46 protein-coding genes and 2 tRNA genes (1 of these 48 only partly in view) are annotated in these 49,411 nt (G+C 58.1%); 30 read left to right on the forward strand and 18 right to left on the reverse strand.

Translation table 11 applies throughout. The features are described 5' to 3' along the window. Together nqrM and sthA are read left to right on the forward strand one after the other, a co-directional pair. Positions 1-101, forward strand: partial view of a (Na+)-NQR maturation NqrM gene (gene nqrM, locus ACJO3M_RS09220; protein WP_407001101.1) — the 3' end only. Its footprint begins 148 nt before the window's first position; 101 of the gene's 249 nt are visible here — the last part of the coding sequence; its start codon lies off the left edge, out of view; it ends in the stop codon at positions 99-101. A 58-nt stretch (positions 102-159) separates the two neighbouring features. Beyond that, the gene (gene sthA / locus ACJO3M_RS09225) at positions 160-1,551 is read left to right on the forward strand and encodes a Si-specific NAD(P)(+) transhydrogenase (RefSeq protein ID WP_407001102.1); all 1,392 of its coding nucleotides are present in this window, start codon (positions 160-162) and stop codon (positions 1,549-1,551) included. Positions 1,552-1,615: 64 nt separating this feature from the next. Here the strand turns inward: sthA and ACJO3M_RS09230 are convergent, their stop codons facing one another. The 6 genes from ACJO3M_RS09230 to ACJO3M_RS09255 all read right to left on the reverse strand — a co-directional run bounded on the left by ACJO3M_RS09230 (position 1,616) and on the right by ACJO3M_RS09255 (position 7,325). Then, complete coding sequence (locus ACJO3M_RS09230; RefSeq protein WP_407001103.1) at positions 1,616-2,416, reverse strand: glycerophosphodiester phosphodiesterase; 801 nt, start codon at positions 2,414-2,416, stop codon at positions 1,616-1,618. Then, the gene (locus tag ACJO3M_RS09235) at positions 2,413-3,540 is read right to left on the reverse strand and encodes a 3-deoxy-7-phosphoheptulonate synthase (protein WP_407001104.1); all 1,128 of its coding nucleotides are present in this window, start codon (positions 3,538-3,540) and stop codon (positions 2,413-2,415) included. Before ACJO3M_RS09235 ends, ACJO3M_RS09230 begins: the two co-directional genes overlap by 4 nt. A 17-nt stretch (positions 3,541-3,557) precedes the next feature. Next, the gene (locus ACJO3M_RS09240) at positions 3,558-4,004 is read right to left on the reverse strand and encodes a tellurite resistance TerB family protein (protein ID WP_407001105.1); all 447 of its coding nucleotides are present in this window, start codon (positions 4,002-4,004) and stop codon (positions 3,558-3,560) included. Between the two features lie 33 nt (positions 4,005-4,037). Beyond that, positions 4,038-5,003: a transaldolase gene (gene tal / locus ACJO3M_RS09245; RefSeq protein WP_407001106.1), complete on the reverse strand. Its 966-nt coding sequence runs from the start codon at positions 5,001-5,003 to the stop codon at positions 4,038-4,040. A gap of 88 nt (positions 5,004-5,091) precedes the next feature. Next, positions 5,092-6,105, reverse strand: coding sequence for a tRNA dihydrouridine(20/20a) synthase DusA (gene dusA / locus ACJO3M_RS09250; RefSeq protein ID WP_407001149.1), 1,014 nt, complete (start codon positions 6,103-6,105; stop codon positions 5,092-5,094). Between the two features lie 185 nt (positions 6,106-6,290). Beyond that, on the reverse strand, positions 6,291-7,325 hold the full coding sequence (locus ACJO3M_RS09255; RefSeq protein ID WP_407001107.1) for an AraC family transcriptional regulator: 1,035 nt from the start codon (positions 7,323-7,325) through the stop codon (positions 6,291-6,293). Positions 7,326-7,473: 148 nt separating this feature from the next. Between ACJO3M_RS09255 and ACJO3M_RS09260 the strand changes: the two genes are divergently transcribed. The 5 genes from ACJO3M_RS09260 (at position 7,474) to ACJO3M_RS09280 (ending at position 11,345) form a co-directional block, all read left to right on the forward strand. Then, on the forward strand, positions 7,474-8,346 hold the full coding sequence (locus ACJO3M_RS09260) for a metal-dependent hydrolase (protein WP_407001108.1): 873 nt from the start codon (positions 7,474-7,476) through the stop codon (positions 8,344-8,346). A gap of 80 nt (positions 8,347-8,426) precedes the next feature. Beyond that, positions 8,427-8,834: an MAPEG family protein gene (locus tag ACJO3M_RS09265; protein ID WP_407001109.1), complete on the forward strand. Its 408-nt coding sequence runs from the start codon at positions 8,427-8,429 to the stop codon at positions 8,832-8,834. A gap of 130 nt (positions 8,835-8,964) precedes the next feature. Then, positions 8,965-9,549 carry a bacteriohemerythrin gene (locus tag ACJO3M_RS09270; RefSeq protein ID WP_407001110.1) on the forward strand — a complete coding sequence of 195 codons (585 nt, stop codon included), beginning with the start codon at positions 8,965-8,967 and terminating at the stop codon, positions 9,547-9,549. Positions 9,550-9,577: 28 nt separating this feature from the next. Beyond that, positions 9,578-10,348: an SDR family oxidoreductase gene (locus tag ACJO3M_RS09275; RefSeq protein ID WP_407001111.1), complete on the forward strand. Its 771-nt coding sequence runs from the start codon at positions 9,578-9,580 to the stop codon at positions 10,346-10,348. 82 nt (positions 10,349-10,430) lie between these two features. Continuing rightward, a complete protein-coding gene (locus ACJO3M_RS09280) occupies positions 10,431-11,345 on the forward strand; it encodes an AEC family transporter (protein ID WP_407001112.1) in 915 nt (304 codons plus the stop codon). Here ACJO3M_RS09280 and ACJO3M_RS09285 read toward each other — a convergent pair. Continuing rightward, positions 11,325-12,299 carry a zinc ABC transporter substrate-binding protein gene (locus tag ACJO3M_RS09285; RefSeq protein ID WP_407001113.1) on the reverse strand — a complete coding sequence of 325 codons (975 nt, stop codon included), beginning with the start codon at positions 12,297-12,299 and terminating at the stop codon, positions 11,325-11,327. The two genes, ACJO3M_RS09280 and ACJO3M_RS09285, sit on opposite strands and share 21 nt — an antisense overlap. 153 nt (positions 12,300-12,452) lie before the next feature. Between ACJO3M_RS09285 and gltX the strand changes: the two genes are divergently transcribed. The 3 genes from gltX to ACJO3M_RS09300 all read left to right on the forward strand — a co-directional run bounded on the left by gltX (position 12,453) and on the right by ACJO3M_RS09300 (position 14,208). After that, positions 12,453-13,937, forward strand: a complete 1,485-nt coding sequence (gltX, locus tag ACJO3M_RS09290; RefSeq protein WP_407001114.1) for a glutamate--tRNA ligase — start codon at positions 12,453-12,455, stop codon at positions 13,935-13,937. Positions 13,938-14,049: 112 nt separating this feature from the next. After that, positions 14,050-14,125 (forward strand) — tRNA-Ala (locus ACJO3M_RS09295). A 7-nt stretch (positions 14,126-14,132) separates the two neighbouring features. Further along, a tRNA-Glu gene (locus tag ACJO3M_RS09300) sits at positions 14,133-14,208 on the forward strand. Between the two features lie 107 nt (positions 14,209-14,315). Here the strand turns inward: ACJO3M_RS09300 and ACJO3M_RS09305 are convergent. From ACJO3M_RS09305 to ACJO3M_RS09320, 4 genes are all read right to left on the reverse strand, one after another. Beyond that, on the reverse strand, positions 14,316-15,167 hold the full coding sequence (locus tag ACJO3M_RS09305; protein ID WP_407001115.1) for a 6-carboxytetrahydropterin synthase: 852 nt from the start codon (positions 15,165-15,167) through the stop codon (positions 14,316-14,318). 101 nt (positions 15,168-15,268) lie between these two features. Next, complete coding sequence (locus tag ACJO3M_RS09310; protein ID WP_407001116.1) at positions 15,269-16,306, reverse strand: response regulator; 1,038 nt, start codon at positions 16,304-16,306, stop codon at positions 15,269-15,271. A 50-nt stretch (positions 16,307-16,356) separates the two neighbouring features. After that, complete coding sequence (locus ACJO3M_RS09315) at positions 16,357-17,529, reverse strand: PEGA domain-containing protein (protein WP_407001117.1); 1,173 nt, start codon at positions 17,527-17,529, stop codon at positions 16,357-16,359. Between the two features lie 102 nt (positions 17,530-17,631). Next, the gene (locus ACJO3M_RS09320; RefSeq protein ID WP_407001119.1) at positions 17,632-18,168 is read right to left on the reverse strand and encodes a hypothetical protein; all 537 of its coding nucleotides are present in this window, start codon (positions 18,166-18,168) and stop codon (positions 17,632-17,634) included. A 122-nt stretch (positions 18,169-18,290) separates the two neighbouring features. Between ACJO3M_RS09320 and ACJO3M_RS09325 the strand changes: the two genes are divergently transcribed. After that, positions 18,291-21,215, forward strand: a complete 2,925-nt coding sequence (locus ACJO3M_RS09325; protein WP_407001120.1) for an insulinase family protein — start codon at positions 18,291-18,293, stop codon at positions 21,213-21,215. 60 nt (positions 21,216-21,275) lie between these two features. Here the strand turns inward: ACJO3M_RS09325 and ppsR are convergent, their stop codons facing one another. Further along, positions 21,276-22,091 (reverse strand): posphoenolpyruvate synthetase regulatory kinase/phosphorylase PpsR, encoded by an 816-nt coding sequence (gene ppsR / locus ACJO3M_RS09330; protein WP_407001121.1) that lies wholly within the window; start codon positions 22,089-22,091, stop codon positions 21,276-21,278. 103 nt (positions 22,092-22,194) lie between these two features. Between ppsR and ppsA the strand changes: the two genes are divergently transcribed. Both ppsA and rraA read left to right on the forward strand, forming a co-directional pair. After that, positions 22,195-24,588, forward strand: coding sequence for a phosphoenolpyruvate synthase (gene ppsA / locus ACJO3M_RS09335; protein ID WP_407001122.1), 2,394 nt, complete (start codon positions 22,195-22,197; stop codon positions 24,586-24,588). Between the two features lie 30 nt (positions 24,589-24,618). Beyond that, the gene (gene rraA, locus ACJO3M_RS09340; RefSeq protein ID WP_407001123.1) at positions 24,619-25,098 is read left to right on the forward strand and encodes a ribonuclease E activity regulator RraA; all 480 of its coding nucleotides are present in this window, start codon (positions 24,619-24,621) and stop codon (positions 25,096-25,098) included. A gap of 56 nt (positions 25,099-25,154) precedes the next feature. Here rraA and ACJO3M_RS09345 read toward each other — a convergent pair whose 3' ends face one another. From ACJO3M_RS09345 to ACJO3M_RS09355, 3 genes are all read right to left on the reverse strand, one after another. Beyond that, a complete protein-coding gene (locus ACJO3M_RS09345) occupies positions 25,155-25,445 on the reverse strand; it encodes a PilZ domain-containing protein (RefSeq protein WP_407001124.1) in 291 nt (96 codons plus the stop codon). A 4-nt stretch (positions 25,446-25,449) separates the two neighbouring features. After that, a complete protein-coding gene (locus tag ACJO3M_RS09350) occupies positions 25,450-26,121 on the reverse strand; it encodes a TIGR04211 family SH3 domain-containing protein (RefSeq protein WP_407001125.1) in 672 nt (223 codons plus the stop codon). 124 nt (positions 26,122-26,245) lie between these two features. Further along, positions 26,246-26,545, reverse strand: coding sequence for a YciI family protein (locus tag ACJO3M_RS09355; protein ID WP_407001126.1), 300 nt, complete (start codon positions 26,543-26,545; stop codon positions 26,246-26,248). A gap of 87 nt (positions 26,546-26,632) precedes the next feature. On the opposite strand from ACJO3M_RS09355, the gene ACJO3M_RS09360 reads away from it, so the two are divergent. Further along, complete coding sequence (locus ACJO3M_RS09360; protein ID WP_407001127.1) at positions 26,633-27,514, forward strand: PHP domain-containing protein; 882 nt, start codon at positions 26,633-26,635, stop codon at positions 27,512-27,514. Here the strand turns inward: ACJO3M_RS09360 and ACJO3M_RS09365 are convergent. Together ACJO3M_RS09365 and rne are read right to left on the reverse strand one after the other, a co-directional pair. Then, positions 27,511-28,053 (reverse strand): YecA/YgfB family protein, encoded by a 543-nt coding sequence (locus tag ACJO3M_RS09365; RefSeq protein WP_407001128.1) that lies wholly within the window; start codon positions 28,051-28,053, stop codon positions 27,511-27,513. The genes ACJO3M_RS09360 and ACJO3M_RS09365 overlap by 4 nt on opposite strands. A 3-nt stretch (positions 28,054-28,056) precedes the next feature. After that, entirely contained in the window at positions 28,057-31,230 is a 3,174-nt protein-coding gene (gene rne / locus ACJO3M_RS09370) for a ribonuclease E (protein ID WP_407001129.1), read from the reverse strand. Between the two features lie 599 nt (positions 31,231-31,829). Between rne and rluC the strand changes: the two genes are divergently transcribed. From rluC to ACJO3M_RS09385, 3 genes are read left to right on the forward strand one after another with little or no spacing between them, the layout of a single operon-like run. Further along, positions 31,830-32,918: a 23S rRNA pseudouridine(955/2504/2580) synthase RluC gene (gene rluC / locus ACJO3M_RS09375; protein WP_407001130.1), complete on the forward strand. Its 1,089-nt coding sequence runs from the start codon at positions 31,830-31,832 to the stop codon at positions 32,916-32,918. Positions 32,919-32,963: 45 nt separating this feature from the next. Then, positions 32,964-33,611, forward strand: a complete 648-nt coding sequence (locus ACJO3M_RS09380; protein ID WP_407001131.1) for an HAD family hydrolase — start codon at positions 32,964-32,966, stop codon at positions 33,609-33,611. A gap of 32 nt (positions 33,612-33,643) precedes the next feature. Beyond that, positions 33,644-34,675: a S49 family peptidase gene (locus tag ACJO3M_RS09385; RefSeq protein WP_407001132.1), complete on the forward strand. Its 1,032-nt coding sequence runs from the start codon at positions 33,644-33,646 to the stop codon at positions 34,673-34,675. A 10-nt stretch (positions 34,676-34,685) separates the two neighbouring features. Here ACJO3M_RS09385 and ACJO3M_RS09390 read toward each other — a convergent pair whose 3' ends face one another. Further along, complete coding sequence (locus tag ACJO3M_RS09390; protein WP_407001133.1) at positions 34,686-35,279, reverse strand: Maf family protein; 594 nt, start codon at positions 35,277-35,279, stop codon at positions 34,686-34,688. A 129-nt stretch (positions 35,280-35,408) separates the two neighbouring features. Here ACJO3M_RS09390 and ACJO3M_RS09395 point away from each other — a divergent pair, with 129 nt between their 5' ends. From ACJO3M_RS09395 to putP, 13 genes are all read left to right on the forward strand, one after another. Next, a complete protein-coding gene (locus ACJO3M_RS09395; RefSeq protein ID WP_407001134.1) occupies positions 35,409-35,963 on the forward strand; it encodes a YceD family protein in 555 nt (184 codons plus the stop codon). A gap of 89 nt (positions 35,964-36,052) precedes the next feature. Continuing rightward, positions 36,053-36,232, forward strand: a complete 180-nt coding sequence (gene rpmF / locus ACJO3M_RS09400; protein ID WP_406984839.1) for a 50S ribosomal protein L32 — start codon at positions 36,053-36,055, stop codon at positions 36,230-36,232. A 43-nt stretch (positions 36,233-36,275) separates the two neighbouring features. Continuing rightward, the gene (gene plsX, locus ACJO3M_RS09405) at positions 36,276-37,277 is read left to right on the forward strand and encodes a phosphate acyltransferase PlsX (RefSeq protein ID WP_407001135.1); all 1,002 of its coding nucleotides are present in this window, start codon (positions 36,276-36,278) and stop codon (positions 37,275-37,277) included. Between the two features lie 113 nt (positions 37,278-37,390). After that, positions 37,391-38,329: an ACP S-malonyltransferase gene (gene fabD / locus ACJO3M_RS09410; protein WP_407001136.1), complete on the forward strand. Its 939-nt coding sequence runs from the start codon at positions 37,391-37,393 to the stop codon at positions 38,327-38,329. 17 nt (positions 38,330-38,346) lie between these two features. After that, positions 38,347-39,090 carry a 3-oxoacyl-ACP reductase FabG gene (gene fabG, locus ACJO3M_RS09415; RefSeq protein ID WP_407001137.1) on the forward strand — a complete coding sequence of 248 codons (744 nt, stop codon included), beginning with the start codon at positions 38,347-38,349 and terminating at the stop codon, positions 39,088-39,090. Positions 39,091-39,222: 132 nt separating this feature from the next. After that, entirely contained in the window at positions 39,223-39,456 is a 234-nt protein-coding gene (acpP, locus tag ACJO3M_RS09420; RefSeq protein ID WP_012136033.1) for an acyl carrier protein, read from the forward strand. Between the two features lie 131 nt (positions 39,457-39,587). Continuing rightward, on the forward strand, positions 39,588-40,835 hold the full coding sequence (fabF, locus tag ACJO3M_RS09425) for a beta-ketoacyl-ACP synthase II (RefSeq protein WP_407001138.1): 1,248 nt from the start codon (positions 39,588-39,590) through the stop codon (positions 40,833-40,835). An 18-nt stretch (positions 40,836-40,853) separates the two neighbouring features. Further along, the gene (pabC, locus tag ACJO3M_RS09430) at positions 40,854-41,663 is read left to right on the forward strand and encodes an aminodeoxychorismate lyase (protein ID WP_407001139.1); all 810 of its coding nucleotides are present in this window, start codon (positions 40,854-40,856) and stop codon (positions 41,661-41,663) included. Position 41,664: 1 nt separating this feature from the next. Next, positions 41,665-42,720, forward strand: coding sequence for an endolytic transglycosylase MltG (gene mltG, locus ACJO3M_RS09435; RefSeq protein WP_407001140.1), 1,056 nt, complete (start codon positions 41,665-41,667; stop codon positions 42,718-42,720). Continuing rightward, the gene (gene tmk / locus ACJO3M_RS09440) at positions 42,717-43,349 is read left to right on the forward strand and encodes a dTMP kinase (protein WP_407001141.1); all 633 of its coding nucleotides are present in this window, start codon (positions 42,717-42,719) and stop codon (positions 43,347-43,349) included. The genes mltG and tmk overlap by 4 nt, the downstream gene beginning before the upstream one ends. Before the next feature lie 102 nt (positions 43,350-43,451). Beyond that, positions 43,452-44,231: a helix-turn-helix transcriptional regulator gene (locus tag ACJO3M_RS09445; RefSeq protein WP_407001142.1), complete on the forward strand. Its 780-nt coding sequence runs from the start codon at positions 43,452-43,454 to the stop codon at positions 44,229-44,231. Positions 44,232-44,432: 201 nt separating this feature from the next. Next, positions 44,433-47,612, forward strand: coding sequence for a bifunctional proline dehydrogenase/L-glutamate gamma-semialdehyde dehydrogenase PutA (putA, locus tag ACJO3M_RS09450; RefSeq protein ID WP_407001143.1), 3,180 nt, complete (start codon positions 44,433-44,435; stop codon positions 47,610-47,612). 213 nt (positions 47,613-47,825) lie between these two features. Further along, positions 47,826-49,316 carry a sodium/proline symporter PutP gene (gene putP, locus ACJO3M_RS09455; protein ID WP_407001144.1) on the forward strand — a complete coding sequence of 497 codons (1,491 nt, stop codon included), beginning with the start codon at positions 47,826-47,828 and terminating at the stop codon, positions 49,314-49,316. Positions 49,317-49,411: the final 95 nt, after the last annotated feature.

The following is a 49,411-nucleotide window of genomic DNA, read 5'->3' on the forward strand; positions in this document are numbered from 1 at the left end:
GGAATACTCAGAAGTGTGAAGAGGAAAATGAGCGCCTTGCCAATGAGGGCAGGACGGCGGATGAGCTGAGCTACGACGCTAGCAAAACCGGTGATCGCTGATCCCGCACCAATAAATAAGAACACATTTTAACGACGTAGATAAGGAGTCACTGCACGCATGGCAGAACATCATTACGACGTCGTCGTTATCGGCGCTGGTCCTTCCGGAGAAGGCGCAGCGATGAATGCGACGAAACACGGCAAACGTGTCGCGATCATCGAAGACAAGCCCACGGTTGGCGGTAACTGCACCCACTGGGGCACCATCCCTTCCAAGGCGCTGCGCCATTCGGTCAAACAGATCATCACCTTCAATACCAACCAAATGTTCCGGGATATCGGTGAGCCCCGCTGGTTCTCTTTTCCACGGGTGTTGCAGAATGCCCAGAAGGTGATCGATAAGCAGGTTAACCTGCGAACCCAGTTTTACGCCCGTAATCGGGTGGATCTGATCACTGGCCGTGCGTCATTTCTGGACAAGCACCGCATCGAAGTCCGCGGTAACAAGTCAGTTGAGACCCTGCACTTCAAGCAGGCCATTGTTGCCACCGGGTCCCGGCCATACCTGCCGCCGGATGTGAATTTCCGCCACCACCGGATCTACAACTCGGACACCATCCTGAACCTGTCCCATACTCCCCGTACCCTGATTATCTACGGTGCCGGTGTAATCGGCTCGGAATACGCGTCCATTTTTGCCGGCCTGGGTGTGAAGGTTGACCTCATCAACCCCGGTAGCCGTCTGCTGACGTTCCTGGATGACGAGATTTCGGATGCTCTGAGCTATCACCTGCGTAATAACGGCGTGCTGGTTCGTCACAACGAGGAATACGAATCGGTTGATGGCGATGATCATGGTGTGGTGCTGTCGTTGAAATCCGGCAAGAAAATCCGTGCCGATGCCTTCCTGTGGTGCAATGGCCGCAGCGGGAACACCGAAAAACTTGGCCTGGATAACGTCGGGTTGGTGCCCAACGGTCGTGGCCAGTTGGCGGTGGACGAACATTACCGTACCGAAGTGGATACCATCTATGCCGCTGGCGATGTGATCGGCTGGCCCAGTCTGGCCAGCGCCGCCTACGATCAGGGCCGCTCAGCGTCGTCCGATATCCTGCACGACGAATTCTTCCGCTTCGTATCGGACGTGCCGACCGGTATCTACACCATTCCCGAGATCAGTTCCGTGGGCAAGACCGAGCGCGAGCTGACCGAAGCCAAGGTGCCCTATGAAGTGGGTCAGGCGTTCTTCAAGGATCTGGCCCGCGCCCAGATCACCCGCGAAGCCGTGGGTATGCTGAAGATCCTGTTCCACCGCGAGACCCGCGAGATTCTCGGCATTCACTGCTTTGGAGACCAGGCGGCGGAGATCGTGCACATCGGCCAGGCCATCATGAACCAGGAAGGGGAAGCCAATTCCCTGAACTATTTCATCAATACCACGTTCAACTACCCGACCATGGCGGAAGCCTACCGGGTAGCTGCATTGAACGGATTGAACCGGATCTTCTGATCGGTGTGGCTGACGGGAACCGGGCTGCGGCTATCCGCACCCCGGTTTTTTTGTGCCTGTGATGTCAGCTCGTGGATATGGCGGCGTCTTCCGCCTTGTTCTCCGTGGCATTTCCCCGGGGCAGGCTGATCAGGGAGCGGGCGCGATTGTCAAAGTACATGCGGGTGCTGGTGGGGAAGTCGGAAATGATGCTGTCGACCCCCTGCTGCTCCAGTTCCAGCATGTCGTGGATTCGGTTGACGGTCCAGGCTGACACATGCATGCCGCGACGATGGGCGTCGTCCACCAGGGATTTCGAACAGATCTTCCAGTTTACACACAGGAACTCGCAGTGCAGCCGTGAGGCGACGTTGATCGGGCGCGGGAATTTGCGCTCGGCTACAAGGCCAATGGTGATATTCTTGTCCCGCCGCCGGATTTGCTGCAGGAACCAGACATCTGACGAGGTCACGGTGACCCGCTGGTAAAGGTTTCTGTGCTGGATGATCTCGGTCAGGCGGTTGCACAATACGTTCAGCCGCTGACGGTTGTCTTTCTTGACCTCCAGCTGCAGGTGCTCCAGATCCGCGAATGCGTCCAGCAGTGTTTCCAGGGCCGGTATGCCGACCTTTCTGGACCAGGATGGGGTTGCGCCCTTTCTCGCATCCATCGCTGCCAGTTCCTCACTGGTGAAGCTGGTCACGGCGCCTTTCTGACCGGTGGTGCGGTCAACCGTCAGGTCATGGATGATCACCGGCTTGCCGTCTTTTGACAACACCAGGTCCAGTTCGAAATGGCGGATGCCGTGCCGGTAGGCGTGGGAAAATCCGGCCAGTGTATTTTCCGGGGCTTCTCCCTTGGCCCCACGGTGTCCGTAGACAATCATTCTGTTGCTGATTCCTTAAGACGTTGATAAATGGCCTGGCGTTTTTTCCAGGTGTCGTGACACAGGCGGATATCTTCCAGGTAAGCGGGCAATTCGTTCATCAGCAGCGCCTGTGGACCGTCCACCAGGGCTTTCTCCGGTTTCGGGTGGAAGTCCACCAGCACCATGTTGGCGCCGGCAATCACGCCCTGAGCCGTTGCGTGCATGACATCCAGAACGCCGTCCGGCGCTTTCTCACGGCTGCCCACGGAATGGGACGGGTCTACACACACCGGCATACGCGTCAGCCGCTTAACCGCCGGCACATGGGCGAAATCCACCATGTTACGGTGGGGCTGGCCCGCCTCGGTTTTCATGCCCCGCAAGCAGAAAATAACGTTGGCGTTGCCCTCGCTGGCCAGGTATTCGGCGGCATTCAGGGACTCGTTCAGGGTGATACCAAAGCCCCGTTTCAGCAGCACCGGGTAGGCACTCTGGCGGCCAATGGCTTTCAGCAGCTCAAAGTTCTGGGTATTACGGGTACCCACCTGAAGCATCACGCCGGTGGGGCGGCCCAGTTTCTCGAGGCAGGTGTCTATCTCTTCGATATGGCTCTCGTGGGTGATCTCCATGGCGATGACTTTGATGCCATGTTTTCCCGCCTTTTCGAACACCCAGGGCAGACAGCCCTTGCCATGCCCCTGGAAGGAGTAGGGGTTGGTACGCGGCTTGTAGGCGCCCATGCGGGTGCAGACCTCGCCATGATCTTCCAGCGCCTGCATCATCATCTCTACGTGTTCGGGCACGTCAACCGCACACAGCCCGGCGAATATGTTCAGGTTGGACTGACTGAATTCCACATCGTTGTAGGTAAAGCCGCTTTGGCGTCTGTCATCGCGGTGGCGGCCCAGAATACGGTAGTCATCGGAAATCCGGATAGCCCGCTCCACCGCCGGCAGGGCTTCAATCTCTTCCTTGTCGAGAGACTTGGTGTCACCCAGCAGGTAGATTTCCGTCAGCCGCTGGCTGGCGCCCTGAACCTCATGAACCCGAACCGAGACGCCCGGCAGGTTCTCCAGGAAATGCATGGTCTGCCGGTAGGCGTCGCTGTCCAGTGGCGTATCGGGGTGGAGAATGGCTAGCATGTTGACTCCTTTAACAGTCAGTCCGCGCCTTCCGCACGATGGCGAGCCTGCATGTATTCGCGGTGATTAAGATGCAGCAAATCGGCCATGCGGCGAATGAGATGTTCCTCGTATTTGTCGATCCGGCCATCGGCAAATGCCACCCGCCAGATGCTCTCCAGCAGGCTCTGCTTGGCGGTCTGGTCCAGGTGTTCATTGATCTGGCCGGTAAACTCATACAGTGACGTGGCGTCATCCGCGTGGCTGAGGGCATCCTGCAGGATGTCCTCGGCTTCTTCACGGGTAACCTCATGGGCATTGACGGCGCAATCCACAATGGTTTGCAGTTCCCGCTCATCCTCGTTGTTATCAATGCGCGAGAGCTGGACCATCAGCGCTGTGGCAGCGACGGCCAGAGAGTGCGGGTCCGGTGCTTCACGGGTTGCCTCGGTAGGGGCAAATAATTGCTTCAGACGTTCGATCATGACCTGAAGGGTTCTCCTGTATATTTACGACCGTTACGCCGCTTTTGCCAGTTGCCTGACACGACCTTCCAGCTCGATCTGGTCTGCGGCAAAGCGGCGAATGCCTTCAGCCAGCTTCTCGGTCGCCATGGCGTCTTCGTTGGATTCCCAGCGGAACAGATGTTCATCCATCGCACCGAACCCATCGGAGCTGGAGGCAGTGGCCGGTGACAACTGGCGCGCCAGCGGCGCGGTATCATCTTTCAGCTCCTGCAACAGGGCAGGGCTGATGGTCAGGCGGTCACAGCCGGCCAGCCTCTCGATTTCACCGAGATTGCGGAAGCTGGCGCCCATCACCACGGTCTTGAAACCGTTGGCCTTGTAGTAATTATAGATGCGGGACACAGACTGGACGCCGGGATCTTCCGCTGCCGGGAAGCTGTCCCGACCGCTGTGGGCCAGGTGCCAGTCCAGGATACGACCCACGAACGGTGAAATCAGGAAAGCCCCGGCATCGGCACAGGCCGCCGCCTGCACAAACGAGAACAGCAGCGTCAGGTTGCAATGGATGCCTTCTTTCTCCAACTGCTCCGCCGCGCGAATACCTTCCCAGGTGGAAGCGATCTTGATCAGCACCCGGCTGGTGTCCACACCTTGCTCCCGGTACAGGTCGACGAGCCTGCGAGCCCGGGCCAGAGTGGCGTCGGTATCGAAAGACAGGCGGGCGTCCACCTCGGTGGAGACCACGCCGGGAATCAGTTCCAGAATCTCGCGTCCGGCCAGCACGGCCAGGGCATCCGTGGCGTAGCCCAGTTGCTCGGCGTCAGAGCCGCCTTGCTGGCTTGCCATGGCAACGGCCTTGTCCAGCATAGGGCGATAGGCGTCTGACGCAGCAGCTTTCAGCAGCAGGGAAGGGTTGGTGGTGGCGTCCTCGGGGCGCCACTGGGCGATGGCATCCAGATCACCGGTATCGGCAACCACCGTGGTCATGGCTTTCAGTTGTTCAAGCTTGCTGGTCATTCGTCGTCCTGTCGTCCTGTCTGAATTGTTTTCCCTACAATAACGGGCTGGTCTGACAGGAACAAGACAACAAAACGTATAGACCCGATTAAGCCGTCGCTATTACTGGCTCCGATGGCTCCTTCACCTTCGCCAGGGCTTCCTGGATGACCTCCAGCCCGGCCCCGGGTTTATGGGCGTTCTCGCTGATGTAGCGGCGGAACTGCCGACCGCCGGGCTGCCCATGGAACAGTCCCAGCAGGTGACGTGACATGTGCGTAAGGAACACGCCCCGCTCCAGTTCACTCTGGATAAACGGAAGCATGGCACGCAGGGCATCATGGCGGCTTTGCACCGGTGTCGCTTTGCCGAAGAATTCCGGGTCTACACCGGCGAGCAGCCACGGGTTGTGGTACGCCTCACGGCCCAGCATAACGCCATCCGTGTGCTCCAGGTGCTGGTGGCACTCCTCAAAGGTCTTGATGCCGCCGTTGATGATGATCTCCAGCTCCGGGTATTTGGCCTTCAGGCGATACACCCAGTCGTATTTCAGCGGCGGAATGTCCCGGTTTTCCTTGGGGCTCAGGCCCTCAAGAATGGCAATGCGGGCATGAACAATGAACGTACGGCAACCGGCGGCCGCGACCTTCTCAACAAACTCGCACAGATCATCCCAGGACTCCCGCCCGTCAATCCCGATGCGGTGCTTGACCGTCACCGGCAGGCCCGTGGCGTCGATCATCGCCCGCACGCCCTCGGCCACCTTGTCCGGGTGTCCCATCAGACAAGCACCGATCATATTGTTCTGCACCCTATCACTGGGGCAGCCCACGTTCAGGTTCACCTCATCAAACCCGTACCGCTCCGCGAGTTTCGCACAATGGGCCAGCTCACCGGCATCACTGCCGCCAAGCTGCAGCGCCAGCGGATATTCCGCCTCGTCATGACGGAGAAAGCGGGCGGTATCGCCGTGAATCAACGCACCGGTGGTCACCATTTCCGTGTAGAGCAGGGTGTGGCGGCTGAGCTGGCGCGCCAGGTAGCGGTAGTGGCTGGTAGTCCAGTCCATCATTGGCGCCACGCAGAACTTCCGGGAGGGCTCTGATCCGGTGCTTACACTCATTGCCGGTGAATGGTCGACGTTGCCTGTTGTGCTGTTTGCGGTCATTGACTGCCCAATCTGAATCTATCCGTCATCTGCTGTTGTGATCTACGGAGCAATTGAAAACGGGGATTATTGTATCAGGAAAGCGAACCCGCTGGCCGTAAGGCTTTTGCGAAATGTTTCTGGTGGCTCAAGGCAGTGAGCTAGCGTCGAAGCTGAGATTTATTGCGTCGCCACATTCGCGGAGCCAATCCCGTCCAACTCTTGAAAGCCCGGGTAAAATTCGCAGGATCCGCAAAGCCAAGCAGTTCACTAACACTCTGAATCTCCAGATCGGAAGTCGCTAGCAGATGGCAACTGTCCCGCCGCCGAACATCATCCAGCAGCTGCTTATAGTTCAGGCCCTGTTCATGCAACCGTCGGCGCAATGTCCTTGGTGTCAGGCAAAGATTGGCAGCCAGCTGCTCGGTGGAGGGGTAGCCATTCTGGCCCAGCACCAAATGGGCGCGGACCTGGCGGGCAATGTCGTTATCGGTTTCTGTGAGCGCGCTTTCCCGTTCACATTGCGCCAGCGCCTGGGCCAACCCTTCCGGGTTGGCGGTTGGTAATGGCTGGTCCAGCCAGGATCTGTCACCGCCCAGAACCACGCCAGCACGGGGCATATTGAACCTCACGCCAGGCACTTGCAGCTGTCGGCTGCTATAACCCCCGGGTTCCGGCCCGCATAACCAGATTTCCCGCTCATTGGGCAGCATGGGCAACACGAACTCCATGCCCCGAATCATGCTGGTCAGAATGGAACTGAACATCATTTCCCGGAGTGGAACCGGGATGGGCACTTCCGGTTCGATCTCAAAGAACAGATCGGTTTCCGATTCTCTCACTGTCATCAGTGTGCCGCGCCCGCGTAAGTGCCAGAACCGCTCCAGAATCGAAATGGCCTCACGTGGGGTAGGGGCACACATCAATGCGTATCCCAGGTTGCCGTGGGCGGTCAGTGGTAAGCGTAGGCCGGTATCGAAGCCCAGGGCGGTGTCGTCAATCGCGGCGTGAACCGCCTTGAAAAGCTGCAGGGTTTGCAGGTATGAGATCCGCCCTGCGGGGTCGTCCAGAATCTCAGCCGACACCCCTGCGCGCTGCAGGATCCCGCTGTGGTTTGCGCCAAGTTCCACCGCCGACGCGACAAACATGCGGGGATAGGTTACGGGCTGGTTGGGCTGCCGGGTCCAGCCGGGCATCTCTGAAGCTGTGATGGTATGTGGAGATCCGTCGAACATTGGCCACCAATGACAAGTGCTTTGTCCGCCAAACATCTCACGGAGGTATCCATCTGACCAGTACTCTATGGGCCAGATTACAAGAAATCCCCCATACCGGAGACTGTCGATGACTTCAGTCGTTAACCTCAAAGCTATTCGTTCACAGAAACGTAAGCTCGCCAAACCACCCCTGAGCGTGATTCCCCAGGTGCGCCGCCCGAATATCGACCTGGCAGGGGATGTGCCCAAATACTGGTGGGACAACGATCCGGTCAAAACCTTGTTACTGGCAGCGTTGTCCTCCGGGTTTCCGCCGGGGGAGACCTTCTTTATCGATTCGGTACGCCATTACCAGGACCGCATCACCGATCCGGAATTGAAAAAAGCCGTGCGCGGATTTATTGGTCAGGAGGCGCATCACTCCCGGGAGCACAAGTTGCTGAACGGTTTCCTGGAAGAGCGGGGCGTCGGTCTCGGCCGGCTGGAGGCCGAAATTCAGGCGTTCATGGACTGGATGCGTAAGAACTTCAGCCCCGAACGGCAACTGGCCCACACCGTGGCGGTTGAGCATTTCACCGCGCTGATGGCGGAAGAATTCCTGTTGAAGTATGACGCGCTGGAAGAAATGGACCCGCGCATGGCAAAGATCTGGGCCTGGCACGCCATTGAGGAATCCGAACACAAGGCGGTGGCTTTTGATGTGTTCAAGGCCGTTGGTGGTAGTGAGAGCGTGCGGCTGCAGGAAATGCTGATTGTGAGCGTGATTTTCCCGGTGTTTACCAGTATCCATTTGGTGCAATTGATGAAGGAAGACGGCCAGTTGGGCAATCTGAAGTCCTGGGCCGGCGCTCTGAACTATATGTGGGGTAAGCCAGGGGTGTTTCGCAAACTTCTGCCATCCTATCTCAAGTTCTATAGCCCGGGATTTCATCCGTGGAATCACGATGCCCGCACGCTGGTTGAGAAAGCCAAGGCAAAATGGCTCGGAGAGCCAAGCTGACCGGCAGCGATTACATGTCATGATGAGTGCAAGACACCAACGGGCAATGCCTGTTTTAATTCAATAATAAGGAAGAATGAATGACCGCTTATACCGCTGTTTTGTTGTACGCCGGATGGATGCTGATTCTGGCGCTGATCTACGCCACTCCCCGAGTGCCCCAGGCCTTGACCGGTGCAAAACCCATCGACAGCTGGGAGCGCAACAAGCAGCCGAGTGATGCGCCTATTCTGCAGCGCGCCAAGGCCGCGCACCTGAACTGTATCGAGAATTTCGCGGTGTTTGCATCGGTTGTCGTCGTTGCCGGCCTGATGGATCGTCTGGACGTGGTCAACACTCTGGCGGCGTTTGTTCTTTATGCACGAATGGCCCAAAGCCTGGTACATATCAGCGGCACGTCATTTGTACAGATACTGCTGAGGGCGACGTTCTTCCTGATCCAGATCGTGCTGGTGCTGGTGATGGTGTACGGCTTGCTTCTCGGTTGATAGAGATGGGGGCTGCCCGGCTTTCGGACTAAGCGGGTGTGTCTCCCCGCCTTGATCTTGGACAAGGCCCTCCTGTGGCCTTCCTGATATGCTGGTTGCAATGACGCGCCCAGCCGGGGAGGGCTTCACCATGCCGGATCATGAGACGGGCTCCGCTACTCTCGAACCGTTCCCCTGGAACCGGAATTTTGAGACCGGAATCGAGGAGATTGATCAGCAACACCGGGTGCTGGTCGACATTCTGAATCGGCTGGCCCAACATTTTGTCTCCGGTGACGCCAGGGTGGATTGCGAACACATCCTTGATGAGTTGCTTGCTTACGCGGCGTTTCACTTCAAGTCCGAAGAAGCTATCTGGCGTGAGGGTCTGGGTACCGGGGACGCAGTCCGGAATCATCACGACAGCCACCAACTCTTTTTTGCGCAGATTCAGATTTTCAGGGGCAGTAAGGCCCGTGAAGAGCAGGTGCTTGCGGACATTTTCGACTATCTTGCCAGGTGGCTGGCTTTCCATATTCTTGAATCTGATCGGCGTATGGCGCTGACTGTGCTGGAGCTGAAACGCGGCAGAACTCTGGTTGAGGCAAGGCGTGCGGTGGATGATCAGTTGAGCGGCCAAGTGTCGGCCACCGTATCAGCATTGTTGGAAAAGTACGCGGGCTTGTCGGCCCGAGTTGCCCGGTCAATCAGGGAGGCTCACCGCGGCAGGCCCTAATGAAACACAATAACTCCAAGGACTTCCCGTGAAAGAATGCATCTTCATCACCGGCGCCGCCGCTGGCATCGGCCGCGAAACCGCGCTTCTGTTTGCTTCCAAAGGCTGGTTTGTCGGGGCAGCAGACCGGGACGAGTCGGCGTTGGCCTCGCTGCGGCACGAGCTGGGTGAGGACCGCTGCAGTACCCATGTGATGGATGTGGTGGATGAGGCATCGGTGAAGCAGGGGCTGGCGGATTTTGCCGAGCGCACCAACGGACAACTGCGGTTGCTGCACAACAATGCCGGCATTCTGAAGGTGGGGCCGTTCGAGGAGATCGGTATGGCGGCGCATCGGGCCATTATTGAGGTCAATGTGATCGGGCTGATGACGGTGTTGCACGCCGCTTTTCCGTACCTGAAGGCGACGCCGGATGCCCAGGTGGTGAATATGAGTTCGGCGTCTGCCGCCTACGGGATTCCGGATTTTGCCTCCTATTCGGCCAGCAAGCACGCGGTCCGGGCGATGACGGAGGCGTTGGATATTGAATGGGAGCCCCACGGTATTCGTGTGTGCGATCTGATGCCGCCGTTTGTGAATACCGGCATGGTTCAGCAGAACGAGCAGGGCTCGCGGCTGTTCGAGCGTCTTGGCGTGAATCTGACGCCGGATGTGGTGGCCGCCCAGGTTTGGGCGCAGGTGGAGCAGCCGCGCCTGCACCGGCCAATCTCGATGCAGTTCCGCGCGTTGTGGCCCATTGCCAAATCCGCACCCGCGTCGGTCACCCGTGGTGTGCTGCGCAGGCTGTGGCGCAAATAAGGCAGACCTTATCAAGACGCTAGCCTGCTAACTTTGTTATCCTTTCGGGCCTTGTGAGAGTGGGGTTCGGGAGAAATTCAACATGCCGGTAATGGTTCAGGCGCTGGTGCCTGTGTTTGCGCTGATTGTGATGGGGCACCTGTTCCGCCGCTGGAACTTCCCCGGTGAAGGCTTCTGGATGCAGGCGGAGCGCTTCACCTACTACGCGCTGTTTCCCGCCATGCTGGTCTATAAACTGGGCCAGGCCCGCTTGCCCGCCTCCGCCTATGGCGACATCCTGCTTTTGATAGTGGCCATGCTGCTGGTGATGACACTGGTGCTGACGTTGCTGCAGTGGTTCTGGCGCTGGCCAGGACCGGTGTTCTCTTCCGTTTTTCAGGGCGGTATCCGTTTCAATTCTTACGTGGGGCTGGCGGCGGCCGGCATGCTGCTGGGCGACGACGGGCTATCGCTGATTGCCATTGCCGTGGCGGTCAAGGTGCCGTTGCTCAATCTGCTGTGCATTCTGATGTTCTCGCTGGCGGCGGGCCAGGGGCCACTGCGGTTGCGGCCGGTGTTGAAAGCGATAGTGACCAACCCGCTGATTGTGGGGTCGGTTATTGGTGTGATCTGGAGCTATTTCCAGATCGGGTTCCACCCGCTGATTGCCGGTATTCTGGCGCCGTTGAGCGATCTGGCGTTGCCCATGGGGCTGATGACGGTAGGGGCGGGGTTGCAACTGAAGGCGTTGCGGGGCGCGTCGATGCCGTTCCTGGTGTCGTCGGTGGCCAAGCTGGTAGCGTTTCCGCTGATTACCGCCGGGCTGGCGCTATTGTTGGGGCTGGACGGTATGCTGGTGCAGGTGGCGGTGTTGCTGGCGGCGCTGCCCACCGCAACTTCGTCCTACATACTGGCGCGCCAGCTCGGTGGTGACGCGCCCCTGATGGCCGGCATCATCAGTGGCCAGACGTTGCTGGCCATGATCACGATTCCGTTGTTACTGGGCATTCTCTGGTAGGCACGTCAGCGCGTTGTCGGCGATACCCTGAAGAAAGTTCACGTAGCCGTCCCGGTCGGATTCAATCTCGGTGGCCAGCGGATCCCAGGTGCTGAACGTAATGTCCAGGCCCTGGGTGATGGAACGCCACCACTGGCGGTTGAACTGGGGTTCGGTCAGCAGGCAGGGCTGATTGGCCTTGCGCAGTTTGTCCTGAACTTCGGCAATGTGCCGGGCGCCCGGAGACAGTTCGGGGTTCAGGGTGAGAATACCGTCCAGCTTCAGGTTGAAGTGCCCGGCGTATCGCGTGAAAGCGTCGTGATAGGCGAACAGGCTGATGTTGGCCAGTGGCTCAAGGCGGTGTTGAATGTCTTCTTCAGCCTCTAGGAGCGTCCTTTCGAATCGCGCCAGGTTTGCATCCAGGGCCTTTGTGTCGGCGTCTTCCAGTTGTGACAGCGCCTTGTGGATGTCTTTTGCCATTTCCAGGGCCAGTACCGGATCCAGCCAGATGTGAGGGTCTTCACCTGCGCCATGGTCATGGCCGTTTGCGTCGTGGCCAGGTTCATCGTGGTCGCCGTGGTCGTCATGATGATCGTCGCCGTGGTCATCATGGTGCAGGTCAGTGTCGTCGGCCCGGGGGACGTCATCGCCGTGTATCAGCGACACTGTGCGTTCCCTGAATTCTTCACCACCCAGCAGGCGGGACAGGAACGTTTCCATTTCCGGGCCAACCCAGAAGATGACATCGGAATTCTCCAGCGCCCGGCGCTGTGACGGGCGCATAGTGTAGTTGTGGGGGCTGGAGCCTGCCGGGACCAGGCTGGTGACTTCGACATCGTCCGGTGCGACGGCTTTGACCAGAAGTTCCACCGGTTTGATGGAGGTAACGACGTTGGTGGCGGCCAGTGCTGAAAGCGGGCTCAGCAGCGCTGCCAGTCCCAGCACCGCGGCGCTGGCTTGTGATTTGTTAGGCATGATGGTGTCGTGCTCTGAAACAGGATTGGAACGTTATAATATAACAAGCGAGCTGCTAATTAAAGATCGGGTCGCTCCAATCATGCGAAATCCGTTCTGGGCCGTTATAATGCGTGGCTTTCCAGTCGGCCACTTATCTATCAGGATCGTTACATGACCGTACGTACCCGAATTGCTCCGTCACCCACCGGTGATCCACACGTTGGTACCGCCTTCGTGGCCCTGTTCAACCTGTGCTTTGCCCGTCAGCATGGCGGCCAGTTCATCTTGCGTATTGAAGATACCGACCAGGCCCGCAGCACCGACGAGTCCGAGCAGGACATCCTGCGTGCCCTGCGCTGGCTAGGTATGGAGTGGGACGAGGGCCCGGATGTCGGCGGGCCACACGGGCCGTATCGCCAGTCCGAGCGCAAGGATTCCTATCGTCAATACGCATTGGATCTGGTGACCGCTGGCCATGCGTTCTACTGTTTCCGCACTCCGGAAGAACTGGAAGCCATCCGCGAAGAGCGCAAGGCCCAGGGCCTGAACCCCGGTATCAAGGGTAATCTTGAATTGCCGGAGGAAGAAGTGAAGCGTCGCCTGGACGCTGGCGATCCCTATGTGATCCGGATGAAAGTGCCGGATGAGGGCGTGTGTGAAATCCGCGACATGCTGCGTGGCACCATTGAGATCGATTGGTCCCAGGTGGACTGCCAGATCCTGCTGAAATCCGACGGCATGCCCACCTATCACCTGGCCAACGTGGTGGACGATCACCTGATGGGCATCACCCATGTGTTGCGGGGTGAGGAATGGATCAATTCTGCGCCCAAGCACAAGCTTCTGTACCAGTACTTCGGCTGGGATATGCCGGAGCTGTGCCACCTGCCGCTGCTGCGTAACCCGGACAAGAGCAAGCTGTCCAAGCGCAAGAATCCCACCAGCATCAATTTCTACGAGCGTATGGGCTTCCTGCCGGAAGCGGTCACCAACTACCTCGGTCGTATGGGCTGGTCCATGCCCGATGAGCGGGAAAAGTTCACCCTGGACGAGATGGTCGAGAACTTCGACATCCAGCGGGTATCCCTGGGTGGTCCGGTGTTCGATGTGGAAAAACTGCGCTGGCTGAACGGCCTGTGGCTGCGTGAGGACCTGAGCGACGATCAGTTCGTGGAGAAGATGCGCAACTGGTGGTTCAACGAAGACGCACTGCGCGCGCTGATCCCGCACATCAAGGGCAGGGCGGAAGTATTCTCCGATGTTGCACCGATGGCAGCGTTCATGTTCTCCGGCATGCTCAATCTCAAACCGGAGGACTTTACTCACAACAAGCTGGAAGAAGCCCAGATCAAGCGAGTGCTCCAGTTCACCCTGTGGAAGCTCGAAGCCCAGCGCCACTGGAGCAAGGACAACATCTTCGCCGACATCAAAGCCCTGGCCAAGGCTATGGACCTGAAAATGGGCGATTTCATGTTCTCCATCTTCGTGGCCATTGCCGGCACGCCCAATTCCTGGTCGGTGATGGACTCCATGGCATTGCTCGGACCGGACATGACCCGTTCACGGTTGCGTCACGCCCTGGGAGTATTGGGTGGCTTTTCCAAGAAAGAAACCAAGCGAGTGGAAAAAGAATACGCCGCATTGCTCGCGGAATAACCGCTTTGGTGAAGAAATGAACGGAATGAACAGGGAAGTTCAGAAAACTGAAAAAATTGAAGAAAAGAGGTTGACGCCCATAGGGCGGATCCTTAATATACGCAGCCGTTGAGGGGCCATAGCTCAGCTGGGAGAGCGCAACACTGGCAGTGTTGAGGTCAGCGGTTCGATCCCGCTTGGCTCCACCAATTTCTAGTCCCCTTCGTCTAGTGGCCTAGGACTCCGCCCTTTCACGGCGGCAACAGGGGTTCGAACCCCCTAGGGGACGCCAATGCGGCTTGACGGTTTAGTCCACCGGAAAGCCATCAAAAAAACCGCCTTCGGGCGGTTTTTTTGTGTCTGAAGAAAAGTGAGTGCCAAGGTCTGGCGAGAAGGGAGTTAGCGTGAAGCAATAGCTCCCTTGCCAACCCCTTCGTAAGCCTTCACTCGAATGGATTCTTCCGGAAACTCCGCCTTGAGCTGATCCGCCATATGCGCGGCGATCAATTCCACGGTGGTGTCTGTCGCTAGCATATAAACCCTTCGCTCCGGCAGCGTCAGCGCGAATTCGCCCTGGTTGGCCTCATACTCAAAGGTCACGTAGGCAACGCCGTCCTCGGCCACCCACCGCTGGGTCACGTCCTCTTCCGAACCCACGTAGATATCCCGCCACAGCGTCGCCCAACGCTTTTCCAGTTCATAATCACGGTGACCATTGCGATCAATGCGGATAGGGGAGCGGTGACCATGGGCGATGCGCTGGCAGTTGCCCAGATGCTTCTTCAGGCCGTGGACATAATGGTAATAGGGCCCTTCGATCACATCCTCGCGCAGGTGGACCTCAACATTGGTGACGTTGCCCGGCAATACGGCCATCAACTCCCGCTCCAGCAGTGCGGCCACGGCCGAGGGCAAAACCCGCTCCGAGGACAGCCAGACGACGGCTTCATCCGGTGAGCGATGCACAATCCGCGAGCCGTCCGTCAGCGTCCAGGTAAAGGTATCGGGTTCTTCCTCGGTCCAGGCCAGGCCATCATAGCCACGGGGAACCACCAGGCGGTGGTCCACGCGCTCGTCGATCACCCGCTTGATGGTGCGCTTCACGTTGCTGAAGTCGAACACCATGCCCTGTTCGTCCAGCTCGCCGCCGAGGACCACATCGGCAATCCAGCTTTCCCCCACCAGGCCGCGATTCGGGTCCAGGTAAGCGAAATCAATAACGGTGAGGTTGTCCACAAACAGGTGATTCATCGGGAAGTCCGAAAAGGATGAGGTTGATTGATGGGCGGATTCTACCAAAAATCCCCGGAACCTATCAGCCTTTTCATTGCGGCAGGCGCGGTGGAAGCGCCTCAGCCAAACAGACCCGACAACCAGGCGATCCCGACTGTGAAAATACTGAGGCTGATGGTCAGGCCAACGGTGTAGAATTTCGATGTGGAAGAGTGCTGCCGGGCCACGTACAGATCAATGGTGCGCTGGGCAATGTCTTCCGCTGTTTCCCGTGAGATCTCGTGAGCCTGCTGTATGGCCTCAGACTGCAGGGTTTGCCAGAATTCCGTATCAATGGTCTGTACGCTGGTAATGTGGTCCTTGAGTTCGGCCATGTGGTTGCCAGTAAAACCGTTGGTGCGCGACAGATCCATGCGCAGTTCCGCCAGTTCCCGCCCCAAGTTGAGGTTGACCTCGGCGGCCACTTCATCCCGCAGGTTGCGGGTGCGTTCTTCCACCAGGTCGGCCAGCGCTCCAAGTTTCTCGTCAACGGTGGCTGCCTGCTTTTTGCCGGCTTCGTCCAGGGCTCGTTTCAGATGATCGAACTGTTCATCAAACAGATCGCTCAGCAGTTCGTGCAGGCGGTTGTTGATGTGGGTTTTGATTGTCGAGCGGGCAACTTGCTCCGCCAGATCCCCGTCCTCAGGAAGGTTTGCTGTTCCGTTCACTGGTGTCGGTGGTTCTTCTGCTGGCTCCGGCGATGTGAACGTCGGCTGCGGGGGCTCGGGCAGGGTACCGTTGGAGACATCACTCGTCAGCTGCTCCAGGACCAGGGTCAGTCCCTCGGTGTGAGGCGGTTTGGTGAGGATGTTGTAGATGCCGAAATTACGGGCTTCCTCCATAAAAGAGGGGGATTTCCGGGACGTACACATGATGACGGGAATGCCCGCGGTCTCCGGGTTGCCCTTGATGGCCTTGGTGGCTTCCACGCCATTCATGCCGGGCATCAGGTGATCCATGAAGATCACGTCCGGGTGGTTATGGCTATTGAGAAAGTCCAGAGCCTCTTCTGCGGAGCTGGCCATGTTGACTTTCAATTCATGGTTTTCCAGCAATTTGCTCAGGGCAAACCTCGCCACCTTAGAGTCGTCTACCAGGAGTGCGTTCTTGATCGCCATGTCACAACCTCAACCTGTTACAGCTATGCGTTCATTATCGGGCCGGTGATTTACCAGCCGTCCAGTTGCGGGCACTGGGTAGCCCGGTAACTCTTGTCCCGATAACAAACACCGGGTTCCGTGGTGCGGGCGGTGAATACCTCGCCAGCCGCGGTTGTCAGGCGAACCTGTCCATAGGGTTCGCCGTATTTGAAGGTGGCTTCAATGGAGCTGCCGTTGGGATTGCGTAGCAGGCCCTTACCGTGAAACTTGCCTTCGATGTATTCACCCTCGTATTTTTTCCCGTCGGCAAACACTTCGGCGCCGGAGCCGTGAAAATCACCATTGGAAAACTCGCCCTCGTAATGACGACCGTCGGGGTAGGTAAGGCTGCCCTGACCGTGAAACTCGCCCTGTCGGAAGCCGCCCACATAGAACATGCCGTCAGTCGTGGTCAGGGAGCCATGGCCGTTCAGTCTGCCTTCGGCCCATTGGCCGGTGAGGATGTCGCCGTTGCCCCGGGTCAGGGTGCCCTGGCCGTGGAACTGGCCATCCTCGAAGTGGCCTTCATAGCGCAGCCCTTCGCTGTTTTCGTAGGTGCCGTCTCCGGTTTTCAAACCGCCAATCCAGGTGCCATCCCGGTAGTTCACTGTGGTGTAGGGGCTCAGCCGTCCCATCAGGGTTTTCGACTGCCCGGCTGTCAGGGCAACGGACTGACTCCAGGGTTTGAAGCCATCCTTGCTGATGGTGACTTCGTACCTGCCCGGATCCAGTTCCAGATCAAGCCGGGTGGCGCCGTATTCGCGACCGTTGATGGTGACGGTGTCGCCGACAACGTTGGAGCGCAGAACCAGCTTGGCGGTCGTAGGTTCCGGTTCGGCGGGTTGCGGTTGAACGTCCGGCTGTGGCTCCAGGGCGGCTGCCGGTTCGGCGACGGCCATCGTGTCTGCGGATTCCGGCATGGGGGCAATGGTAAAGGGCTCTACGGCCGGGAGGTTGCGAACCTCGGCTTGGGAGGGGGGTGAAGCCTCGTTCTCAGTCTCGATGCGTTGGGTGTCGGGTGTTGGCGGAGTCTTGTCTTCAGGCTGCGGGGCGGAGTCAGCCAGGGCGACTTGCGGGGCTTCATCTTTGTTAGCAGGTGTATTGGTCAGCGATGTGTCCTGGCGGACCGAGGCAAACCCCGCCGTGACCAATAGCATCAGGGCCAGCGCATTGACGAACAACAGTGGTCTGGCGTCGACCATGGGAAACCTCGCATTCCTGCATTCCGGACGCCTTCATCTTAACCACTGATTGCAATGTTATGTAACAGAAAGTATCTGAACTTATCGATAATGCAGGACAATTCACACTTTGTCCGGAAGTTGGTCATGGTTAAGCTGTTCCCAGGATCTCATGTAGACATCCGCCTCGTATTCATAGGGGGAACGAAAAGGGGTCAGCACGAAGTCGAACACCAGGAAGAAGAACCCTACGGAGGCCCAGGCAATGGCCATGGTGCTGATGGTGTTAGCCTGAACTTCCGGGTTGGAGTCGACAAAGCCCTGAAGCATCGGAATCAGGTCGGTCGCCATCACCACCGGGTTGAAGCTGGAGAGCACGAATGGTACCCAGAAGGCCAGGAATATGGGGAAGAATCCGAACGACCAGAGAATGCGGCGCAGCAGGTACATGCCGGCCTCGCGCCAGTAACGCTGTCTGACTTCGGGAACCTTGCGGATGCGTTCGATATAGCGGCGGCGCTCCGCCCAGTAGGCCGCTACTTCCGGGGCCTGTACCGTGCCCTTGCCGGGGCTCGCCGTGGCTGCGGCGGGTTTTGGAGCAGGCTCGCTGGCGGCGTCGGTCAGATCCTGGCTGGCGTCGTTTCGGCTTTCTGTGGTCATGGATTCGGATACTACCTTAATGGGCTACAGGGCTGACTGGTTGGCTAACAGGACTGATGCATGATAATCGATAGTACGTGTTACCCTACAAGTCTAAAATCGTTAAAGACAGGATAGATTGAATGGCTGCAGTGATCGACAACGCAACCCATCCGGCTTTTGAGAAGCTTCGCAGTCACCGGATTGGGACTCTGAACCTGACGGTTGAAGAGTATCGTCATCGCAAAACCGGCGCGCGGCATCTGCACATGGCTGCCGATAACGACGAGAACGTATTTTTCGTGGCCTTGCGCACCTTCCCGATGGACTCCACCGGTGTGGCTCATGTCCTGGAGCATACCGCGCTTTGCGGCAGCGAGCGTTATCCCGTGCGGGATCCTTTCTTCATGATGATTCGCCGCTCGCTCAACACCTTCATGAACGCGTTCACCAGCAGCGACTGGACCGCCTATCCGTTCGCCAGCATGAACCGCAAGGATTTCGATAACCTGCTGTCGGTGTATCTGGATTCGGTGTTCTTTTCCAAGCTGGATCCGCTGGACTTTGCCCAGGAAGGGCACCGCCTGGAGTTCGACAAGCCGGACGATCCCGGGACCGATCTGGTCTACCGGGGCGTGGTCTACAACGAAATGAAGGGGGCAATGAGTGCGCCCACCTCCCAGCTGTGGCAGAACCTGTCGAGCCACCTGTTCCAGACCACCACCTATCACTACAACAGCGGCGGCGAGCCGGATCACATTGTTGATCTGAGCTATGACGACCTGGTGAAATTCTATCGTCACCACTATCACCCGAGTAACGCGATTTTTGCCACCTACGGCGATATTCCTGCCCATGAGCACCATGAGCGCTTTGAGGAGCTGGCCCTGAAGCGGTTCGATCGACAGGACGTTGAGCTGCCGGTACGGGATGAAAAGCGCATGTTTGCGCCTGTGCGGGTCGAGCAGGGGTATGCCGTCAACGAAGGCGAGAGCACCGAGAACAAGACCCATATCGTGATGGGCTGGTTGCTGGGCCACAGTTTTGACCTGCAGGAAAATCTGGAAGGCCAGCTGCTGTCAGCGGTACTGCTGGAGAACAGCGCCTCGCCGTTGATGCGGGCCCTGGAGACCACGGATATCGGCCACGCCCCGTCACCCATGTGCGGGCTGGAGGACTCCAACCGGGAAATGACCTTTGTCTGCGGCATTGAAGGCAGCGAGCCGGAGCAACACAAGGCGCTGGAAGAGTTAATTGAAGGCACCCTGCACAAGGTGGTCGAAGACGGCGTCAGCGAGGAGCGCCTGGAAGCGATCCTGCATCAGCTTGAGCTGCATCAGCGTGAAATTGCCGGTGATCAGTTCCCGTACGGGTTGCAGCTGATCATGCAAGCGATTGCTCCCATGGTTCATGGCGGCGACCCGGTGGAGCTGCTGGACCTGGAGCCGGTGCTGGCGGATATGCGTGAGAAAATCCGCGACCCCCGCTATGTGCCGGACCTGATCCGCAGGAAACTGCTGGAGAATCCGCACAGGGTAACCCTGACCCTGCGCCCCGATGACAAGCTGGAAAGCCGCCGTCAGCAGGCCATTCGCGAGGCACTGGCGCGTCGCAAGGCCGAGCTGACGGAAGAGGAAGTACGGCAGATTGTTGACCGCGCCCAGGCGCTGGAAGAGCGCCAGCAGCGCAAGGATGACGATTCCATTCTGCCGAAAGTGGATCTGACCGACGTGCCCCTGCAGATGCCGGAGCCGGAGAGCCGCTACGATGGTGATATCGCGGCAACGGTGTTTGCCCGTGGCACCAACGGCCTGGTCTACCAACAGGTTGTTCTGCCGGTACCTGAATTGACCGAAGAGGAACTCCTGCTGCTGCCGTATTACACCACGCTGATTCCCGAAGTGGGATGTGGTGAGCTGGATTACCTGCAGATGCAGGACCGCATTTCTGCGGAATCCGGCGGCATCGGCGTCTCTTTCTCGGCCAAGGGGCGTGTTGATGACGTCCAGGACCTGTCAGGCTACCTGATCTTCAATGGTAAAGCGCTGGCGCGCAATCGCAGCGAGTTGAGCCGGTTGTTGCACGATGTGTTCCATGGCGCCCGCTTTGACGAAAAAGAGCGGGTGCGGGAGCTGATTGCCCAGATCCGTGCCCGTCGGGAGCAGGCTGTGACCGGAAGTGGTCATGGGTTGGCCATGGGAGCGGCGTCCCAGGGTATGAGTCCGGGTGCCTGGCTGTCTTTCCGCATTGGTGGCCTGGAAGCCATCCGCGGCACCAAGGCGTTGGACCAGGCGCTGAACGATCCCGCCGAACTGGATGCTTTCTGTGCCAGGCTGGCGGCGTTGCACCAGAAGGTCCGGCAGCAATCGCGGCAGTTCCTGGTGATCGGTGAGGAAGAGCAGCTGAATCCGATGCTGGATGACCTGAAATCCTGCTGGCAGGGCGCCGGGCCGGCCGCAGCTGGTGGCTGGAAGATGGAGCCGGTGAACTACACCACGCGCCAGGCGTGGCTCACCTCCACCCAGGTTAACTTCTGCGCCAGGGCGTACAGTACCGTGGCCGTGGACCATGAGGACGCCGCGGCACTGACCGTGCTGGGCGGTTTCCTGCGCAATGGTTACCTGCACCGGGCGATTCGCGAGAAGGGCGGAGCCTATGGCGGCGGTGCCGGGCAGGACAGCGTCAACGGCACGTTCCGGTTCTTCTCATACCGCGACCCGAGGCTGGCGGATACTCTGGAGGATTTTGACCGTGCACTGACCTGGTTGCAGGAAACCGAGCACGATCCCCAGGAACTGGAAGAATCCATTCTCGGCGTGATTGGCCAGCTGGATCGCCCCCGGTCACCGGCTGGTGCGGCGAGACATGCCTTCCATAACGAGCTGTTTGGCCGTTCACCGGAGCAGCGCGCCAGATTCCGCGAGCGTGTTCTGGCGGTCACGATGGATGATATCAAACGGGTGGCGCGGCAGTGGCTGGTGCCCGCCAATGCCAGTACCGCCGTGGTGACCAGTCCGGAAAACCGCGAGGTGGCGGAGCAGCTGGGTCTGGAAATTCAGGAGCTGTAAGCCCTGAAACACCGGAAACAGCCCCGCCGGGGCTGTTTCCGGAATATCAGGAATCGGAATCTACCGGTTCCGCTTCAACCCGGTGGCTACCATGATCCGGGTGGAAATCTCTTCCACTGAGTATGCCGTGGTGTTCAGGTACGGTATCCGCTCCCTGCGATACATCAGTTCAATCTCTTCGATTTCGTGCATACACTGTTTGAGTGACGAGTACCGGGAGTTGGGGCGCCGCTCATTACGAATGGTTGCCAGCCGCTCCGGTTCAATGGTGAGTCCGAAGATCTTTTCCTTGTGGGGTTTCAGGACTCCAGGCATTTGCTGGTCATCCAGGTCCTCTTCCGTGATCGGGTAGTTGGCGGCTTTCACGCCGTATTGCAGGGCCAGATAGAGGCAGGTGGGGGTTTTGCCGCTGCGGGAAGCTCCCACCAGGATCAGATCAGCCTCATCGTAATAGCGCGTGCGGGCGCCGTCATCGTTGTCGAGCGCGAAGTTCACGGCCGCGATGCGGCGCTCGTAATTGCCTTCGTTGTTTATCGAGTGGGACTTGCCCACCGAGTAGGAGGAGGAGGACTGTAGCTCCTGCTCCAGGGGATTGAGGAAGGTGCCGAAGATATCCACCATGAAACCGTCTGCGGTGGATATAATGTCGCGAATATCGCTGTTGACGATGGTATCGAACACCAGTGGCCGGCTATGGTCGGTCTCAGACGCCTTGTTGATGCGTTTGACCATGTCCCGGGCCTTGTCCGCATCGTCAATGTAGGGCACGGTTACCCTTTCGAAATCAATCTTTTCAAATTGGGCCAGAAGGCTGTTGCCGAGGGCTTCGGCGGTGAGGCCGGTACCGTCGGAAATAAAGAAAGCAGTTCGTTTCATGGTGTGTGGTCCAACTCCGGATTCGACGGGTTCCCTAGGTAATTGCCGCAGGTTACAGTATCATACACGCCCAGTTCGAGACTGCGCAGCGCAGAATGCTCTAATGAATCAAGGGAGACGTGCTTTGGAAGATTACATTATCTGGTTTGATCACCTGGGAATGTCCGATGTGGACCGGGTAGGGGGAAAGAATGCCTCTCTCGGAGAAATGATCAGTAATCTCGCCAATGCAGGTGTTACCGTTCCGGGTGGTTTCGCGACCACTGCCCATGCCTACCGTGAGTTCCTTGCCACCGATGATCTCAAGGACAAGATCGATAAGGCCCTTGACGAGCTGGATGTCAATGACGTCAACGAGCTGGCCAGGGTGGGTTCCCGTATCCGTCAGTGGGTTATCGATACGCCGTTCCCGGACGTGCTTGATAATGCCCTGAAAGAAGCTTATGCCAAACTGCAGGATGGCAATGACAAAATGGCCGTCGCCGTGCGTTCCTCCGCTACTGCGGAAGATCTGCCGGACGCGTCTTTTGCCGGCCAGCAGGAGACCTTCCTGAACGTGGTGGGCCTGGAGCAGGTGCGCACTTCGGTCAAGGAGGTGTTTGCCTCCTTGTTTAACGACCGCGCGATCTCCTATCGGGTTCATCACGGCTTTGATCACAAACTGGTGGCCCTGTCTGCCGGCATCCAGAAAATGGTGCGCAGTGAAACCGCCGCCAGTGGCGTGATGTTTACCCTGGATACCGAATCCGGTTTCCGCGACGTGGTGTTTGTAACCGCCTCCTATGGCCTGGGTGAGACCGTGGTTCAGGGTGCCGTTAACCCGGACGAATTCTACGTTCACAAGCCGACCCTTCAGGATGGTCGCCCGGCGGTCCTGCGCCGTAACCTGGGCAGCAAGGCCATCAAGATGGTCTACCATTCCAGCCCCGGTGAAGGCCAGTTTGTCGAGACCGTGAAGGTTGAGCAGGATGAACGTAACCGCTTCTGTATTAATGACGCGGAAGTGGAAGAGTTGGCCAAACAGGCCATGATCATTGAAAAGCATTACCAACGCCCGATGGATATCGAATGGGCCAAGGACGGTGACGACGGCAAGATCTACATCGTTCAGGCCCGTCCGGAAACCGTCAAGAGCCGTGCCGCCGCCAATGTCATGGAACGTTACCTGTTGAATGAAACCGGCAAGGTGCTGGTGGAAGGCCGCAGTATCGGTCACAAGATCGGCAGCGGCCCGGTCAAGATTGTCGAAAGTATCAACGAAATGGATCGGGTTCAGCCGGGGGATGTCCTGGTCACGGACATGACGGATCCGGACTGGGAACCGGTGATGAAGCGCGCCTCCGCCATCGTCACCGATCGTGGCGGCCGTACCTGTCACGCCGCGATCATCGCCCGTGAGCTGGGTATTCCGGCGGTCGTCGGCTGTGGTGATGCCACGGAAGTGCTGAAAGATGGTCAGGAAGTGACCGTTTCCTGTGCCGAGGGCGATACCGGCATGATCTATGAGGGCGCCCTGGACTTTGAGCTGCGGGAAAATACCGTCGACTCCATGCCCAATATTCCGTTCAAGATCATGATGAACGTGGGTAACCCGGATCGTGCGTTTGATTTCCAGGCGTTGCCCAACGAGGGGGTCGGTCTGGCCCGCCTGGAGTTCATCATCAACCGTATGATTGGTGTTCACCCCAAGGCATTGCTCAACTTCGATGGCCTGCCGAGGGACATCAAACAGACGGTTGAAAAGCGTATTTCCGGCTATCCGTCCCCGGTCGACTTTTACATCGACAAGCTGGTTGAGGGTATCTCCACACTGGCGGCAGCGTTTGCGCCCAAGAAGGTTATCGTGCGTCTTTCGGACTTTAAGTCCAATGAATACGCCAACCTGATTGGTGGCACACTGTATGAGCCAGACGAAGAAAACCCGATGCTGGGCTTCCGTGGCGCCTCTCGCTACATTTCTGAAACCTTCCGGGACTGTTTTGAGCTGGAATGCCGTGCCCTGCAGAAAGTACGCAATGAGATGGGGCTGACCAATGTTGAGGTCATGGTGCCGTTCGTTCGTACCGTTGGCGAAGCCGAGCAGGTAGTGAACCTGTTGGCCGAGAACGGGCTGAAGCGGGGCGAAAACGGCCTGCGGGTGATCATGATGTGTGAGCTTCCGGCCAACGCCATTCTGGCGGAGCAGTTCCTTGAGCATTTCGACGGTTTTTCCATCGGCTCCAACGACCTGACCCAGCTCACTCTGGGCCTGGACCGGGATTCCGGCATCATTGCGCACCTGTTCGACGAGCGGAACGAAGCCGTCAAGGCGCTGTTGTCCAATGCGATTCAGGCCTGCAAGAAAGCCAACAAGTACATTGGTATTTGCGGTCAGGGTCCGTCCGATCACCCGGATCTGGCCAAGTGGCTGATGGACCAGGGTATTGATACCGTGTCTCTGAACCCGGATTCGGTACTGGATACCTGGTTCTTCCTGGCCGACGAAAAGATCGACTGAATTCATTTCCAGGATAAGGAGAGCGACAACGTGGCAAACATTATTACCCCCGACCTGTGTGACGAGTTTCCGGAAGTGAAGGTCGCAGAGCCTGGCTTCAATAATTACGGAGGCATCAAGGCCTTTGGCGGCGAGATTGTGACCGTTAAGTGCTTTGAGGATAACTCGGTGGTCAAGGAGCAGGTTGGGCTGCCAGGTGAAGGCCGGGTGATGGTTGTCGATGGCGGCGGTTCAAAGCGCCATGCCTTGCTGGGTGATATGCTGGCGGAAAAAGCCGCGAGCAACGGTTGGGCGGGCCTGATTATCTACGGGTGCGTCCGTGACGTGGATGAGATCGGCAACACCGAGCTGGGTGTCCAGGCCCTGGATACCTATCCCCGCAAGAGCGAGAAGCGCGGTCTGGGCGACCTGAACGTGCCGGTGACCTTTCACGGCGTGAGCTTCCAGCCGGGGCACTACGTGTATGCCGATAACAACGGCATCATCGTATCGGAGAAGCCGCTGGTCTGACCTTCGGTTTTCCCGGTACGAACAAAAACGGCGGCCAATGGCCGCCGTTTTTGGTTTCAGCGAGTCACTTCGCTGATGTTTGCCCCCAGGAGAAAACCATCACCCTCTGGTTCACATCGGACTACTTCGCACACGGTTTCCAGGGGAGGGAACTGGTCGCTGGAAGGGTGAAGAACGGTCTGTAGTTCTTCGCCAACCGCAACGGCGCGGTCAACATACAGTTGCATCCCGGCGGCGCTCAGATCCCGGCAGAGGCCGGTGAAGGTCTCGCCATTACTGTCTGTAATCTTGATTTCTGAGTTCACCTGCATGCGATGGAAATCGCGCTTTTCCGAGTAGTCCTTCATAGGGTTACGCCCAGTTGTCTGTTTTTCTTGTGGGTTTGAGCATCGGAATAATGAGGGCCAGCAAGACGCCGCCCAGCACCAGCGCAGCGCCGAGCAGCATGAAATCGGATTCCTTGCTGGCTTCCAGCCGTTCGTTTTCGGCGGTCAGCACTTCCAGGTCATTGCGGATTTTCTGGTTTTCCTCCCGCAGTTCGCGGTTGCGCCTTTGAATGTTCAGTGCGTCGGCGGATACTTCCTTGATCCTTCTGAGTTCCTGCTGAAGCTCTTCGGAGCGGCTGGACAGCGATGTTTTGGAATTGCGCAGTTCGTCGCGTTCAGCGGTCACCGTGCTGAGCTGCTCCCGGGTCTCATTCAGTTCGCTGCGGGCGGCTTCCAGTTGGCGGGTGGCACGTTCCAGGCGGTCGCGGGCAATCGGGGTGTCGGTCAGGTACTGCTTGGATACCCAGCCCTCACTGCCTTTGGGCGTTCTCACCTTGGTGTAGTTTTCATTGGCGGTGTCGAGCACTTCCAAGGGTGTGCCGCTGGGCAGGGCATTTTCAATGATCCGGTACTGGGTGCCAGGGCCTGAGCGAACAGGCAGGTATAACTGGTCGTCCACATACATGGTCCTCGCCTGGGCTACAGCTACGGAGGACACGATAATAAGGATACTGAGAATAAAGCGGATGAACGTCACTGGTTATATTTCCTGAGTTTTGCGATGGGCGGACAGTCAGCGATTAAAGACGCAATTTTGTCACAGCTTCCTCGGTGTTCAAGCAACGTATTATTACAATACGCTCATGGAGCCTGGTCGATGCTCAGGGCAGAACGGCCTTGAACGGTTTCACTGTGACTTTCTGGTAGACACCTGCCTCTACGTAAGGATCCGCGTCGGCCCAGCTCTGTGCGGCCTCCAGTGAGTCGAAATCGGCGATCACAAGGCTGCCCGTAAAACCGGCTTCGCCGGGTTCTGGTGTGTCCAGGGCAGGGTGCGGGCCTGCCACCAGCAGTCGACCTTCGGCCTTGAGTGCCTGAAGGCGTTCAATATGTGCGGGACGGGCGGTTTGCCGCAGTGGCAGGCTGTTATCGACGTCCTCGCTGATAATGGCGTAGTACATGAAAGGCTCCGGGACATTGTGTGATACAGGCAATGGCTTGACTGGTACACTGCCTGTCAGGATTTCATATTAGCTTCAGGAATTTGTGTGACTATAACCCAAGAATCCGCTTTCTGCATTGATCTGCACTGCCACAGCACCGCCTCGGATGGCGCCCTGGCGCCTGCGGACGTGGTACGCAGGGCCGTCGAACAGGGTGTGTCCCATCTGGCGTTGACCGACCACGACACCATTGAAGGTTTGCCCGAGGCGCAAGCAGCGGCGGATGCCTCCGGGATCACCCTCATTAGCGGCACCGAGCTATCCTGTCTCTGGAAAACCCAGACCATTCACGTGGTTGGCCTTGATTTTGATCGTGACAGTCCGGCCTTTGTGGAGGCGCTTGCGCGTCAGCATGAGAATCGCTGGGCCCGGGCGCGGATGATTGACGAGCGCCTCCAAAAAGTGGGAGTCGCTGATTTGCTGGAGAAAGCCACGGATAAAGCCGGTGGGGATGTGCCGGGGCGGCCTCATTTTGCACGGGTGTTGGTGGAAGAAGGCAAGGTGAAAGATTCGGCGCAGGCATTCAAGCGCTATCTGGGAGCCGGTAAGCCCGGGGACGTAAGGGCCTTCTGGCCGGAGCTGTCGGAAGTTGTCCAGTGGATCACTGAGGCTGGGGGCGTTGCGGTGCTGGCTCATCCACGCAAGTACCGTATGACGGCCACCAAATTGCGCAACCTGATTCATGATTTCATCAGGGCAGGGGGGCGATCGATAGAAGTATCAACCTCCGGCCAATCCAGTGGTGACCTGGGGTTTCTGGCGGAACTGTGTCGTCGGCAGGAGTTGCTGGCTTCCCAGGGGAGCGATTTCCATTTCCCGGGGGCGCCCTGGTGTGAACTGGGCAATATCGTGAAAATGCCAGACGGGCTGGAGCCGGTCTGGCATCATTTCAAACAACCTGCAGGGCCTGGCGCGCCCGCTTCTTAGTCAGGCGCGTGGAAGAGCAGGTACAGGTCGGTCAGTGAATCCGGGATAGCGTCAGCCATCTGCCGGGACAGTTTGTCGCTGTTGCGGACTTTCTGGAAGTCTTCATCGTCGAACAGGCCGGACAGCGTCAGCATCGGCACCAGAAGGTCTGCGGTTTCATCCTCACCCCCGGTGTTCAGCCATTCATCCTCACGCTCCAGGAAGGTGTCCACGAACCCGGCGCACCAGTTCTCCAGTGCGTTCATTGGGTCGCCGTCTTCCGGTTCGGGAAGTTCGAGGGGCTGCCCCATATCCAGGGAGTGGGCCATGTCCCGGGTCAGTTGGCTGACGCAGTGGCTGAAAATCTCAGGCACCTGGCCGTCGGGAAGCTGGTCGCTTCCCGTGGCCAGGCGGAAGATATCTTCCGCCGACAGTTCAACCGGTCCGACAACGCTGGCGCAAACCACTCCGTGAAGCCCGAAGAAATCCAGGGCATCGTCGCCCCAGGGTTCCGCGAACAGAATATCTTCCAGTGCTTCAATATCCGAATTGGATAGCATGCCTTAGTTACTCCCGGCCTTTTTGGCCTCTTCCGCCGCTCGCTGACGTTTGCGAACTTCTCTCGGATCATTGTAGGCACGTCCAGGCGTTACCGGTACTTCCGGTGCCTTTTCAGCGCTTGGTTGCTCGGCTGCTTTCTCCGGCTGCTTGGTTTCTGGCTCAGGCTGTTTTGCCTCGGGCTGCGACTGTTTGGCCTCAGGCTTGGGCTGTTTTGCCGCCTCTGCCGGCTTTTCTGCTGGCGCTGACTCAGCCTTGGCATCCGGCTTTTCCGGTTGTGCCGCTGGTTTTTCTGCCTTGGGCGCCGGCTGTTCGGGACTGCTTTCAGCTTTTGGCTCGGCCCCGGTTTCAGCAGCCGGTGCCTCTGGCTTGGCGGCATCCGCCTTCGGTGCCTGCGCTTTGGGCTCAGCAGGTTGCTTGTCCTGGTCGGCTGGCTTTGTGTCAGCTTCCGGCGCTTGCGTGGCTTTCGGAGCCTCGCTGGTGGTTGCCGGCTTGCTGTCAGCTGCCTTGTTTTCGGTCTTGGGCGCTTCCGCGGCCTTGTCTTTCTTTTCAGGCTTGTCTGCGGTTGCTGCTACCGGCTTTTCGGGCTGTGACGGCGCGGCCTGGTCCTCTACCTTACTCTCAGTCTTGCTCTCTGCCTTTTTTGCCGGCTGCTTCCGTGCGGGCTTACGCTCGGAGCTGGCTTCCGCTTTCGCATCAGCGGGCGTTGCAGGCGCGCTCTGGGTCTTCTCGGCGGACTTTGGTTCGTCTTTCTGCTCAGGCTTTTCAGGCTTCTTCTCAGCTTTGGCTGGAGCCTGGTTTTCTGCCTTGGCAGCTTTTTCCGAAGGCTTGTTATCGGCCTTCGGCGCCTGGGCCTCTGCAGCCTTGGGCTTGGCATCGGTTTTTACCTCCGGTTTGGAGGTATCCTGACGCTCTTCCGGCTGGGTGTCCTTTTGATGCCGCTCGCTGCGAGACGCCTTGCGATCCGCCGGGGTGGATGCTGGAGTTTCAGTCGGCGACCCATCACGGTTACGGGCGCGGCGCGGCTTGCGGCGCTTGTCGTCACTGCCGCCTTTTTCCGGAGCGCCCTTGGCGGTGTTGTCCTGCTGCTCGCGGTTGTCCTTTTGATCCTTCTGGTCGCGCTGGTCTTTCTGATCGCGTTGTGGGCGGTTGCGGCCCTGGCCACGCCCCTGACCGCCGCGACGGTTGTCGCCACCTTTGTTATCGGAGCCTTTGTTGTCAGAGGTCTGTCGACCCTGCTGGCCACCGCGGTTCTGGTCGTCGCCACGATTACGGTTACGATTGCGGTTGTCGTCGCCCCGATTTTGCTGGCCTGACTGCCGGCGATCATTGCCGCTGCGGTTGCCTGAGCGGCTATCGTCTCTTGCAACACGGGATTTGCGACGATCCTGACGACCCTGGTTGCGGCGATCCTCGCGAGCGGTCCGGGCAGTCTGTTGCTGTTCGGACTCGGCGGTAGCATCGTCACCGCTGAAGAAGCAGGCGATCTTGCGGCCCAGTTTGCGGAACAGGCCTTCTTCCTGGTCATTGGCCGCAACGGTTGCCTTGGCCGGAGCCGGTGCGGGGGCGGCGGTCGGCCGGATGGCTTTTACGGCAGCCTGTTCGCGAACCGGTTGCTGGGCACTGGGTGCTTCGAACACATCTTCTTCACGCTGGGTGTATTCTTCGGCAACCTGGTAACTGGATACATGCTCAGCACCTGATTCATCGTCGCGCATGCGGACGATTTCAAAATGCGGTGTTTCCATGTGCGGTGCAGGTACGACAACAAGGCTGACTTCCTGGCGCGCTTCGATGTCGGCCAGTTGCTTGCGTTTCTCGTTAAGCAGGAACGTCGCTACGGCAACCGGAACAATGGCGCGGACCTCGCCAGTCTTCTCCTTGGAAGATTCCTCGTAGATCAGGCGCATGATGCTCAGGGCGAGAGATTCAATGCCCCGGATGGTGCCCTGGCCTTCACAGCGAGGGCAAACTTCGCTACGGGTCTCACCCAGGGAAGGGCGCAGGCGCTGGCGTGACATTTCCAGCAGGCCAAAGCGGGAGATCTTGCCGACCTGAACCCGGGCGCGGTCGATTTCCAGCGCTTCGCGCATCTTCTGTTCGACTTCGCGCTGGTGTTTGGCCGGGGTCATGTCGATGAAATCGATCACGATCAGGCCGCCCATGTCGCGCAGACGGAGCTGGCGTGCGATTTCTTCCGCGGCTTCCAGGTTGGTCTGCAGCGCGGTTTCCTCAATGTCATGGCCCTTGGTGGCGCGCGAGGAGTTGATGTCGATGGACACCAGCGCCTCGGTCGGGTCGATAACGATGGAACCGCCAGAAGGCAGTTTCACTTCACGCTGGAACGCGGTTTCGATCTGACCTTCGATCTGGTAGCGGCTGAACAAGGGGATTTCATCCTTGTACAGCTTGATCTTGTTCTCGAAGGTGGGCATGACCGCGCGTACAAAATTCAGAACGTCTTCGTAGACGGTCGGTGCGTCGATCAGTACTTCACCAATGTCCTGGCGGAGGTAGTCACGCACGGCGCGGATAATAACGTTGCTTTCCTGATGGATCAGGAACGGGGCCTTGCGCTCGCTGGCGGCCTGGGTAATGGCTTCCCAGAACTGCACGAGATAATCGAGATCCCACTGGAGCTCTTCCGTGGAGCGGCCAATACCGGCGGTACGAACGATGATGCCCATGGACTTGGGCACCTGAACGTCGTTCATGGCCTCTTTCAGCTGGGCGCGTTCTTCGCCTTCGATGCGGCGGGAAATGCCACCGGCACGGGGGTTGTTGGGCATCAGCACCAGGTAGCGGCCGGCGAGGGAGATGAAAGTGGTCAGGGCTGCGCCCTTGTTGCCACGCTCTTCCTTATCAACCTGAATAATGACTTCCTGGCCTTCGGAGACCACGTCCTTGATGTTGATCTTGCCTTCGATCTGTCCCGGGGATTTCTTGAAGTACTCCTTGGAGATTTCCTTCAGGGGCAGAAAGCCGTGCCGATCCGCGCCGAAGTCCACAAAGGCGGCTTCAAGGCTGGGCTCTACGCGGGTAATGCGCCCCTTGTAGATGTTGGCTTTTTTCTGCTCACGGGAGCTGGATTCGATATCAAGATCAAACAGACGCTGGCCGTCAACGAGGGCGACGCGCAACTCTTCAGGATGAGTTGCATTGATTAGCATTCTTTTCATGGAATGAAAGGATTCCTGTCGTTTGGTTTTGACAGAAAACCGGGGGGAGATGCATCTGCGAAGCAGAACGTGCGTGCCGCGGGCTTCCTACTGCTGAAGCGAACCGGCGGCCAGACGGATCAGGCCCTTAGGGGAGACTGTCCCGTGAGCCTGAGACCACCGCCGACGGTCCTTCTGCCTAAGGGCAGGGAGATGTCGTGTAAGGTAAGTGTCTGTTGACGCATGTTATCCGTTTTCAGGTTCACACTGGTGCCTGGGTCTCACGTCGTATTCGTAAGCTGGACGGCCCGGCCCTGCGTGCTGGTAATGATTCTTCGCGATGTCGCCCGACGGTTTTCCGTACGGTTGTTTTCACTCTCCCGGGATCCGGTCAGGGGCCTTTATATGGCATGCCGTGATGGCCGGGGAGCATTTTAATCGCCGTACCCGGTAATGATTGGGCTTGCGGCGTTCAAACTCTCAAATAGTGTCGGTATACTTCTGCCGCTCCGGCTTCTGACTCATTAGGTCAGGCCGTAGACAAACGGCAGAGCACGCCGGAATATAACAGTATTCTTTCGGGCCTTCAATCCCGCATTCACATCACCGATAAGGTATTCATGTCCAAAGCGCCCAAAAACAGGCAGGCACAGCGTTCCGGCCCCCGGCGGAGCAAATCTGCCCAGCATCAGAAGCCGAGAACGGGAGATCGGCCGCAGCATGGATCTGCGCCAGCAGAGGCCAAAACCGGCGAGGTCCGCCAGGGCGTCCGTCGGGTCACCGTGGATGAGGATAACGAGGGTCAGCGGTTGGACAATTTTCTGCTGGCTCAACTTCGCGGCGTTCCCAAGAGCATCATCTATCGCATCATTCGCAAAGGTGAAGTCAGGGTCAACAAAGGCAGGGTAAAGCCGGATACCCGGCTCAAGGCCGGCGATGAGGTGCGTATTCCTCCGGTGACGCGCAAGGAAAAACCGGAACAGGTGGCGCCGGGTTCGCGGGTGCAGGGTGTGATGGAGAGTGCCATTGTGTTCGAAAATGAGCACATGCTGGTGGTGAACAAGCCTGCCGGCATCGCTGTGCATGGTGGGAGTGGTCTGAGCTTCGGGCTGATCGAAGTGCTGCGTTCAGCTCGCCCGGAAGCCCGTTTCCTTGAGTTGGTGCATCGCCTGGACCGGGATACCTCGGGTCTGGTGATGGTGGCCAAGAAGCGGTCTGCCCTGCGTTACTTGCAGGAGGAGTTGCGCCAGAGGCGTATGCGCAAGCACTATCACGCGCTGGTCGCAGGTGACTGGCCTGATGGCGTGAATCGGGTGGAGCAGCCCCTGTTGCGCTATGAGATGCCCAACGGTGAGCGTCGGGTCAGGGTAGACGAGGCGGGCAAGGCTTCGCTGACCACGTTCAGGTGTCTCTCGGCCTTCACCGGTTACAGCCTGGTCGAGGCGTCACCGGTGACAGGCCGAACCCACCAGATTCGCGTGCATGCGTTGTGGGCCGGTCATCCGATTGCCGGAGATGACAAGTATATGGATGATGTCAGCCTGAAAGCGTTTCGCGCGGCGGGCGGGCAGAGGCTGATGCTGCACGCCCGTGCGCTGGAGTTTGCCCTGCCCGTGACCGGCGAGTCGGTGCGGCTGGAAGCAGCTTATGACGATGCGTTTCAGCAGTTTCTCGACAGGCTGGCGTCACGTCGCAATTCAAACCGGTAATTCCGGGCTTTTGTGCCGGTTTATCGGGTGAGCAGGAACAGGTTTATGGACGTTAAAGTCGTAATTTTTGACTGGGATGGCACCCTGGTGGATTCCGTGGAGCATATTGCGGACAGCCTTCATCAGGCCGCCACCGAATTGGGCTACCCGGCGCGTGAACGTGAGGCATACCGGGACATCATCGGGCTGGGCATGGTGGAGGCGCTGGAAAAGCTCTACCCGGGCATCAGTCGTGAGGAAATGAGCGCGATCCGTGAAGGTTATGCCCGGTACTTTTTTGCCAAGGTGACCTCGCCCCAGAATGTGTTTGAAGGCATGGCGGATGTGGTGGCGGATATTCGCCTCGGCGGCAAGGGGTGTTCGGTAGCGACGGGCAAAAGCCGTAGGGGATTGGAAGGTGCGCTGGTGTCCAGTGGGCTGGGCCCTCATTTCGATATTACCCGGTGTGCCGACGAAACCCGTTCCAAGCCGGACCCGGCCATGTTGAAGGAAATCATTACGTTTTACGGAATTGAGCCCTCCGAGGCAGTGATGATTGGCGACACCCGCTACGATCTTGAAATGGCACAGCGCATCGGAATGCCGTCCATCGGGGTTGAGTGGGGTGTCCACAAGCGGGATGTTCTCGGGCATTATGAGCCGCACGCCATTGTCGAATCCGTGCAGGATCTGCGGGAAGTGCTGGGTTTGTAAGTAGTATCAGTAGTTATTGAGGGAAGCTGGGTATGAGTGATTGGAATTCTGACAACAAACCCGAGTGGGGGGATGCTCCCGTGGAGAATCAGTCGTCAAAGGGTGGTAAGAGACCGAGCCTGCCGCCGGAAAGCGGTCGTGACTGGAAGCTGATTGAAAAGCTGGTGCTTTCCCTTCAGTCCGAGCAGCGGAAAAGTCGCCGTTGGGGTATTTTTTTCAAGCTGCTGACGTTTACCTACCTGTTTGCCCTTCTGTTTCTTTTTAAGTTTCCCCTGGGGGGCAGTCTGGATGCGGCTACTGGGGCGCACACTGCTCTCGTTGAGATTGATGGGGTTATAGCTGCGGATGAGTTGGCCAGCGCTGATAATATCGTCGGCTCCCTGCGTGAGGCTTTCGAGGCGGATAATTCTGTTGCGGTTGTGCTGCGTATCAATAGCGGCGGTGGCAGTCCGGTTCAGTCCGGCTATGTCTATGATGAGATTCGTCGTCTTCGTGGTGAGCATCCGGACAAGAAGGTGTATGCCGTTATTTCCGATATTGGTGCGTCCGGCGCCTATTACATTGCAGCGGCTGCGGATGAAATATATGCCGACAAGTCCAGTCTGGTGGGCTCCATCGGCGTGGTGGCCGGCGGCTTTGGGTTTACAGAAGCGATGGAGAAAGTGGGGGTTGACCGCCGCCTCTATACCGCGGGTGAGAACAAGGCGTTTCTTGACCCGTTCTCGCCGGAAGATGGCGAGGAGGTTGCGTTCTGGCAGGGTGTCCTGAAAACCACCCACAAACAGTTTATCGAGAAGGTTCGGGAAGGGCGTGGCGATCGCCTGGTCGACGACGAGCGCATATTCTCCGGTCTGGTGTGGAGTGGAGAGCAGGCGCTGGAGCTGGGGCTGGTTGATGGTCTGGGCAGTGCGTCCCATGTGGCTCGCCAGGTCATTGGTGAGGAAGATCTGGTTGATTACAGTCGTCGCAAATCTCCCCTTCAGGGATTTGTTGATCAGTTCGGGGTGTCTGTCGGCAATGCCTTGGCCGACCGCATGATGGAAACCCGCTTCGAACTCCGATAAGGGGGGCGTGCTAGCGAAGCAGGGGGTTCAGGCCCCAGGCTCGCAGCATGTCGATCAGCGCGATCAGCGGCAGGCCGACCAGGCTGTTCGGGTCCCGGCCTTCAAGGGAATTGAACAGCGCGATGCCCAGGCCCTCCATCTTGAAGCTGCCGGCGCAGTCATAGGGCTGCTCCCGTTCCAGGTAGCGCTCTATTTCCGCGCCTTCCAGGGTGCGGAAGTGAACCTGAAATGGCTCGCAATGGGTCAGGGCGACGCCGGTGTCGGCATTGATCAGCGCAAGCCCGGTTAAAAAGGACACCTGCTGGCCACTGCTTCGGGTGAGTTGGTGTATGGCTGCTTCATGGTTGCCCGGTTTATTGAGGATGGTGCCGTCCGGCAGGCAGGCGACCTGGTCCGAGCCGATGATCCAGTGCCCGGGGTGGGTGGGTGCCAGAGCCTGGGCTTTTTCGGCGGCAAGCCTGATGGCCAGGCCTTCGGCGGACTCGCCCGGCTGAGCGGATTCATCGATGTCGGGGCTGGCACAGGTAAATGGCAGGCCGAGCCGTTGCAGCAATTCCCTGCGATAAGGGGAGGATGAGGCGAGTAGTAATGGTTGCGACTTCATGAACCTGCCTGTTTTGCGCCGGTCGTGCCGGGAATTGTCGTAGAATACACCTATTCATACCGGAACCGTTGTGCAAAAGGCAATGAAGTCTTTGACAGCGGCCGGTCGGGCCCCTAAAATTGCGCGCCTATGTCAAAAGCGTCAAACGCCGAGTTGCCCAGATCTGTCGATCCCTATCGGTTGGCGGAGCAGAACACCGTGTTGGAGGGAGAGATTCCTCTGAGCGGATTGTCACGTTTCCGTGAAGCGATATTGGGGTATGGCGAAGGGGCCGTGTGCCGGGTTCGGCTGTCATTCACCATGGACAGTCAGCGTCGTCGCATCGTATCGGGAGAGTTGCAGGCTCCGGTCGATCTGGAATGTCAGCGTTGCATGAATGCCATGCACCAGGCACTGAATTCAGAATTTACACTGGGGCTCGTTACCAGTGATGAACAGGCGCAGCAGTTGCCGAAGGAGCTGGAGCCGTTCCTGACGGACGAATTCAGCGCGGACCTCTGGTCCATGTGTGAAGACGAACTGCTGCTGGTGCTGCCACCATTCCCGCTTCACGACCGGAACGACTGTCCGGCCCGGGAAGATCTGGAAGCATATGAGCCTGATGGTGAACCGGCCGCGCCGGAGAAAGCACCAGGCGAGAACCCGTTCAGTGTGCTGGCGGATCTCAAAACGAAGAAGCATTAACCGGGCGCGGTCTCCTGCGGGAAGCCAGCGCGTTACTAACGAACACACGTTACTGTTTTAGTTCACGTTAACAGGTCAGGAGCATAATCATGGCTGTACAGAAAAACCGAAAGACCCGCTCAAAGCGTGGCATGCGCCGTTCACACGACGCCCTGAGCGCGACAACTCTGTCCACTGACACCACTACTGGCGAAGTTCATCGTCGTCACCACGTGTCTCCGGACGGCTTTTACCGTGGTAAACAGGTAATCGAAGCGCGCGACGAGTAATTCGTTGCAATCAGGCCGCAATCCAGTGCCGGATGCAAAAAGGGTGACGGCAGTCACCATTGCGATTGATGCCATGAGCGGTGATCGCGGGGCAGCAGTGGTTGCCTCTGCGGCACTGGATGCGGTGCGCGAAAATGAAGCCTTGAGTCTTGTTCTGGTCGGTATTCGGAGCGAGCTTGAGGCTTTTTTGGATCCAGGGCATTCCCGGATTCGCATCGTCGAAGCGGCGGATGTGGTTCGGATGAACGAGCGCCCCTCTCACGCGCTCAGGCACAAGCGCAATTCTTCAATGGCTGTGGCGCTCGGTCTGGTGCGTGACGGTGAAGCCCAGGGTTGCGTGAGTGCGGGCAATACTGGCGCCCTGATGGCGTTTGGTCGTTCCATTATTCGCATGTACCCGGGTATTGAGCGCCCGGCGATTTCCAAGTTGATTCCCTCCCTGCGCGGTCGTTGCCATGTGCTCGACCTGGGCGCCAATGTCGATTCCACCGCTGAAAACCTCTATCAGTATGCCCTTATGGGTTCGCTGATGGCGTCCGCTATTTGTGCCCAGCCAGAGCCCCGGGTGGCGTTGCTGAATGTGGGTGAGGAAGAAATCAAGGGCAATGAGCAGGTTCGCCTTGCGTCCCACATGCTGGCCCAGTGCGATACCATCAACTATATCGGGTACGTGGAAGGCAGTGATCTGTTCCGTGACGTGGCCGACGTCGTGGTTTGTGATGGGTTTGTCGGTAATATTGCCCTGAAAACCGGGGAAGGGGTGGCCGGCCTGCTGATTGAGTTGATGGAGCAAACCTTTACCCGAACATTGTACGGGCGGTTTGTGGGTCTGTTGGCCCGCCCGATTATTGGTCGCTTGCTGCGGTTGATGGACCCTTCCCGTCATAATGGTGCCAGCCTGCTTGGCCTGCAGGGCGTGGTGATCAAGAGCCACGGTAATGCCAATGAGCGCGCCATGCTCTCGGCCATTCGTCAGGCCGTCAAGGAAGTTGAGCTGGAGGTGCCCCAGCGCATCAATGATCGCCTCGATGATTTGATGGTTTGACCCGCCTGAGACTAAAGTCTGTCCCCTGAAGCCGGTACATTGGTGAGATGATGTCTTAAATTGTACTATTGGCTAATCTCCCGCAACCCTCCAATGACGGTAAGATCCCGCTTATGAAATCAGCCTTTATTTTTCCCGGACAAGGGTCGCAGTCAGTAGGCATGCTGGCATCAGCTGCCGAGCACTGGCCCATCATCGAGCAGACCTTCTCTGAAGCGTCTCAACATCTTGGTTATGATCTGTGGCACCTTTGCCAGAAAGGCCCCGCAGAAGAACTCAATCAGACCACGGTGACCCAGCCTGCGTTGCTGGCGGCGAGTGTCGCCCTGTGGCGTCAGTGGTTTGTCGCAGGCGGTAAGAGGCCCGACTTTCTGGCGGGCCACAGCCTGGGTGAATACAGTGCATTGGTAGCGGCGGAAAGCCTGGATTTTCTCGATGCCATCGAACTGGTGCGGCTGCGTGGCGAGCTGATGCAGAATGCAGTGCCTGCCGGAGAAGGCAAGATGGCTGCCATTCTGGGTCTGGAAGACGCTGACGTGGTTGCTGCGTGCGAAGACGCAGCCAACGGGGATGTGGTTTCCGCCGTCAATTTCAATGCGCCGGGGCAGGTTGTAATAGCCGGCTCCGCAGCAGCGGTGGAACGTGCGATCGAAGCCTGCAAGGGGAAAGGGGCTCGCAAGGCCATGCCATTGCCGGTGAGTGTGCCCTCTCATTGTGCGCTGATGAAAGGCGCTGCTGAGGAATTGGCAAACGCGCTGGACGAAGTCAGCTTTAATGATGCTGTCATCCCCGTTATACAGAATGTTAACGCCTCGGCAGAGAAGGATTCCGATACACTGAAGGCCAACCTGGTCAAGCAGCTGTATTCGCCGGTGCTCTGGACCGACTCTGTGCGTGCACTGGTTGCCAGTGACGTACAGGTTGTCGTGGAGTGTGGGGCTGGTAAGGTTCTTGCTGGTCTGATCAAGCGTATCGACCGCAATTTGTCGGTGTATGGAATCGAAGAGCCGGATGCGCTCGCGAAAGCAGTGGACGCATTCGGACAGTCCTAAACAGAAGGGAGCGATACATGTCTCTTGAAGGCAAAACCGCACTGGTCACTGGTGCGACCCGGGGTATTGGCAAGGCCATCGCACGGGCATTGGCAGAACAGGGCGCCGAGGTTATAGGTACGGCGACCAGCTCAGAGGGTGCTGAGTCAATTTCGGCTGCCATCAAAGATGCGGGGCTGAAAGGCTACGGTATCGTGATGGACGTGGCAGACCCCGCCAGCATTGAGGATGGCCTGAAATCGGTGGTGGAGAAATCCGGCGCACCTGTGATCCTGGTCAACAACGCTGGTATTACCCGTGATAACCTCCTCATGCGTCTGAAGGACGATGACTGGACATCCGTGCTGGAAACCAATCTTTCCAGTGTTTACCGCACCAGCAAGGCGGTGCTTCGCGGGATGGCCAAGGCTCGCTGGGGGCGGATTATCAATATCAGCTCCGTAGTGGCGGGCATGGGCAATCCCGGGCAGGGTAACTACTGCGCTGCGAAAGCCGGCGTGGAAGGGTTTACCCGAAGCCTGGCGAAAGAAATGTCGAATCGTGGCATCACCGCAAACTGCGTGGCGCCCGGATTTATCGACACGGATATGACCCGAAAACTGGACGACAAGCAACGCGAGGCTATGCTGGAAGTCATACCCGCAGGTCGTCTGGGTGAGCCGGAAGAAGTGGCAGCTGTGGTTGCCTTTCTGGCGTCGGAACCGGCTGGTTACGTAACGGGTGAAACCATTCACGTAAACGGCGGCATGTACATGGGATAAGCCCGTTTCCGGGTTTGTGCGCAACTCCTTGTCGCACAACATGTTTGACAGAATCCCTGCTTGTTTGCAGGTAGGGTTTAAACTAAACTGGCAGCACTTAAGTTGCTTGGTTGACACAAAAGTGAGGACATTATGAGTACAGTTGAAGAGCGCGTGAAGAAGATCGTTTGTGAACAGTTGGGCGTTAAAGAGTCCGAAGTTCAGAACTCATCTTCTTTTGTAGAGGATCTTGGCGCTGACTCACTGGACACCGTTGAGCTGGTTATGGCCCTGGAAGAGGAATTTGAAACCGAGATTCCTGATGAAGAGGCCGAAAAGCTGGCCAGTGTTCAGGACGCGATCGACTACATCGTCGCGCATACCTGATACTCTGCACGTTTTATAAGCCAGGCCCGAAGCCGTCCTTGTGTAAAATCTGAGGACGGCTTTTTTATTGGCTGACAATTCAGGTTCAATCAGTTTTCGGTTTCACATGGCCAAATCAGGTGAAAGGGGTTATGACTAAACGACGTGTTGTGATTACGGGCATGGGTATGCTGTCACCGCTGGGTAACAGTGTTGAGTCCTCTTGGGAAGGAATCCGGGCAGGGCGGAGCGGAATAGGGATGATCGATCGCTTTGATGCTTCCGGTTACAACACCCGGATAGGCGGTGCCATCAAGGATCTGGACATCGAGCCCTACCTGTCCGCGAAGGACGCCAGAAAGCTGGATGCCTTCATCCATTATGGTCTGATCGCTGCGCAGCAGGCAGTGGAGGCCAGTGGTCTGGAGCAGTATTCCGAACTGGATAGCGAACGGGTCGGCGTTGCCATTGGCTCCGGTATTGGTGGGCTGGAGTTTATCGAGAAAAGCGTGCTTGCCATGGACAAGTCGGGGCCGCGCAAGGTGTCTCCGTTCTTCGTGCCGGCCTCCGTTATCAACATGATTTCCGGAAACGTGGCGATTCGCTTTGGTTATCGCGGCCCCAATATCGCCATTACCACGGCCTGTACCACCGGCACCCACAATATCGGTTACGCTGCGCGAACCATTGCCTACGGCGATGCCGATGTGATGCTGGCCGGTGGCTCCGAAATGGCCACTACGCGCACCGGTGTGGCGGCGTTCTCCGCAGCCCGGGCGCTGTCTACCCGCAATGATGAGCCGGAGAAGGCCAGCCGCCCCTGGGACAAAGAACGGGATGGCTTTGTGCTGAGTGATGGCGCAGGGGTTCTGGTGCTTGAGGATCTGGAACATGCCCAGCGCCGGGGAGCGACCATTTACGGAGAGGTTATCGGGTTCGGCATGAGCGACGATGCTCACCATATTACTGCTCCGCCGGAGTCTGGCGAGGGCGCCGCGCGTGCCATGAAGAACGCCATTCGGGATGCGGGCATCGAGCCGTCCGAGATTGGTTACATCAATGCCCACGGCACTTCAACCCAGGTGGGCGACATAGCTGAAGTGGCCGCGGTCAAGAGTGTGTTTGCCGATCACGCCAGTAAGCTGGCCATGAGCAGTACCAAATCCATGACGGGGCACCTGTTGGGTGCTGCCGGCGCAGTTGAGGCGATTTTCTCCGTTCTGGCCATCCGTGAGGGCGTGTTGCCGCCTACCATTAACCTGGACAACCCTGATGAAGGCTGTGATCTGGACCTGGTTGCCAATCAGAGCCGGAAAGCGGATGTTCGTGTTGCCCTGTCCAACTCCTTCGGTTTTGGTGGCACCAACGGTACGTTGATTTTCCGACGTTACGAGGACTAAGCCGGTTTGTTGAACGTGATGTCAGCGAACAGTAGCCGTGTTTCGGCGACCGATCGTGGTCTGGCATACGGTGACGGACTGTTTGAAACCATTCGTATGGAAGGGCGCGGGGCTGTTCTGCTTTCCCGGCACATACACAGAATGGTGACGGATGCGGCCGTACTGGGCATTGCGGTCACCGAGCGTGAACTGCGTGATGCCGTGCGCGAGGCTGTTGATCGGCATGCCGGTTCCTTTGGCTCCGACGGCTGGGTCCTCAAGCTGGTGTTGACCCGTGGCAGCGGTGGCCGTGGCTACCGGCCCGCGGCTGAGGGGGGAGCAAGTCTGATCGTATCCGCCAGTGCCATGCCGCCGCTTCCCGGTCCAGAGGGTGTCGAAGTCGGCCTGGCGGAGTTTCCACTGACCGTAAACCCGCGTCTGGCGGGTATCAAGTCGCTCAACCGGCTGGAACAAGTGATGGCGAGCCGTGAGCTCACCGACGACCTGTATGAGTTGATTATGCGTGACCCTGCCGGCCAGCTGGTTGAAGGCACTCGCACCAACGTATTACTGAACGCCGGTGGCCATTGGGTAACACCACCCCGTGAGCAACTGGCGGTGGCCGGCATTATGCGTGCCCATGTGCTGGACTATCTGGAGAGTCAGGGAGAGAAAGTTGAATATTCAACGATTTCCCCGTCGAGCCTTGAGGGCAAGGACTGCCGGGGCCTCTACCTGATGAACAGCATTATTGGTGTGGTGCCGGCTCGCAGAATCGACGGGCTGGATTTGCCTGTTGATGACGCTCTTGCGACAATCTCCAACCCTCTCGATTTAGTGGAATCCTAGTTTGCTCCGGAAGTTATTGATATCCGTCATTTGTGTCCTGGTGCTGGCTGTTTCTGGCAGTGCGCTCTGGGTTTGGCAGGGTTTGAATACCCTGGACATTCCTGTCGCCCTGGAAGAGCCCGTTCTTCTTGATGTGCCTTCCGGCACCGGTTTCGGCCAAGTGGCCCGTATGCTGGAGGCAGAAGGATTTCTGAAAGACTCTCTGTGGCTGCGTATCCATGGCCGCCTGAATCCGGAGGTTGTCCAGGTCAAGGCCGGGGAGTATGAGATCGTCTCAGGTATGACGCCCAGAGATATCGTGGCGAAGATGGTGGCCGGTGATACCAAGCAGTGGTTCATCCAGTTTATCGAGGGCTGGACGTTTCGGGACATGCGACAGGCTCTTGCGAACAGCGAGCGGTTGGAAAAGGAAACCACGGACTGGAGTGATGAAGTGATCATGGAAGCCATCGGTGCCGAGGGCGAGCATCCGGAGGGGCGTTTCTTTCCGGATACCTATGCGTTTACCGGTAGTGAAACCGATCTGGATCTGTTGCGCCGGTCCTTTGAGCGCATGGAACGGGTTCTGGCCGAGGAATGGGGCAACCGCGCTGAAGACCTGCCGTACGATTCGCCCTACGAAGCCCTGATTATGGCGTCCATCGTTGAGCGGGAGACCGGCGCCCCCCACGAACGAGGCCAGGTCGCCGGTGTGTTTGTGCGCCGGTTGCAGAAGGGCATGCGGTTACAGACGGACCCCACGGTGATTTATGGCCTGGGCGATCGCTATATCGGTCGTATTACCCGCAAGGATCTGCGGCGTCACACCCCTTACAACACTTACCGCATTGATGGACTGCCGCCCACGCCCATAGCACTCCCGGGCCGGGAAGCTATTCATGCGGCGCTGAACCCGGAAGATGGGGATGCGCTCTACTTCGTCGCCCGTGGTGATGGTACCCACAAGTTTTCCCGTACATTGAGCGAGCATCAGAAAGCTGTCAGGGAGTACCAGTTGAACCGTCGTTCGGATTACCGGTCATCGCCGGCCCCGGTGGTAAATGAGGATAATCCATGAGTCAACGTGGTCAGTTCATCACCTTTGAGGGCTCCGAAGGGGTGGGTAAATCCACCCAGTTGGAAACTGCCGCGCAGACGCTGAGAACCCTCGGAGTTGAGTTTATCGTCACCCGGGAACCCGGTGGCACGCCGATGGCCGAAGCCATTCGTGAGCTGCTGCTGGCGCCGAGGGATGAGCCGGTGAACGATATGACCGAGCTGTTGCTGATGTTCGCCGCCCGGGCACAGCACCTTCATACTCGCATCCTGCCGGAACTGGAGGCCGGTCGCTGGGTGCTGTGTGACCGCTTCACTGATGCCACGTTCGCCTACCAGGGTGGTGGTCGTGGTGTGCCCGCGGAACGCATTGCCCTGCTGGAGAACCTGGTTCAGGGCGAGGTCCGCCCGGATCGGGTGATCCTGCTGGATGCGCCGGTGGAAACCGGCATGACCCGTGCCCGCCACCGGGGCGAACTGGACCGCTTCGAGCGTGAGGCGGTGGATTTCTTCCAGCGGATCCGTGATACCTATCTGGAGCGTGCCGCTGCTGATCCCGATCGTTATCAGGTGGTGGATGCGGGCAGATCCCTGGATGAAGTCACCGGGGATGTGACCCGTCGTATCACCGAGCTGGTTGCCATGGCCTGATGCCCCAGCTGGTATTAGCGGCGTTCCGGTCAGTTTTGTGCAAAATTTGCTCGTATCTGCTTTAATTGAAGTTCATTCGCACCAGTCATCCGGAAACCGGGTATGTTGAACGCACGCTTGCTTAAGCTCCCGATAGCGTCACACCAGCACCGCCATGAACATCATCAGATTGTCGTGGGTGTGCGGGGAGAGGCGGACCTGAGTGTGGACGGTACCGGTTCCCACCTGGATACCTGGCGAGCCTGCCTGGTACCCACGGAAGCACGTCACGATTACTGTGGCGATAACCAGAACCACGTGCTGGTGATCAACCTTGATCCCTATATGCCCGCCATAAACACACCTGCTCATGCGGAATATGAGCGGTTGGCGCCGTTGTTTGAACGCCCAAGAACCCTGGAAATGGATAATAAATTACAGGGGCTGGTTCAGTTCACGGCCGGTGAATTTGACCGGGCTTCGGAAAATGAAGGCCTGAAGCAGCATCTGGCGGCAAGCATTCTGCATTGCATGGCGGAGCGCTTGAACGACGGGCGATCGGTACAGAGTAACCGCCACGTGATACGGCCTGACACCATTCGCCGCTATATCATGGAAAACCTGCATCGCAAGATCACGGTTACTGATCTGGCGGGAGTGGCCTGCCTGAGTGTCAGCCGTTTCCATGAAATGTTCCGGGAAGTGACCGGCATTACTCCTCATCAGTTCCTGTTGCAGACGCGCCTCGATCAGGCGGCACAGTTGCTCCTTTCCACCGGCCTTTCGGTGTCTGAAGTCAGTTACCGGACCGGGTTTTCCTCCCAGGGCGCCCTCACGAATGCACTGAGAAAATACAAGGGCACTACTCCCACCAAGTTACGATCTGGTGAAAAAGTCGCCTGATTTCACAAAAAATCACCACTTCCGGATGAATTTGCAAAATAATCGTAGGATTTTGTAAGCCTGCCATTCGTAGTAATACTAACTTATACACTCAGTTGACTATCGTCAGGTGATGGTGGTGATCAGGGCGCATTTGCTGACCTGTCAATTCTGATAATGAGAGCCGACAGGCCAGTCCCGGTAAGTGTAAGAGGTATGCCGATGTTCAGTGCAAGCAAAGTGCTTGAGCCTGCGTTTCAGGAGCAGCCGCGATCCTGGTTCTGGCAGGGCATTACCGGGAACTATGCGGTTGATGAAACCCGCTACCTCAACGAACTGATCCCCCTGGCCCAGAGTGATGCCGCCGAGCAGCGCGCCGTGACCGAGACGGCCACAGCGCTCATCAACAAAGTGCGGGAGCAGGATGATGCGGTCCACATGGTGGACGCCCTGCTGCAGGAATACAGCCTGGATACCGAGGAAGGCATCCTGCTGATGTGTCTGGCGGAAGCGCTGATGCGCATCCCCGACAAATATACCGCCGATGCCCTGATTGAGGACAAGATGTCAGTGGCGGACTGGCAGAAACACGTGGGGCGCAGCGAATCCACCCTGGTGAACGCCTCGACCTGGGGGCTACTGCTCACCGGTCACGTGGTCCGGATGGACAAGCGTCTGGACGGCTCGCCATCCAGTATCTGGAAGCGGCTGGTCAAGCGCAGCGGTGAACCGGTCATCCGCAGTGCGATGTACCGGGCGATGGCCATCATGGGTAAGCAGTTTGTGCTGGGGCGGGACATCCATGAAGCCCTGAAGAACGCCCGCGAGTATCGCGACATGGGGTACACCTACTCGTTTGATATGCTCGGCGAAGCCGCCATGACCCGCGAGGATGCCGATCGCTACCTGCAGGACTACCTCCGCGCCATTGAATCCGTGGGTAACGATACCTATCCGCAAGGCAATGCTCCGAATCCCTCGATTTCCATCAAGCTGTCTGCCCTCCATCCCCGATACGAAGTGGCCCAGGAAGAGCGGGTTCTGACGGAATTGGCGAGTACCGTCACCGGGTTACTGGAGTTGGCGCGGAAAAAAGGGGTGTCGATAACCATCGATGCTGAGGAAATGGACCGCCTTGAGCTGTCCCTCAAGCTGTTCGAGAAGGTGTTTACTTCACCCGTCGTCAGTGGATGGGGGGGCTTGGGGCTGGTGATCCAGGCCTATTCCAAGCGTGCATTGCCTGTGTTGTGCTGGTTGACCAGGCTGGCGAAGGAGCAGGGCGACGAAATTCCGATTCGCCTGGTTAAAGGCGCTTACTGGGACACCGAAATCAAGATCTGTCAGCAGCTGGGGTTGGACAGCTATCCGGTGTTTACCCGCAAGGAGGCCACGGATACCTCCTACCTGGCCTGCCTGCGTTACCTGCTGAGCGATTACACCGAAGGGGCGCTGTACCCGCAACTGGCCAGCCATAATGCCCATACCGTGGCTTCGGTGCTGGAGATGGCGCGTACCAGGGGGCGGAAGATCGAGTTTCAGCGCCTGCACGGTATGGGGGACGCGCTTTATAACGGTATTCTCCAGGAGCACGATATCCCGGTGCGCATATACGCTCCGGTCGGCGCCCACAAGGACTTGTTGCCTTACCTGGTGCGTCGATTGTTGGAGAACGGCGCCAACTCCTCGTTTGTGCATCGTCTTGTGGATGCCGCCACGCCAGTTGAAGCGCTGGTGCAGAACCCGGTGCAGGAGTTGCTGCGGTATGAATCCTTGCCCAATGACCGGATATCTCTGCCAAAAGACATTTACGGTGAGGAACGCAGGAATTCCAGGGGGCTGAACATTCACATTGCCTCTCACCTTGACCCGCTGATGAATCACCTGGCGGAGTGGGGCAACGCAAGCTGGCAAGCCGCCCCCGTCATCAATGGCACCCGTCGTCAGGATGGCGAGCGTTCAGAAGTATGCTCTCCCTATGACCGGAACAGATCTGTGGGTCATGTGGTATGGGCGAATGAGTCCCACGCCGAAAAGGCGCTGGATGTCGCTGCCTCGGGTTTCCGTGAGTGGAGTGAGCGACCGGTCGCGGAGCGGGCTCAGTGCCTGGAAAAGTACGCCGACCTGCTGGAGGCCCATATGGAAGAGCTCATGGCCATCTGTTGCCGTGAAGCGGGCAAAACCATGCAGGATGGCATTGACGAAGTGCGTGAGGCGGTGGATTTCTGTCGTTATTACGCCGTGCAGGGGCAGGCCCGCTTCGGTAAGGCCGTTGCGTTGCCTGGCCCTACCGGCGAGAGTAACGAGCTTTATATGGAAGGCCGGGGCGTGTTTCTCTGCATCAGTCCCTGGAACTTTCCACTGGCCATCTTTACCGGCCAGATTATGGCAGCCCTGGTGGCAGGCAACACCGTGATTGCCAAACCGGCTGAACAAGCAAGCCTGGTGGCCCATCGGGCCATGGAACTGATGCTCGAGGCCGGCTTCCCGCCGGACGTTATTCAACTGTTACCCGGTGAGGGGGCAACAATTGGCGGCAAGCTGACCCCGGACCCCAGAATTGCCGGCATTGCCTTCACCGGATCTACTCAGGTTGCCCATATTCTCAATCGCATGCTGGCCCTTCGGGAAGGGGCTATCGTGCCATTGATTGCCGAAACGGGTGGCCAGAACGCGATGATCGTGGACAGCAGTGCACTGCCGGAGCAGGTGGTTCAGGACGTGCTGCAATCCGCCTTTGCCAGCGCCGGTCAGCGCTGCTCCGCGTTACGGGTGCTGTACCTGCAGAAAGACGTGGCGGATAAGATCGAAACCCTGCTGGCGGGGGCCATGCAGGAGCTGTCTGTGGGTAATCCAGAGCTTCACAGCACGGATGTCGGGCCGGTCATTGATGAGGACGCCCAATCCGGACTGCAGCAGCATCTGCGGTCGCTGGAGAGCAGCGCACGATTCATTGCCAGGGCACCGGTTCCGACCTCCTGCGAAGCCGGGTACTTTATCCCGCCCTCGGCTTATGGCATTTCCAGCATCACAGACCTGAAGACCGAGCATTTCGGCCCGATCCTTCATGTTGTCCGCTATGACGCCGAGAAGCTGGACGACGTTATTGATGAGATCAATGCAGCGGGCTACGGGCTCACACTGGGAGTTCACAGTCGCAGTGAGGGCACCGCAGCTTACATTGAGCAACGGGTAAAAGTGGGTAACTGCTACATCAATCGCAACCAGATTGGTGCGGTGGTTGGTGTCCAGCCGTTTGGCGGCCGCGGCCTCTCAGGCACGGGGCCTAAAGCGGGCGGTCCACATTACCTGCTGAGGTTCGCCACCGAGCGGACACGCACCATAAATACCACGGCAGTGGGCGGTAACGCGTCGCTGCTGTCGCTTGGAATCGAAAAGGTTTGAAGGGCGTCATGCTCTCAAAGTGGTGCACAACGATAACTGAATGATACGGAGGTAAGTATTGAGATGCAGACGCTGGCGTTAATGGCAGTAGCGCACTATAAGGGGATAAGAAAAACGCGATAAAACAACAAAGGGTGCGATTACCGGAGTCAACATGGTAAACGCGCCAATCGGTCGGAGCTAGTTCCGTCCCATTTGAACTGGAGGAGTTTCATGGCTATTGGTGTTTGGATAAGTCTATTTCTTTATTTTGCGCTCATGATTGCCATCGGCATTTATGCGATGCGCAGAGCTACGTCGTCATCCGAGGACTACATGCTGGGTGGGCGAGCGCTCAGTCCAAAAGTGGCGGCCCTTTCGGCCGGCGCTTCGGACATGAGTGGTTGGTTGCTTCTGGGGTTGCCCGGGGCGCTGTTTGTATCGGGCCTGGGTTCGGCCTGGATCGGTATCGGCCTGCTTGTGGGTGCGTTCTTTAACTGGACCCTCGTAGCGCCACGGCTTCGTGAACAGACGGTTCACTATGGTAATGCGATCACGATTCCGTCCTTTCTGGCTAACAGGTTTCCGACACAGGCGCTTTCCCTGCGCACGGTGTCAGCCATCGTTATCGTTATCTTCTTCGCGGTTTACACGGCCTCCGGCCTGGTTGCCGGTGGCAAGCTGTTTGAAAGCGCGTTTGCCGGAATTTTCAACTTTGGCGGCCTGAGTGACTACGCTGTGGGTATCGTCATCACGCTGGGCGTCGTGCTGTGCTATACGGTTGTTGGTGGCTTCCTGGCAGTGAGCATGACGGACTTCGTGCAGGGCTGCATCATGATGCTGGCACTGGTTATCATGCCGGCGGTTGTCCTCTTTGGCGAAGGTGGCGGCGGTTTCGCTCAGGCATCACAAACGCTGAACGAGGTCGACCCCTCGCTACTGTCGTGGACTGAGGGACTGACGATCATCGGCTGGCTGTCTGCGGTTACCTGGGGTCTGGGCTATTTTGGCCAGCCACACATCATTGTGCGCTTCATGGCGATCCGTACGCTTGAAGAGGTGCCGACTGCCCGTAACATCGGTATGAGCTGGATGCTTATTTCCCTGGTCGGTGCTGTCTCTCTTGGCATATTCGGGCGGGCATACGCGGTGCGTAACGGTATGGATGTAGCAGATCCGGAAACCATCTTTATCATCCTGTCGGACCTGCTGTTCCATCCGTTGATCACCGGTTTCCTCTATGCTGCGCTGCTTGCTGCCGTCATGAGCACCATTTCCAGTCAGCTTCTGGTGTCCTCATCCTCCCTTACTGAAGATTTCTATCGTCTGTTCCTGCGCAAGGAAGCCTCCGACCGTGAGTGCGTGAATGTGGGCCGGGTTTGTGTCGTATTGGTTGGTCTGGTTGCTGCCGTTATTGCGTCTGACCCGAACTCTCAGGTTCTGGCGTTGGTGAGTAACGCCTGGGCAGGCTTTGGCGCGGCGTTTGGCCCGCTGATCATCCTGTCGCTGATGTGGCCACGTACGAACGGCGCTGGTGCCATCGCGGGCATGGTTGCGGGTGCAGCCACCGTCATCATCTGGATTTCGCTGGGTTGGAACGGTGAGTTCATGGGTGGCCCGGGTGTGTACGAGATCATTCCTGGCTTCATCGCTGCCTGGATTGCCATCATGGTGGTAAGTCTTGCCACAGAGGATGCCGGCGAGTACCAGGCCATCACCCGGTAAACAAGAACGCTTACAACGTTCTGAGTAATGGCAGGGGCTCCTTCGGGAGCCCCTTTTTTGTGTGGGGCTGGGCCCGGGGTGGGGTACCTTTTCTT

Source organism: Marinobacter alkalisoli (genome assembly GCF_045449795.1).
Lineage (GTDB): Bacteria > Pseudomonadota > Gammaproteobacteria > Pseudomonadales > Oleiphilaceae > Marinobacter.

Excerpts from the sequence above, each read along its gene's own strand:
- sthA (WP_407001102.1), top strand. The coding sequence starts at position 160 with ATGGCAGAACATCATTACGACGTCGTCGTTATCGGCGCTGGTCCTTCC.
- ACJO3M_RS09230 (WP_407001103.1), bottom strand. The coding sequence starts at position 2,416 with ATGATTGTCTACGGACACCGTGGGGCCAAGGGAGAAGCCCCGGAAAAT.
- ACJO3M_RS09235 (WP_407001104.1), bottom strand. The coding sequence starts at position 3,540 with ATGCTAGCCATTCTCCACCCCGATACGCCACTGGACAGCGACGCCTAC.
- ACJO3M_RS09240 (WP_407001105.1), bottom strand. The coding sequence starts at position 4,004 with ATGATCGAACGTCTGAAGCAATTATTTGCCCCTACCGAGGCAACCCGT.
- tal (WP_407001106.1), bottom strand. The coding sequence starts at position 5,003 with ATGACCAGCAAGCTTGAACAACTGAAAGCCATGACCACGGTGGTTGCC.
- dusA (WP_407001149.1), bottom strand. The coding sequence starts at position 6,105 with ATGAGTGTAAGCACCGGATCAGAGCCCTCCCGGAAGTTCTGCGTGGCG.
- ACJO3M_RS09255 (WP_407001107.1), bottom strand. The coding sequence starts at position 7,325 with ATGCCCGGCTGGACCCGGCAGCCCAACCAGCCCGTAACCTATCCCCGC.
- ACJO3M_RS09260 (WP_407001108.1), top strand. The coding sequence starts at position 7,474 with ATGACTTCAGTCGTTAACCTCAAAGCTATTCGTTCACAGAAACGTAAG.
- ACJO3M_RS09265 (WP_407001109.1), top strand. The coding sequence starts at position 8,427 with ATGACCGCTTATACCGCTGTTTTGTTGTACGCCGGATGGATGCTGATT.
- ACJO3M_RS09270 (WP_407001110.1), top strand. The coding sequence starts at position 8,965 with ATGCCGGATCATGAGACGGGCTCCGCTACTCTCGAACCGTTCCCCTGG.
- ACJO3M_RS09280 (WP_407001112.1), top strand. The coding sequence starts at position 10,431 with ATGCCGGTAATGGTTCAGGCGCTGGTGCCTGTGTTTGCGCTGATTGTG.
- ACJO3M_RS09285 (WP_407001113.1), bottom strand. The coding sequence starts at position 12,299 with ATGCCTAACAAATCACAAGCCAGCGCCGCGGTGCTGGGACTGGCAGCG.
- gltX (WP_407001114.1), top strand. The coding sequence starts at position 12,453 with ATGACCGTACGTACCCGAATTGCTCCGTCACCCACCGGTGATCCACAC.
- ACJO3M_RS09305 (WP_407001115.1), bottom strand. The coding sequence starts at position 15,167 with ATGAATCACCTGTTTGTGGACAACCTCACCGTTATTGATTTCGCTTAC.
- ACJO3M_RS09310 (WP_407001116.1), bottom strand. The coding sequence starts at position 16,306 with ATGGCGATCAAGAACGCACTCCTGGTAGACGACTCTAAGGTGGCGAGG.
- ACJO3M_RS09315 (WP_407001117.1), bottom strand. The coding sequence starts at position 17,529 with ATGGTCGACGCCAGACCACTGTTGTTCGTCAATGCGCTGGCCCTGATG.
- ACJO3M_RS09320 (WP_407001119.1), bottom strand. The coding sequence starts at position 18,168 with ATGACCACAGAAAGCCGAAACGACGCCAGCCAGGATCTGACCGACGCC.
- ACJO3M_RS09325 (WP_407001120.1), top strand. The coding sequence starts at position 18,291 with ATGGCTGCAGTGATCGACAACGCAACCCATCCGGCTTTTGAGAAGCTT.
- ppsR (WP_407001121.1), bottom strand. The coding sequence starts at position 22,091 with ATGAAACGAACTGCTTTCTTTATTTCCGACGGTACCGGCCTCACCGCC.
- ppsA (WP_407001122.1), top strand. The coding sequence starts at position 22,195 with ATGAATCAAGGGAGACGTGCTTTGGAAGATTACATTATCTGGTTTGAT.
- ACJO3M_RS09345 (WP_407001124.1), bottom strand. The coding sequence starts at position 25,445 with ATGAAGGACTACTCGGAAAAGCGCGATTTCCATCGCATGCAGGTGAAC.
- ACJO3M_RS09355 (WP_407001126.1), bottom strand. The coding sequence starts at position 26,545 with ATGTACTACGCCATTATCAGCGAGGACGTCGATAACAGCCTGCCACTG.
- ACJO3M_RS09365 (WP_407001128.1), bottom strand. The coding sequence starts at position 28,053 with ATGCTATCCAATTCGGATATTGAAGCACTGGAAGATATTCTGTTCGCG.
- rne (WP_407001129.1), bottom strand. The coding sequence starts at position 31,230 with ATGAAAAGAATGCTAATCAATGCAACTCATCCTGAAGAGTTGCGCGTC.
- rluC (WP_407001130.1), top strand. The coding sequence starts at position 31,830 with ATGTCCAAAGCGCCCAAAAACAGGCAGGCACAGCGTTCCGGCCCCCGG.
- ACJO3M_RS09380 (WP_407001131.1), top strand. The coding sequence starts at position 32,964 with ATGGACGTTAAAGTCGTAATTTTTGACTGGGATGGCACCCTGGTGGAT.
- ACJO3M_RS09385 (WP_407001132.1), top strand. The coding sequence starts at position 33,644 with ATGAGTGATTGGAATTCTGACAACAAACCCGAGTGGGGGGATGCTCCC.
- ACJO3M_RS09390 (WP_407001133.1), bottom strand. The coding sequence starts at position 35,279 with ATGAAGTCGCAACCATTACTACTCGCCTCATCCTCCCCTTATCGCAGG.
- ACJO3M_RS09395 (WP_407001134.1), top strand. The coding sequence starts at position 35,409 with ATGTCAAAAGCGTCAAACGCCGAGTTGCCCAGATCTGTCGATCCCTAT.
- rpmF (WP_406984839.1), top strand. The coding sequence starts at position 36,053 with ATGGCTGTACAGAAAAACCGAAAGACCCGCTCAAAGCGTGGCATGCGC.
- fabD (WP_407001136.1), top strand. The coding sequence starts at position 37,391 with ATGAAATCAGCCTTTATTTTTCCCGGACAAGGGTCGCAGTCAGTAGGC.
- fabG (WP_407001137.1), top strand. The coding sequence starts at position 38,347 with ATGTCTCTTGAAGGCAAAACCGCACTGGTCACTGGTGCGACCCGGGGT.
- acpP (WP_012136033.1), top strand. The coding sequence starts at position 39,223 with ATGAGTACAGTTGAAGAGCGCGTGAAGAAGATCGTTTGTGAACAGTTG.
- fabF (WP_407001138.1), top strand. The coding sequence starts at position 39,588 with ATGACTAAACGACGTGTTGTGATTACGGGCATGGGTATGCTGTCACCG.
- pabC (WP_407001139.1), top strand. The coding sequence starts at position 40,854 with ATGTCAGCGAACAGTAGCCGTGTTTCGGCGACCGATCGTGGTCTGGCA.
- tmk (WP_407001141.1), top strand. The coding sequence starts at position 42,717 with ATGAGTCAACGTGGTCAGTTCATCACCTTTGAGGGCTCCGAAGGGGTG.
- ACJO3M_RS09445 (WP_407001142.1), top strand. The coding sequence starts at position 43,452 with ATGTTGAACGCACGCTTGCTTAAGCTCCCGATAGCGTCACACCAGCAC.
- putA (WP_407001143.1), top strand. The coding sequence starts at position 44,433 with ATGTTCAGTGCAAGCAAAGTGCTTGAGCCTGCGTTTCAGGAGCAGCCG.
- putP (WP_407001144.1), top strand. The coding sequence starts at position 47,826 with ATGGCTATTGGTGTTTGGATAAGTCTATTTCTTTATTTTGCGCTCATG.